The organism is Pseudomonas sp. I8001 (assembly GCF_013385345.1).
Taxonomy (GTDB): Bacteria; Pseudomonadota; Gammaproteobacteria; order Pseudomonadales; family Pseudomonadaceae; genus Aquipseudomonas.
In genome coordinates this window covers 57103-106793 of sequence record NZ_JACAQC010000009.1, presented here as the reverse complement: position 1 = coordinate 106793, position 49691 = coordinate 57103, and the positions used below count along the sequence as shown (strand labels likewise).

Below are 49691 nucleotides of genomic sequence, written 5' to 3'. Positions count from 1 at the left end.
TGTGGGAGCGGGTTGTCAGTTAGAAGAAGCCCAGCGGGTTGATGTCGTAGCTCACCAGCAGGTTTTTGGTCTGCTGATAGTGATCAAGCATCATCTTGTGAGTCTCACGGCCCACACCGGACTTCTTGTAACCACCGAACGCGGCATGCGCCGGGTACAGGTGGTAGCAGTTGGTCCATACACGCCCGGCCTTGATCGCCCGGCCCATGCGGTACGCGCGGTTGATGTCGCGGGTCCACAGGCCGGCACCCAGGCCGAACTCGGTGTCGTTGGCAATCGCCAGGGCTTCGGCTTCATCCTTGAACGTGGTGATGCTCACCACAGGGCCAAAGATTTCTTCCTGGAACACCCGCATCTTGTTGGTGCCCTTGAGCAGGGTTGGCTGGATGTAATAGCCGGTGGCCAGATCGCCGGTCAGCTTCTCGACCTTGCCACCAGTCAGCAGCTCGGCGCCTTCGCCCTTGGCGATTTCGAGGTAGGACAAAATCTTGTCGAACTGCTGCTCGGACGCCTGGGCGCCGACCATGGTGTCGGTGTCCAGCGGGTCGCCACGTTTGATCGACTCGACCTTTTTCATCACCACTTTCATGAAGTCGTCGTAGATCGACTCTTCCACCAGCGCGCGGGAAGGGCAGGTGCACACTTCGCCCTGGTTGAAGAACGCCAGCACCAAACCTTCGGCGGCCTTCTCGATGAATTGCGGTTCGGCTTTCATGATGTCGGCGAAGAAGATGTTCGGCGACTTGCCGCCCAGCTCAACGGTGGACGGAATGATGTTCTCGGCGGCCGCGTGCATGATGTGCGAGCCCACTGGCGTGGAGCCGGTGAAGGCAATCTTGGCGATGCGCTTGCTGGTGGCCAGGGCTTCGCCGGCTTCTTTGCCGTAGCCGTGCACCACGTTCAGTACGCCCGGCGGCAGCAGGTCGCCGATGAGTTCCATCAGCACGTTGATGCCCAGCGGGGTTTGCTCGGCAGGCTTGAGCACCACGCAGTTACCGGCGGCCAGGGCTGGCGCGAGTTTCCAGGCGGCCATCAGCAGCGGGAAGTTCCACGGGATGATCTGGCCGACCACGCCCAGCGGTTCGTGGAAGTGGTAAGCGGCGGTGTGTTCGTTGATCTCGGCGCTGCTGCCTTCCTGGGCGCGGATGCAGCCGGCGAAGTAGCGGAAGTGGTCCGCGGCCAGCGGGATGTCGGCGTTCAGGGTTTCGCGCACGGCCTTGCCGTTGTCCCAGGTTTCGGTGATGGCCAGCAGTTCGAGGTTCTGTTCGATGCGGTCGGCGATTTTCAGCAGTACCAGCGAGCGGTCCTGGGCCGAGGTCTTGCCCCAGGCGTCAGCGGCGGCGTGGGCGGCGTCCAGGGCCTTGTCGATATCCTTGGCGGTGGAGCGCGGGAATTCGGCGATGGGCTTGCCGTTGACCGGCGAGGTGTTGGTGAAATAGTTGCCATCGACCGGCGCGACAAACTCACCGCCGATGTAGTTGCCGTACTTGGCCTTGAACGAAACGATCGCGCCTTCAGTACCGGGGTGTGCGTAACGCATGGTGGGTATCTCCTGGCTTTTTGTGTTTATTGGAGGACGCACGGTTGTGCTTGTTAAAGCGTAGAGCAAAGGTCGGGCCAGTGCCTCGTAAAGCCTGTAAATCAAGGGTTTAGAGGTTGTTGCAAACCGTTGCTGTGGCAAGCTTGGTACAGCCTGGGTGACAGTTTGTGCCATAAGCGGTACAGCCTGTGACCGGTGGGTCTGCCCGGGATTGCAATGGTCGGGAGGCTGGAGGATGCTGGGCACTCGCGCGCGGTGTACTTCACGCAGGGAGAATAATAAGAACATGCAAAACGATCATTTCAGTCGCCATGCCCAACAAGTCCTGACGGTCACCCGTGGGCAGGACCCGCTGCATGGCCCCGGCAGCGATCCGTCCATCGCCCGCTCCTGGCTGCGTTGTCTTGAGGACTATCACCTCGACCCCGCACTGACCATCGCGCCCACGGTGCTCGAACATGGCCGCCTGCTGGAAAGCCGCGAACGCCTGCAACAAGTGCTGAGCATCGCCGGCAATGAAATGAACAGCCTGCATCAACAGCTCTCCGGCGCCGGCCATGCGGTGCTGCTGACCGACGCCCGCGGGGTGATCCTCAACTGCGTCACCGCCCCCAGCGAGCGCAAGATCTTCGAGGGTGCCGGGCTGTGGCTGGGTGCCGATTGGAGCGAGGCCTGCGAAGGCACCAACGGCATCGGCACCTGCCTGGTGGAGCGCCAGTCCCTGACGATTCATCGCGATGAACACTTTCGTGGCCGACATACCGGCCTGACCTGCTCGGCCAGCCCGGTGTTCGACCCTCATGGCGAACTGCTGGCGGTGCTGGATGTGTCTTCGGCCCGGGAGGCTGTGTCGCGCCAGAGCCAGTTCCACACCATGGCGCTGGTCAATCTTTCGGCGAAGATGATCGAGAGCTGTTACTTCCTGCGCCATTTTGAGCACCACTGGTTGCTGCGCTTTCATTTGCAGGCCGAGTCTGTGGGCCTTTTCAGCGAAGGGCTGCTGGCGTTCGATGGTGAAGGGCGCATTTGTGCGGTTAACCAGAGTGCGTTGAACCTGCTCGGGCAAATCCGTGGCGGGTTGTTGGGGCAGCCGGTCGAGGCGTTTTTCGATTGTTCGCTCGATGAGTTACTCGGGCGTGCCAGCGCGAACGCCAGCGCCAGTTGGCCCCTGCGTACCCGCGATGGCCGTGGCTTGTTCGCGGTGTTGCGCGGCCAGCCACGCAGCGTACCGGTGCCGGTGGCCCACGCCTTGCCGGAGCGGCCGCGATTGCCGGGCATTTGCCTTGGAGACGCGGCGCTGCAAAACGATTTCCGCAGAGCCTTGCGGGTGTTCGAGCGTGATGTGCCTTTGCTGATCCAGGGGGAAACCGGGTCTGGTAAAGAGGCGTTTGCCAAGGCCGTGCACCATGCAAGCCTGCGCGCAGATAAAGCCTTTGTGGCCCTCAACTGCGCAGCCATCCCGGAAAGCCTCATCGAAAGCGAGCTGTTCGGTTATCGCGGCGGCAGTTTTACCGGCGCCCGCAAGGAAGGCATGCGCGGCAAGCTGCAGCAGGCGGATGGTGGCACGTTGTTTCTGGATGAAATCGGCGATATGCCGCTGGCTTTGCAAACCCGGCTATTAAGGGTGCTTGAAGACCGCTTGGTAGTGCCCATCGGCGGTGAACCGCAAGCGGTGGACGTCAGAATTATCAGCGCTACCCACCGTAATCTGCTTGATCGGGTGCAGGACGGTAGTTTTCGTGAAGACCTGTATTACCGGCTCAATGGCCTGGAAGTGGCCTTGCCGCCGTTGCGCGAGCGCAGTGACAAATTGCAGCTGCTGGACTTCCTGCTGGCCGAAGAAGCGGGAGATCAGGCGGTGCAGCTTGACGGCGAGGCCCGCCAGGCCCTGTTGGCGTTCGCGTGGCCGGGCAACGTGCGGCAGTTGCGCACGGTGTTGCGCACCCTCGCCGCACTGTGTGAGGACGGGCGGGTGAGGCTTGATGACCTGCCTGCACAGATTCGTGCCGTGCAAACCGTTCCGGTGGCGGTGAGTGAACCGGCAAACTCATTGCTGGATGCTGCCGAGCGCCAGGCATTGCTGGCAACATTGGTGCAGCAACGCTGGCATATGACGCACGTGGCGACCGTGCTTGGAGTCAGTAGAAATACGCTTTATAGAAAGTTACGTAAGTATGGTATAGCGCGTCAGGTTTAATGATGACGTTACCTGTTCTGGCTGTGAGTGATCAATCTGTGTCGTGGGTGACTGTGCGTTAAGTAATAGGAGTCGCACCGTATTAATGTTTTGTCATGTATTTTTGTGCGTAGGTGACTGTCTTCTGGAACGTTCATTATCTGTTTAGTTACTAAGTTTGCGGTTATCGATTTTCTCGATAACTCGCTGATAGCGCTTATGGGTAAATAGTAACAACAAGTGAGATAATAACCATGAACATTTTTAGATCTCGGTCCAACACGGTCAATCTACCTCCAGTGAATACACCACCGGCCCCGCGCAATGGCGGTGTAACGCCTCCGATAGTACGTCCCGGTGGCCAGGGCAGCTCCCCTCCAATAGCTCCCCAACCTAAAACCCGGTTAGGGAAAAATCCGGCCACAGACACCTCCACAACGCTACCCAAGCCCGAGAAACCCAATAATTTTCAAACGCTGACACAACAAAAATTGTTGAACCAAGGGTCTGCCAACCGGCCGTTCAAGCCTCAGGCCAGCGCAGATCCTAAAGATTTGGCACAGGTGACTCAAAACCTGATGGTTGCTGATCGCCTGGTCAAGGCCGGGGTGTTCAATACCTCGCCCCAGGCGGCAACGGTAGCCCGTGACGCCTTTGTCAGTGCGGGTATAAGCGGATTGGTCAGCGCTCCCCTGAGTATTGGTACCTACGCAGGCTCGGTTTGGTCGGGCGAGAAAATCAAGGCGCAGTTTACAAACAATACGCCACTGCTCCCTCCGGCTCACCAGCCGGCTCCAAGCACGCAGGTGCCTGCCGCGAAAACCGACGGGACAACATCGGTCGTCGCCACGCAGGACACCGACACGGGTGCCACGACCGCGCGCTTGGGCCTGGCCGAGTTGCGCATGGAAGTCATTGCCAACAATATTATGGCAATGCGTCAAGGAACGAATGCTCCGGCACTTAAAATGAGCGACTCCTCGTCGCGTACGCCAAGCGAGCGCCTGGAAACGCTTGAGGCCTTGTATAAAACTGCGGAGGAACAGCTTAAAAAACTGGCGGACGAAAACGACATGGTATTCCGGCCTTACATTGCCACTCCCGCAGACGGCACCGATGACAAAGGCCGTCTGGATGTTATTGATAAAAAATTCGACGCATTAAACAAGTTCATAGGGAAGTTGTTGCACATGGGAACGCTGTCATTACCGGCAGAGTCTGCCGAAACAAAAGTCGTGTGACATAACCCCGCGTAAACTTTCGAGTCATGGATGATGCTCAGTCAAACTGGCGATGGGTCCGATGCCATGCATGCATCCTGTGGCACCGGACTTATCGAATATTCCCCTACGCTCTGACAAACAATGGCGGCTACCCCCCAAGGCCTGCGTGCTACAGCTAAAGAGTGCGATTTTCCCTTCCCTGCGCTAACCTGCCTCGATGTTTTACGAGGTCGACTATGCACATTCATATTCTCGGTATTTGCGGTACGTTCATGGGCTCCATGGCGGTGCTCGCCAAAGAACTGGGCCATCATGTTACTGGCTCCGATGCCAACGTTTACCCACCCATGAGCACGCAACTGCAGGCCCAGGGCATTGAGCTGACCCAAGGTTATGACCCGGCGCAATTCGACCCGGTCCCGGACCTTGTCGTGATCGGCAATGCCATGGTGCGCGGTAACCCGGCAGTCGAATATGTACTGAATAAAGGTTTGCCGTACGTGTCTGGCCCGCAATGGCTGGCCGACCATGTGTTGCAAGGCCGTTGGGTACTCGCCGTTGCCGGTACCCATGGCAAGACCACCACGAGCAGCATGCTGGCCTGGGTGCTGGAGCATGCGGGCATGAGTCCGGGCTTCCTGATTGGTGGCGTGCCGCAGAATTTCTCGGTGTCGGCGCGCCTCGGCGACACCCCGTTTTTTGTCATCGAAGCCGATGAGTACGACAGCGCGTTCTTCGACAAACGCTCCAAGTTCGTTCACTACCGCCCGCGTACGGCGATCCTGAACAACCTGGAGTTCGATCACGCGGACATCTTCCCTGATCTGGCGGCCATCGAGCGGCAGTTCCACCACTTGGTGCGCACCATTCCCAGCGAAGGCCTGGTGATTCACCCCACCACCGAACCTGCCCTGCAGCGAGTTATCGAGATGGGCTGCTGGACCCCGGTACAAACCACCGGTGCTGGCGGCCAATGGCAGGTCAAGCTGCTGAGCGAAGATGGCTCCAAATTTGAAGTACTGTTCGAAGGCGTCGCCCAAGGCATCGTCGATTGGGACATGACCGGCCAGCACAACGTCGCCAATGCCTTGGTCACCCTGGCGGCTGCGCGGCATGTCGGCGTGGTGCCGTCCATGGGCATTGCGGCCTTGAGCGCGTTCAAAAGCGTCAAGCGCCGGATGGAAAAGGTCGCCGAAGTGAATGGGATTACCATCTATGACGACTTTGCCCACCACCCGACGGCCATCGCCACTACCCTGGATGGCTTGCGCAAGCGTGTGGGTGATGCCCAGGTGATCGCGATTATCGAGCCGCGCTCCAACTCCATGAAGCTGGGCGCCCACCGTGATGGTTTGCCGGAAAGCGTCAACGATGCCGACCAGGTTGTGTGGTACGCGCCGGCCAACCTCGGTTGGGACCTGCCTGCCATCGCCGCGTTGTGCACGGTGCCGTCGATTTGCCGCGACTCACTGGAAGGCATCATCGAGCACGTGAAACACCAGGCCAGGCCCGGCACTCACGTGGTGATCATGAGCAACGGCGGCTTTGGCGGCCTGCATGGCAAACTCGCCGAGGCCCTGAAGTGAGCGGCCCGGAACGCGTCACCCTGGCGATGACCGGTGCGTCCGGCGCGCCCTATGGCTTGCGCCTGCTGGACTGCCTGGTGCGCGAAGACCGCGAGGTGCACTTCCTGATCTCCAAGGCCGCGCAACTGGTGCTGGCCACCGAGACCGATGTGGCGTTGCCGCCCAAAGTGCAGATGATGCAGGCCTTCCTCACCGAGTACACCGGTGCGGCGGCGGGGCAGATCAAGGTCTATGGCAAGGAAGACTGGATGTCACCGGTGGCGTCGGGCTCCGGTGCGCCGGCCGCGATGGTGGTGGTGCCGTGTTCCACCGGGACCCTGTCGGCGATTGCCACGGGCGCCTGCAACAACCTGATCGAGCGTGCGGCGGACGTGACCTTGAAGGAGCGTCGCCAGTTGATTCTGGTGCCGCGCGAAGCGCCGTATTCGAGCATCCATCTGGAGCACATGCTCAAGCTGTCGAACATGGGCGTGACTATCTTGCCGGCGTCGCCGGGCTTCTATCACCAGCCGCAGACCATCGATGACCTGGTGGACTTTGTGGTGGCGCGGATTCTCAACCTGCTGAACATTCCCCAGGACATGCTGCCGCGCTGGGGCGAGCACCATTTGAGCAGTGATGAATAAACTATTGATGGTGCTGCTGGCGCTGCAACTGACCGGGTGTGCGACTGCGCGAACCCTGGACGCAGCCCAGCCCGGCGCGCCGGTGGTGTATGCCGGCACGCGGCTGGACATGTATGCGATTCAGGGCGGGTGCTGCGCGATGGACCGTTTTGGGGCCGAGGCGCCGAGCTATCCCCATGTCGACCTGCCGGCCAGTGCCTTGCTCGACACGCTGCTGTTGCCGCTGTCGGTGCTGACGGTGCTGGGGGTTGGGTTTAACGCGACGGGCGGGCTGTAGTACTTAATCCCAGTATTAACAGAAATCCAATGTGGGAGCGGGCTTGCTCGCGAATGCGGTGGATCAGTCACTGTATCATTGACTGATCCACCGCATTCGCGAGCAAGCCCGCTCCCACATTTTGATTGTGTTCGGCCTGGAATACGGGTTACTTGCCGAGCTTGCGCAGCTCGTCCGACTCTATAACCCGCACCCCATCCTGCTCTTCCAGCGCCAGTCGCCACATCGCCCGCGCCAGTTCGCACACTTCAATGCCGTGGTACTTGCCCGGAATCAGCCGCGACAATGGCCCGGCCAGTTGCTCGGCCAGCCGCGGTTCCAATCGCTCACCCAACAACAGCGAAGGTCGGACGATGGTCAACTGCGGCCAATCCTGGGCTTTCAACGCCTGTTCCATCTCGCCCTTGACGCGGTTGTAGAAGATCGAGGATTTCGGGTCAGCACCGATTGCGCTGATCACGATCAGGTGCCGCGCCCCCATTTCCCGGGCGCGCTTGGCAAAGGCCACGACCATGTCCAGGTCGACGGCGCGGAACGCTTCTTCGGAGCCGGCCTGCTTGATGGTGGTGCCCAGGCAGCAGAAGGCGATGTCCACCTGGCCGCTCAGTTGCGGCAGGAATACTGCCGGGTCGCCCACCGGGTTTTCCAGGTGTGGATGCTCGGCCAGAGGCTTGCGGCTGGGTGCCAGCACGCGGGTCACGGTCGGCTCGTTGAGCAGGCGGTCCAGCAGGTGCTCCCCGGTCAGGCCGGAGGCTCCGGCGAGCAAGATATGCTGAGGCGTCAGGTACATGATGTTTCCCCCTTGATACAGATTCAGCTTAGTTGCTCTTGGCTTCCTTGCTATTCATTGAGACGCTTTCGAGCGCCTTTCGTGCCTGCTGTTTGCGTAATAATTGCCAATGGGCGATTACGCCTTTAGGGGCCCAGATCTGCGGTTCGGAGGCTTCGAAGTTGTCCGCCTGTTCGCGTTCGGCGACGTGGGTCTGTGCCAGCTTGAAGGCTTGCTGCAAGTCGTCGGTCTGGTTGAAGGCCTGGGCGAAGAGGGCGTCACCGAAGTAGGTGAAGTCGGCCTCTTCGGAGCAGCCGAACGACACACGATCGGCGCGCGAGGCGGTCATGATCAGGGTGTGTTCGTCCTTCAGGGCCGGGATGAACCCGCCGGAGTAGCAGGCCGAAATCACGATGATCTTGTCGCGGTTCTTCAGCGGTGCCAGCACGGCGGCCAGCTCATCGGCCGGCAGGTCGGCCAGCTCCATGCGCGGCTGGTCGAGCACCAGTTCGTGCTCGTGAGTGCCGTGGCTGGTCAGGTAGATAAACACCAGGTCTTGCGGGCCACTGCGTTCGGCCAGGGTCTGGACTGCGCGGCGCAGGCTTTCGCGAGTGGCCATCGGGCGGTCGGCAATATGGTCGCGATGGTTCACCAGGCGGATCTGGCCGTAGGCGCCGAAGCGCGTGGCGAGCATGTTGCTGACGTAGTCGGCTTCGCGCAGGAACACGCTTTGTTTGCCGTCGCCGGCCACCACCAGGGTGTACAGCTCCACCCCCGATTTGGACGCGGGCACGGCGGCGAGGGCGGCATCCAGCAAGTGGCCCTGGGCAAACAGGCCGATTTCCAGCGGGTCAGGCAACAATTTGCCCTCGGCGTCGCGCACGCGCATGCCGTTGACCCAGGTGCCGGCCTGCACGGTGCCGTCGGTGAGCACCAAAGTGCCACGACCTTGATAGCTGTCGCTGTCGAAGCCGCCAATATAGAAGCTGCCGTCGGTGAGGTTCAGGCGGCCTGTGCCTGTGAAGCGCCAGTCGACGAACTGGCCGACGTAGTGGCTGCCATCGACGCCGATCAGTTCGCCCTTGCCGCTGAGGGCGCCTTCCTTGAATTCGCCGATCCATACGTCGCCGTCGGCGTTTTCGTAGCGGCCCTTGCCGTTGAGCTGGTTTTGTTTGAAATGGCCGATGTACATGTCGCCGTCGGCGCTGTTGAAGGTGCCGTTGCCCTCCAGCTGGCCATCGACGAAGCGGCCGCTGAACTGGTTGCCGCTGTCGTCGTTGCGCTGGCCTTCGCCGTTGGGCTTGCCGTGGGCGAACTGGCCCTGGTACTGGCTGCCGTCGGCCAGCTCGAGGCGGCCGAGGCCGGAATACTGGTCGTCCTTGAATTCGCCGCGATAGGTCATCTGCCCCTCTTTGAGGGTGCCTTCGCCGTTGCGCTTGCCTTGTTTGAAACCGCCGACGTAGCTGTTGCCCGACGTGGTCAGGCTGCCCTGGCCGTCGAACAGGCCCTGCTGGAACTGGCCTTTATAGACCTCGCCGTTGCTGCCATGCCATTCGCCCTGGCCGTGCCACTGGCCTTTATCGAACTGGCCCGCGTACCAGCTGCCATTGGGGTAATCCACCCGGCCCTGGCCTTGCAGCAAGCCATTGACCACATCGCCACGGTAACGACCGCCATCGGGCAGCCGCGCATCGGGCGGCAACAGCGATTCGCCGTCGCCGCACGCGGTGAGCAACAGGACAAGAGCAAGGGGAGCGAGTGGGCGCATAGCGGGATCCGGATAATTGAGCGCCGAGTATGCCGCAGCTGCGAGATCTATACATAAATTTACATGAATTGTGGTGAGCGGACGGGCTCACCACAGCCAGGCTTCAGACGAAGCAGAGTGACAACGATTCTGCAATGTAGGCCGGTTTTTCCTGGCCATCGATTTCCAGGGTGCAGGTGGCTTTAAGCAACCATTGCCCAGGTTTTTTCTCGGTGGCGTCGGTCAGGGTCACGGCCAGGCGCACCCTGGAGTCGACCTTCACGGGCTGGATGAAGCGCACGCTGTCCAGGCCATAGTTGACCGCCATCTTCAGGCCTTCGGGCATGATCAGGATGTCTTCGATCAGCTTGGGTATCAGCGACAGCGACAGGAAACCGTGGGCGATGGTGCCGCCAAACGGGGTCTGGGCGGCTTTCACCGGGTCGACGTGGATGAACTGAAAATCGCCGGTGGCTTCCGCGAACAGGTTGATACGTTCCTGGTCGATGGTGAGCCATGCAGAACGTCCCAGTTCCTTGCCGACATATTCTTTGAGTTGCGCTACGGGTACTGAGGGCATTGCGACTCTCCTTCTTTGCTCGGTTGGCTTCATCGTTTTTGTAGTTTTGGACAGGTCCAGAGAACCAATGTAGATCATCACGGGCACTTGGCCCGGTCAACCCACCATGCTTTTGGCGAATGCCGCTCCATAGAGGCAGCGTGCTTATAATGCCGACACGCTTTGGGGGGGAAGAACGGATGCTGTTACGCGGTCTGACATGGCTGGTGCTGTTTCAATTACTCGGCACGGCGATCAATCATTTGTTTGTCCCGGTGCTGCCGGGGCCGATTATCGGGCTGCTGCTGATGCTGGCCTTCCTGGTGTGGCGCGGCGAAGTCGGTGAACCCCTGAGCCTGGCGGCCAGCAGTCTGCTGCGTTATTTGCCATTGCTGCTGGTGCCGCCTGCGGTCGGCGTGATGGTGTATGCCAAGGACATCGCCGCCGACTTCTGGGCCATCGTCGGCGCGCTGGTGTTGTCGCTGGTGATCGCCATGGGCTTTGTCGGCGTGCTGATGCAGAAACTGGTCAAGCGCCAGGCGCAGCGGGAGGACGGCCAATGACACTGGACTGGCAGGGCGCCTGGGCGGCCGTGATTCATCACCCGTTGTTCGGCATCGGCATCACCCTCGGCGCCTATCAACTGGTGCTGGCCGGTTTCGAGAAAACCCGCTGGATTTTCCTGCAACCGGTGTTGGTGTCGATGCTGTTGGTGATCGGCGTGTTGCTCGGCTGTGGCCTGACGTACGTCGAGTACCGCAAGAGCACCGAGATCATGAGCATCCTGCTGGGCCCGGCGACGGTAGCCCTGGCGGTGCCGCTTTACCTGAATCTGCGACGAATTCGCCAATTGTTCTGGCCGATTTTTACTACGCTGGTGGTGGGAGGCGTATTGGCCACCGGCCTGTGCGTGCTGTTGGGCTGGTGGTTTGGCGCCGAACACATGATGCTGATGACCATGGCACCCAAGTCCGTGACCTCACCGATTGCGATGCTGGTGGCCGAGCAGATCGGCGGCGTGGCGGCACTGGCGGCGGTGTTCGTGCTGATCACCGGGGTGATCGGCGCGATGATCGGTCCGGCGTATCTGTCACGGCTGGGCGTGCACAGCCCCGAAGCGCGCGGTATGGCGCTGGGCATGACCGCTCACGCCGTAGGTACGTCGGTGGCCTTGCAGGAAAGCGAAGAGACCGGCGCCTTTGCGGCGCTGGCCATGAGTCTGATGGGCGTGGCCACGGCGGTGTTCCTGCCGTTGGCCGTGTCGCTGGTTATTTAAGTCGGGTTTAAGGAAACCTTTATGAGTCTGGCGCTTTTCCCGCTCAATACCGTGCTGTTTCCCGGGTGCACCCTCGACCTGCAGCTGTTCGAGGCGCGTTACCTGGACATGATCAGCCGCTGCATGAAAAAGGGCGAAAGCTTTGGCGTGGTGTGCATCCTCGACGGCAAGGAAGTGGGGCTGGCGCCGGATGGCTATGCGTTGATTGGCTGCGAGGCGCTGATCCGCGACTTCAAGCAGCAGGACAATGGCCTGCTGGGGATTCGGGTCGAGGGTGGCCGGCGTTTCCGCGTGCGTGATGCCGGTGTGCAGAAGGACCAGTTGCTGGTGGCCGAGGTGCAATGGCTGCACGAGCATCCCGAGCAACCGCTGGAAGAGGAAGACGCTGACTTGCTGGCGTTGCTTCATGCCCTGGCCGAGCATCCGATGGTGGCGTCCCTGGATATGGGCACCCACGCCGATGGACAGCAAGCCCTGGGCAATCAGTTGGCCTATCTGCTGCCCTTTACCGAGGCCGACAAGATCGACCTGTTGCAACTCGATGACCCGCAACAGCGCCTGGACGCGATCCAGTTGCTGCTGGATGAGTTGCAGGGCGAGTTGTTCACCTGACCCGCGAGTGTCACTCGGACTTGTCCTTCCCGGTCTTCAGATTTTCCGTGGTTGTCCTGATCCCGTTGCCTGAAATAGTTGGCAGTCACGTAACGATGACCAGGGGGAAAGGATGATTCGGCTTTCGCAATCGGAGCAAGTCGTGTGGGATGCGTTTTTTATGGCCGTCACCACGCAAATTCTTCATATGAACGACGGTCGCGGCGCGGAGTACATCGCCGAACGCGCCGCGGAGATGGCTGACGAAATGCTTCTGGAGCGGCGCGAGCGCAGCGTCGAACGCCGCGCTGCACCCCTGGATTGGCTGGGGCCTGCCTAGTAGGCATACCTCAGCAGCGCGTGGGAAGTGCCGGTAAACGCAATGAACCCGAGCACCGCGCCACACACCGGCAGGATCAGCCACCAGACTTTCGGCGGCATCGGTGGCAACAGGCTGCGGTGCTGGCTTAACGTCAGGCTGAAGGCGCACACCGTCATTGCCAGCAGGGTGCCGGCCAGGATGTCCGTCGGCCAGTGTGCACCCAGGTACACCCGGGAAATCGCGATGGTGGCGGCGGGAATGCAGCCAAGCACCAGCCAGGTCAGGCGCAGTCGTGTCGGTTGACCGCGACCGGCAAGCACTGCCAAGGCCAGGAAGAATGCAAACGAGCCGGACGCATGGCCGCTGGGCATGCTGAAGCTGGTGAGCGGGTCGGTCAGCACTTCGGGGCGCATCCGCGCAAAAAACAGCTTGGTCCCGGTATTGATCAGCGCCGCGCCCAGCAGGGTGGCGCCGACAAAGATTGCCTGGCGCCATTGCCGCGCCACCACCAGCAGGCCGGTCAGCACCGCGCTGGCGACAAACATCTTCTTGAACTCGCCGAGCTGGGTCACCATCACCATCGCCCGGTCGATCGCCGGGCCGCGGTGTTCCTGCACCAGTGCCATCAAGCCCTGGTCAAAGTCGTTGAGGTAGGGATAGCCGATAAACAACGCGATCAACAGTGTGCCGCCAATGCAGCCAATCCATAGGGTGGCGCGCCGATGGCCACGCAGGCTGCTGTTGAGGCTTACGCCGATCAACACTGCGAGACAGGCGGCGACAATCCCGGCCTCCGGCCAGAAGCCTTCGGGCAATGGCAGGCGGAAGGCCGCGCCGGTGGCCCAGCCCGGCAATAGATACGCCACCGACCAGCCTGCGCCGGCCAGCAGGCTCACGGCGGCAAAACGCGGGAAGGGCATGTCGCACATGCCCGCAACCATCGGCAACATCGGCCGCAGCGGGCCAATGAAGCGGCCTACCAACAGGCTGGCGATGCCGTACTTCTGGAAGTAAGCCTCGGCGCCGCTCATCCATTCCGGGTGATGCCGCAGGCCGGGAAGGCGCCGGATGTTCTGGTGGAAATGGCGACCGAGGAAGTAGGAAACAACATCGCCCAACACGCCGCCGAGGAAGCCCAGCAACAGGGTTTCTCCCAGGGACAGTGCGCCGCTGCCGGCCAGGGCGGCGATGGCAAACAGCAATACCGTGCCAGGTACGATCAGGCCGGCAATGGCCAGGCACTCCACGCACGCCACGATAAACACCGCCACGGCCAGCCATTGCGGGTTCAGGGTCAGCCAGCCGGTAATGCTATCGAGCCATGGGCCCATACAATCAACTCCCTTTTGTAGATCGTCCTTGTGGGAGCCCGGCTTGCCGGCGATGGCGTCCTTGAGTCCGCTATCGCCGGGCAAGCCGGGCTCCTACAGGTTTATGTATGTTTTCAAATCAAAAAATAGTCGCGGCCTTCGACCTGGCCCCGGCGCAGCGGGTTCCGTGTGCAATACGGCGCATAACCGGCATCGACGAAGCGGTACATCAGGTGTTCATCGCGCCCACCGGGAATGCCCAGGCGGGTGGTCTGGATGATCTGCGCTGGCGCCAGCCCTACGTCTTCCACGTAGAGCAGTTCCTGGTCAAAGCGCTTGGCGTCCCACATCGGCACCTTCAAACCCAGCGCCTTGCACAGCAAGGTCTGGCCGGCGCACAGCTTTTGCGAGGGCCGTGGCCTGCCGCTGGCGTCCGGGTTATTCAGCAGCATCTGCGCCAGGCTGGCCGGGCCGGAGACTTCGTCGACCCACGGATAGGCTGATTTGATCAGCACCGCATTGCCCGGACCGTGGGCGCTGAAGTTCAGCGAATCACCGCCGCGGGCGTAGTACATATAGATGTGCCCGCCATCCAGAAACAAAGCCTTACGCTTTTCTGTGTAGCCCAAGGACGCGTGGCTGCCTTTTTCGGCGAGGTAATACGCTTCGGTTTCGATAATTCGTGCCGACAGCCACAAATCACCAACACGATGGCGAATGACTTTTCCGAGCAATTCGCGCGCGAGCAGTTGCGCGTCACGGTCGAAAAAGCCGTCGGGCAGGGCGTTGGCGGGGATCAGCGGCGAGAAACTGGACATGGCGATCAAAGGTAATACGGCTAAATGTGACAGGATGATAACAACTCCAGCCTTAATTCCCGCTGAACGTCGGGTTTTTACAGTTCATTTCGACCATCCGCCCCTCACCGCTGTCCGTAGGACGGCGTCACAGCTATAATCTGCCGCTTTCCTCTTTGCCAAGACCCCACCAGACCATGACTGAGTCCGTTCTTGACTACATGACCCGCCTGGGTCGCGCTGCCCGTCAGGCCTCGCGGTTGATCGCCCGTGCGAGCACTGCGCAGAAGAACCGCGCCTTGCTGGCAGCCGCCGACGCTCTGGATGCTTCGCGCTCCGAGCTGAGCGCCGCCAATGAACAGGATTTGGCCAACGGTCGCGCCAATGGCCTGGAGCCTGCATTGCTGGATCGCCTGGCGCTGACGCCGGCGCGCATCGACGACATGATCGAAGGCTTGCGTCAGGTGGCCAAGCTGCCTGACCCCATCGGTGAAATCCGCGACATGCGCTACCTGCCCTCCGGCATTCAAGTCGGCAAGATGCGCGTGCCCCTGGGCGTGATCGGCATCATCTATGAGTCGCGCCCGAACGTGACCATCGACGCCGCAAGCCTGTGCCTCAAGTCGGGCAATGCCACCATCCTGCGGGGCGGTTCCGAGGCCATCAATTCCAACCGTGCCATCGCTGCGTGCATTCAGCAGGGCCTGGCCGTGGCCGAACTGCCGGCCGAAGTGGTGCAAGTGGTCGAGACCACTGACCGCGCTGCCGTTGGTGCGCTTATCACCATGCCTGAGTTCGTCGACGTGATCGTGCCACGGGGTGGCAAGAGCCTGATCGAACGCGTGAGCCGTGATGCCAAGGTGCCAGTTATCAAGCACCTGGACGGCGTCTGCCACGTGTTCATCGACATCGCCGCCGACCTCGACAAGGCGATCCGCATTGCCGACAACGCCAAGACTCACCGCTACGCCCCGTGCAACACCATGGAAACCCTGCTGGTGCACGTCGGCATTGCCGATCGCGTGCTGCCGCCGCTGGCTGCCATCTACCGCGACAAGGGCGTTGAACTGCGTGGTTGCGAGCGTACCCGGGCGATCCTCGGCAGCGACGTGATCGAGGCCACCGAGCAGGACTGGTACACCGAATACACGGCGCCGATCCTGTCGATCCGCATCGTCGACGACCTGGACCAGGCCATCGAGCACATCAATCAATACGGCTCCAAGCACACCGACGCCATTGTCACCGAGCATTTCAGTGATGCCCGGCGTTTCCTCAACGAAGTGGATTCCGCTTCGGTGATGGTCAACGCCTCGACGCGTTTTGCCGACGGTTTCGAGTATGGCCTGGGGGCGGAGATCGGTATCTCCACCGACAAGCTCCACGCACGCGGCCCGGTTGGCCTGGAAGGGCTGACCAGCGAGAAGTACGTGGTGTTCGGTGACGGTCATGTGCGCACTTGATGGGTAAACGCATCGGGCTGCTCGGCGGCACCTTCGACCCCGTGCACATCGGCCATTTGCGCAGTGCACTGGAAGTCGCGGACGCCCTCGGGCTGGATGAACTGCGCCTGGCACCGAATGCCCGGCCGCCCCATCGCGATACGCCGCAGGTGTCTGCGCAGCAGCGCCTGGAGATGGTCCGCCTTGCTGTGGCCGGCATTGCACCGCTGGTGGTGGACGACCGCGAACTCAAGCGCGACAAACCGTCCTACACTGTCGACACCCTGGAACTGATGCGGGCCGAGTTGGCCGCGGATGACCAGTTATTTCTACTTTTGGGCTGGGACGCGTTTTGCGGCCTGCCCACTTGGCACCGCTGGGAAGAGTTGCTCCAGCATTGCCACATCCTGGTGCTGCAACGCCCGGATGCCGACGCAGAATCGCCGGATGCCTTGCGCAACCTGCTGGCGGCGCGGTCGGTAAGTGACCCTTTGGCCCTGACCGGGCCGAGCGGGAATATTGCATTCGTCTGGCAAACCCCGCTTGCGGTGTCTGCCACCCAGATCCGTCAACTGCTGGCCAGCGGGAAGTCGGTACGTTTCCTGGTGCCTGACGCGGTCCTGGCCTACATCGATGCGCACGGGCTTTACCGTGCGTCGAACTGAAAAGGCGCGCTTGAACGCACGAACAGTCGTGCAGCGAGCGCCCGAACATACGAGCAAAACGAGTTTTATATGACGAACAAAGACGTAAGCAAAGTTAAGCGCAAAGGCACGTTCAAGAGCGCTCCTCTGCCAGTAGAAGCCCACACCGGCCCTGAGCTGGCCGGCGAAGAGCTGGTGAAGGTTGCCGTGGCTGCCCTGGAAGACGTGAAGGCCCAGGACATCCAGGTCCTGGACGTGCGCGACAAGCAGAGCATCACCGACTTCATGATCATCGCCACCGGTACCTCCAACCGCCAGATCGGCGCGATGCTGGACAAGGTTCGCGAAGCGGTCAAAGCCCAGGGCGTCAAGCCATTGGGTGAAGAAGGCAAGGGCGACAGCGACTGGGTACTGCTGGACATGGACGACGTGATCGTTCACATGATGACCAGCAACGCCCGTCAGTTCTACGACCTGGAGCGTCTGTGGAAAGGCGCCGAGCAGAGCCGTGCCGCCGATGGCAAGCACCACAGCCCTGAAGTCGGCCACGCGCACTTCGACAAGCTCAACAAAGACCAGGAATAAGGAACGGCTGTGCGCCTGCGTCTGATCGCTGTCGGTTCACGCATGCCCAAGTGGGTGGAAGAAGGCTGGCATGAATATGCCAAGCGCCTGCCATCCGAATTGGCGCTGGAACTGGTGGAAATACCGCTCAATACCCGGGGCAAGAACGCCGACGTGGCCCGCTTTATCCGTCAGGAAGGCGAAGCCATGCTGGCCAAGGTCGGGCCCAACGAGCGGATCGTGACCCTCGAAGTGCACGGCAAGCCCTGGAGCACCGAGCAGTTGGCGGTGGAACTGGATCGCTGGCGCCTGGATTCGCGCACGGTCAACTTCATGGTCGGCGGCCCCGAGGGGCTGGCGCCGGAAGTGTGCGCGCGGGCGGACCAGCGCTGGTCGCTGTCGCCCCTGACACTGCCGCACCCGCTGGTAAGAATCCTGATCGGTGAACAGCTGTATCGCGCCTGGACAGTTCTGTCCGGGCACCCTTACCACAAATAATCTGCGCCCTGCCTGATGACCCAGCCGATCCGCATCAAGGACCACGAGAAAGACGCACGTCTTGTACGCGCGCGGGTGGTGTTTGGCGCGATTTTGGTGGTGGCATTGCTGGGGGTGCTGATTGCGCGCCTGTATTTCCTGCAGGTGATCCAGTACGACTATCACTCCACATTGTCGGAAAACAACCGGGTGCACGTGCAGCCGATTCCGCCGACCCGTGGGCTGATTTTCGACCGCAATGGCGTGGTGGTCGCGGATAACCGGCCCAGCTTCAGCCTGAGCATGACTCGCGAACGTTCCGGCGACTGGCAGCAGATCCTTGATGTGATCGTCGAGGTGCTGCAACTGACGCCGGAAGACCGGGTGATCTTCGAGAAACGCATGAAGCAGGGGCGCCGGCCGTTTGAGCCGGTGCCGATCCTGTTCGAGCTGACCGAAGAGCAGATCGCCCGGATCGCGGTGAACCAGTTCCGTCTACCGGGTGTGGAAGTGGTGGCGCAGTTGGTGCGGCACTACCCGCAAGGGGCGCACTTTGCGCATTCGGTCGGCTACATGGGCCGGATCAACGAGAAAGAGCTGAAGACCCTCGACCCGGTCAACTACAGCGGCACCCACCATATCGGCAAGACCGGCATCGAGCGTTTCTACGAGCCGGAACTGCACGGCCAGGTGGGTTACGAGGAAGTCGAGACCAACGCCCGTGGCCGCGTGCTGCGGGTGCTCAAGCGTACCGACCCGGTGCCCGGCAAGGACATCGTGCTGAGCCTGGACATTAAGTTGCAGGAAGCGGCGGAGATGGCCCTGGGCGGGCGTCGGGGTGCCGTGGTGGCACTGGATCCGAGCACTGGCGAAGTGCTGGCGATGGTTAGCCAGCCAAGTTTTGACCCCAACCTGTTTGTCACCGGGATCAGCTTCAAGGCCTACGCCGAGCTGCGTGATTCCATCGACCGGCCGCTGTTCAACCGCGTATTGCGCGGCCTGTATCCGCCGGGCTCGACCATCAAGCCGGCGGTAGCGATTGCCGGCCTGGACTCGGGCGTGGTCACGGCATCGAGCCGGGTGTTCGACCCCGGCTACTACATGCTGCCCAACTACGATCACAAATACCGTAACTGGAACCGCACCGGCGACGGTTATGTCGACCTGGATACGGCGATCATGCGTTCCAACGACACCTACTTCTATGACCTAGCCCACAAGCTCGGTATTGATCGGCTGTCGGCCTACATGGGCAAGTTCGGCCTTGGTCAGAAAGTCTCCCTGGACATGTTCGAAGAATCCCCGGGCCTGATGCCGTCTCGCGAGTGGAAGCGTGCGACCCGGCGCCAGGCGTGGTTCCCGGGCGAAACCCTGATCCTGGGGATCGGCCAGGGCTACATGCAGGCCACGCCGCTGCAACTGGCTCAGGCCACCGCGCTGGTGGCCAACAGGGGTGTGTGGAACCGTCCGCACCTGGCCAAGACCATCGAGGGCGAACGCCCGGTGGACGAAAACCCGATTCCCGACATTGTGCTGCGCGACCCGTCCGACTGGACCAAGGTCAACCACGGCATGCAGCAAGTGATGCACGGCGCCCGGGGTACCGCGCGTAAAGCGGCAGCCGGCGCGCAATACCGGATTGCCGGCAAGAGCGGTACGGCCCAGGTGGTCGCGATCAAGCAGGGCGAGAAATACGACCGCTCCAAGGTTCAGGAACGCCACCGTGACCACGCCTTGTTCGTCGGCTTTGCCCCGGCCGACAACCCGAAGATCGTCGTGGCGGTGATGGTCGAGAACGGTGAATCCGGTTCCGGCGTAGCAGCGCCTGTGGTGCGTCAGATCATGGATGCCTGGCTGTTGACCGAAGACGGCAAGCTCAAGCCCGAATATGGCGGCACCCCATCCAGTGTGGAGGCTACGGCCCTTGAAGAGTAATTTTGACCGCATCCTCTCCAGCGAGGATGTGATGCGCCGCCGCGCCACTTTGCTGCAGCGCATGCACATTGATGGCCCGTTGCTGATCCTGCTGCTGACCCTGGCCGCCGGCAGCCTGTTCGTGTTGTATTCGGCCAGTGGCAAGAACTGGGACTTGCTGATCAAACAGGCGTCGTCGTTTGGCCTTGGCCTGTTGTCGATGGTGGTGATCGCCCAGCTGGAGCCGCGCTTCATGGCGCGCTGGGTGCCGCTGGGGTATGTCGCCGGCGTGTTGCTGCTGGTGGTGGTGGATGTCATGGGTCACAACGCCATGGGCGCGACGCGCTGGATCAACATCCCGGGGGTGATTCGCTTCCAGCCGTCGGAATTCATGAAGATCCTGATGCCGGCGACCATCGCCTGGTACCTGTCAAAACGCACACTGCCGCCCCAGCTCAAGCACGTGGGCATCAGCCTGATATTGATCGGCGTGCCGTTCATCCTGATCGTGCGCCAGCCCGACCTCGGCACCTCGCTGCTGATCCTGGCGGGCGGCGCGTTCGTGCTGTTCATGGGGGGGCTGCGCTGGCGCTGGATCCTCAGCGTGCTGGCCGCGGCCGTGCCGGTGGCCGTGGCCATGTGGTTCTTCTTCATGCACGACTACCAGAAGCAGCGAATCCTCACGTTCCTCGACCCGGAGAGCGATCCGCTGGGCACCGGCTGGAACATCATCCAGTCCAAGGCGGCCATCGGTTCCGGCGGCGTATTCGGCAAGGGCTGGCTGCTGGGCACCCAGTCGCACCTGGACTTTTTGCCGGAAAGCCACACCGACTTCATTATCGCGGTGATGGGCGAGGAGTTCGGCCTGGTGGGCATCTGCGCACTGTTGCTGATTTACTTGCTGCTGATCGGGCGCGGCCTGGTGATTACTGCCCAGGCGCAAACCCTGTTTGGTAAATTGCTCGCCGGCAGCCTCACCATGACGTTTTTTGTTTACGTTTTCGTCAACATCGGTATGGTCAGTGGCCTGTTGCCGGTGGTTGGGGTGCCGTTGCCGTTCATTAGCTACGGCGGAACTTCGCTGGTGACATTGCTGTCAGCGTTTGGGGTTTTGATGTCGATCCATACCCATCGTAAGTGGATCGCACAGGTTTGAATAAGGTGAAGATGTCAATGCAAGTAATGCGCGGCTGGGCTGCCCGGCACGTGTCCTGGATGGGCCTGTTGGGCCTGCTGGGAGCCGCTGTGCAGGAAGCGCAGGCCGGCGACTACGACGGTTCGCCCCAGGTCGCCGAGTTTGTCGGTGAGATGACCCGTGACTATGGTTTCGCCGGTGAACAGCTGATGGGCGTGTTCCGCGAGGCCCAGCGCAAGCAGGCGATCCTCGACGCCATCTCCCGGCCCGCCGAGCGCGTGAAGCAGTGGAAGGAATATCGCCCGATGTTCCTGACCGACGCCCGCGTGGCGCGGGGCGTGGACTTCTGGCGCCAGCACGAAGCGGTGCTGGCCCGCGCCGAGCAGGAATACGGCGTACCGGCCCAGGTGATCGTGGCAATCATCGGCATCGAAACCTTCTACGGCCGCAACACCGGCAGCTACCGGGTGATCGACGCCTTGTCGACCCTGGGCTTTGACTACCCGCCACGCGCCGAATTCTTCCGCAAAGAGCTGCGCGAGTTCCTGTTGTTGGCCCGTGAAGAACAGGTCGACCCGTTGACCCTCAAGGGCTCCTACGCCGGGGCCATGGGCTTGCCGCAGTTCATGCCGAGCAGCTTTCGCGCCTACGCCGTGGATTTTGACGGCGACGGCCATATCAATATCTGGAGCAACCCCGATGACGCTATCGGCAGCGTCGCCAGCTATTTCAAGCGTCACGGCTGGGTAGCCGGCGAGCCGGTGGTGATTCGCGCCGATGTGACCGGTGAGCGCGCCGATGAAGGCCTGACCCAGGGTATCGAGCCGGTCAAGACGGTCGGGGAGTTGCGGGCGCTGGGCTGGTCGAGTCAGAATGCGCCACGCGATGATATGCCGGTGACGGCGTTCCGCCTCGAAGGCGAAAATGGCCCCGAATACTGGATGGGCCTGAAGAATTTCTACGCAATCACGCGTTATAACCGCAGCGTGATGTACGCCATGGCCGTGCATCAACTGTCAGACATGCTGGTCCAAGCACGGGGCGTCAAGTAATGCCGGTATCACCGATGTACAAACCCCTGAAGCTGTTGGCGTACGCCGCATTGTCGTTATTGGTGGTCAGTTGTTCCACCAGTCGTGCACCGGTGCAAAAAACCGCAGGCACGGCGATCCGCTCCCAGCCGGGGCTGGATATCAACCGCGCCCACAAAGACGGCGCGCCGTGGTGGGATGTGGATGTTTCGAAGATCCCGGATGCCACGCCGACCCTGCACACCGGCCCTTACAAGGCCAATCCCTATACCGTGCTGGGCAAAAACTACTTCCCGCTGCAAGACTCCAAGACCTACGTGCAATCAGGTACGGCGTCCTGGTACGGGACCAAGTTCCACGGCCAGAACACCGCCAACGGCGAAGTCTATGACCTGTACGGCATGAGCGCGGCGCACAAGACCCTGCCGCTGCCCAGCTATGTACGCGTGACCAACCTGGACAACAACCGCTCGGTAATCCTGCGGGTCAATGACCGTGGGCCGTTCTATTCGGACCGGATCATCGACTTGTCCTACGCCGCCGCCAAGAAACTCGGGTATGCCGAAATCGGCACCGCCCGGGTGAAGGTCGAAGGTATCGACCCGGCCCAGTACTGGGCCCAGCGTGGCAAGCCGGCGCCGTTGATGCTCAACGAACCGCAAACCCCGCAACCGCAAGTCACGGCCTCGGCCGGCAAGATCGAACAGTGGACCCCGCCGCCGGCGCAGCACGCCCCGGACACGGTGGTCATTCCGCATGCAGCACCGGGAGCCTCTACCGTGGGCGGCCAGTACCTGCAAGTCGGCGCTTTCGCCAACCCGGACGCGGCAGAGCTGCTAAGGTCCAAGCTCAGCGGGATGGTCAGCGCGCCAGTCTTTATCAGCTCTATTGTGCGTAACCAGCAGACCCTGCACCGTGTGCGCATGGGGCCGATCGGCTCGCCGAGTGAAGTTGCGCAAGTGCAGAACAGCGTGCGCCTGGCCAACCTGGGGCAACCCAGCGTGGTCACCGCCGAGTAAGCAGTACAAAGGATTGATGGCTCAGGCTCGCATGCGGGTTTGAGCCCTGGTTGTTGGCTCGTTGAACAATAAAAACCCAGGGGCAAGGGGTGGGCATGCAACCGAACACGCGACAGTCTGGCGACGGGCTGTCTGAATAGTTTTGCCCGCGAGGGCAAGTTTCCATAAGCAATTTCGAGAGACGGATGAACATCACCACCTTAGCCAAACGCACGTGCCTGCTTCTTTCGCTGATCATCACCCCGGCCGCCTGGGCGGTTGAAATGGTGCCAGCTTCCCCGCAACTGGCTGCCAAGGCCTGGGTCCTGATGGACGCCGCCAGCGGCAACGTGCTGGTGGAGAACAACGGTGACCAGCGCCTGCCCCCAGCCAGCCTGACCAAGCTGATGACCGCCTACATCGCGACCCTGGAAATCCGTCGCGGCCAGATCGGCGAAAACGATCCGGTGACCGTCAGCGAAAACGCCTGGCGCACCGGCGGTTCGCGGATGTTCATCAAGGTCGGCTCGCAAGTGACCGTCAGCGACCTGCTGCACGGCATCATCATCCAGTCGGGTAACGACGCCAGCGTAGCCCTGTCCGAGCACATCGCCGGCAGCGAAGATGCGTTCGCCGACATGATGAACAAAACCGTGGCCGACCTGGGCATGACCAACAGCCACTTCATGAACCCGACCGGCCTGCCGAACCCTGAGCACTACTCGTCGGCTCACGACATGGCGATCCTGGCTCGCGCGATCATTCGTGTCGACCCGGTGCACTACGCGATCTACTCCCAGAAAGAGTTCTTCTGGAACAACATCAAGCAGCCTAACCGCAACCTGTTGCTGTGGCGTGACAAGACTGTCGATGGCCTGAAAACCGGCCACACCGAAGAAGCCGGCTACTGCATGGTGTCGTCCGCTGTCCGTGACGGCCAGCGCCTGATTGCCGTGGTATTCGGTACCAACAGCGAGCAGGCCCGTGCGGCTGAGACGCAAAAGCTGCTGACCTATGGCTTCCGCTTCTTCGAAACCCAGACCTTCTACCAGAAAGGCACCGAGCTGGCTCAAGCCCCTGTGTGGAAAGGCGCGACCCATCAAGTCAAGGCCGGCCTGGCTGAAGACCTGACCCTGACCATGCCTAAAGGCCAGCTCAAGAAGCTGGTGGCCAGCATGACCATGAACCCGCAACTGGTCGCACCGATCGCCAAGGGCGATGTGATTGGTAAAGTCGAAGTGAAGCTGGACGACAAGGTGGTGCACAGCGCCGATCTGATCGCTCTGGACGCCGTCGACGAAGGTGGTATCTTCCGACGCGTGTGGGATAGCATCCGTCTATTCTTCTACAGCTTGTTCAACTGATAGTGTGCACCTGCATGACCCCGCGCTGATCCGGCGCGGGGTTATGCCCGTCGCCACGGCTTACGCTTACGAGGCCGTTACGCCATGACCGATACCGAAGTAAAGGCGCCAAAGATCGAATTCCCAAACGTGGACTATCCCGTCAAGGTGATCAGCGATACGGGCGTGGGCAACAAGGACAAGATCATCGAGATCGTCAAGAAACACGCAACGATCAACCATGACCGTGTGGATGAGCGTCAAAGCACCAACGGCAAGTACACCACTATTCAGTTGCACATCGTGGCGACTGACCAGGACCAGCTGTACAACATCAACAGCGAACTGCGGGCTACCGGCTTCGTGCACATGGTGTTGTGATGTCACAGACCCTGGGCTTTCGCGAGCTCGGCCAAATGGCTTACGAACCGGTGTGGCACGCCATGCAGCGGTTCACCAACGAGCGCGGCACCGAAGCCCCGGATGAAATCTGGCTGGTGGAGCACCCGCCGGTTTTCACTCAGGGCCAAGCCGGCAAGGCCGAGCATTTGCTGCTGCCGGGAGAAATCCCGGTGGTGCAGGTCGACCGCGGCGGGCAGGTGACTTACCATGGCCCAGGTCAATTGGTGGCTTATCTGTTGCTGGACGTGCGCAGGCTGGGTTTTGGCGTACGTGAGCTGGTCAGTCGCATGGAGTCATGCCTGATCGAGCTGCTGGCCAGCTACGGTGTGACCGCCGCGGCCAAGCCGGATGCACCGGGGGTTTATGTTGATGGCGCGAAAATCGCCTCCCTGGGCTTGCGGATTCGCCACGGTTGTTCCTTTCATGGCCTGGCCTTGAATGTGGACATGGACCTGGCGCCGTTTCGACGGATCAATCCCTGCGGCTACGCCGGTTTGGCGATGACCCAGTTGAGCGATCACGCAACACCACTAGAATTTGCCGAGGTAAGTGCCCGGCTGCGCGCGCAGCTCGTCAAACACCTCGACTATGCTGAGCAGACGACCCTAACGGGCGGAATCGACTGATTATGACTACTGATGCAGTGCAAACCATGATCCCGACGCTGGATGTTACCGAGCGTCCGGCCCCGCGTGCCAAGGTAGAAGCCGGCGTCAAGCTGCGCGGCGCCGAGAAGGTTGCACGCATCCCGGTGAAGATCATTCCGACCACCGAACTGCCGAAAAAGCCTGACTGGATTCGCGTGCGTATCCCGGTTTCGCCGGAAGTCGACCGCATCAAGGCCCTGCTGCGCAAACACAAGCTGCACAGCGTGTGCGAAGAAGCGTCCTGCCCGAACCTGGGCGAGTGCTTCTCCGGTGGCACCGCGACCTTCATGATCATGGGTGACATCTGCACTCGTCGTTGCCCGTTCTGCGACGTTGGTCACGGCCGGCCGAAGCCACTGGACGTCAACGAGCCGGAAAGCCTGGCCATCGCCATCGCCGACCTGAAACTCAAGTATGTCGTGATTACCTCGGTAGACCGCGACGACCTGCGTGACGGCGGCGCCCAGCACTTTGCCGACTGCATCCGCGAGATCCGCAAGCTGTCGCCGAACGTGATGCTCGAGACCCTGGTGCCGGACTACCGTGGCCGTATGGACGTGGCGCTGGAAATCACCGCCGCCGAGCCGCCGGATGTGTTCAACCACAACCTGGAAACCGTGCCGCGCCTGTACAAGGCTGCGCGTCCGGGTTCGGACTACCAGTGGTCGCTGACCCTGCTGCAGAAATTCAAGCAGATGATGCCGCACATTCCGACCAAATCCGGCCTGATGCTGGGCCTGGGCGAAACCGACGAAGAAGTCATTGAAGTCATGAAGCGCATGCGCGAACACGACATCGACATGCTGACCCTCGGCCAGTACCTGCAGCCGTCCCGCAGCCACTTGCCGGTACAGCGTTTCGTGCACCCGGATGTGTTCGCCTGGTTTGCCGAAGAAGGCTACAAGATGGGCTTCAAGAACGTCGCTTCCGGCCCGCTGGTACGTTCCTCGTACCACGCCGACGAGCAGGCGAAACTGGTCAAGGCCAGCCTGGTGTCCTGATACGCGGAACGCCGGACACTGCAGGACCCATGTGGGAGCCGGCTTGAGTGGGAGCGGGCTTGTTCGCGAATGCGTTGGATCAGTTGACCTGTCCGGTGACTGACTGACCGCCTTCGCGAGCAAGCCCGCTCCCACCCAGGCCCGCTCCCACATTTGCTACTGACTCTTCCTCTTCTGTTTGCAACCATTGCTGTTTAGAGTGCCTTGGGCAATCCACACGAGGAGAACCATGGATGACGACTCAATTGACCACTTGTGCGGTACCTGCGCTGCGCGCCGAAGGCGTGATCGGACTGATTGCCCCTGCCGGGCCGGCCGAGCTGGATATCGACACGGCCACGCAATGGATGCGCGCCCGGGGCTACACACTGCGGATCTTTCCGGGCGTGAGCCAGCGTGATGGCTATCTGGCCGGCAGTGATGAGGTACGCCTTGATGACCTGCACGCGGCGTTCGCCGACTCGACCATCGACGCGATTTTCTGCCTGCGCGGCGGCTACGGCACGCCACGCCTGCTGGACCGCCTGGACTTTGACCTGCTCCGGGCCAACCCCAAGCCATTCGTAGGCTACAGCGATATCACCGCCCTGCACCTGGCGATCAACCGGTATGCCGGTTTCGTCACCTTCCATGGTCCGATGTTCAACGCTGACCTGTTAGGTGAAAAGCAACAGCCTACCGAGTCGTCGCTGTTCAGCATGCTGCGTGGGCAAGTGAAAGCCGGTAGCCAGCTGGCTCACCCTGTGGCCTACCCGCTGACCACCGTCGAGCCAGGCATCGCCTGTGGGCGGCTGCTGGGCGGCAATCTATCGATGATCGCAGCAGTGATGGGCACGGCTTACGAGATTGATGCCGAGGGCATCATTCTGTTTATCGAAGATGTGAACGAGCCGTTGTACCGTATTGACCGGTTGCTCACCCATTTGCGCCTGGCGGGCAAGCTGGCCCAGGTGGCGGGCGTGGTGGTGGGGGATGTGGCTGGGGTTGATAGCCTTGCGCTTGAGCGCTTGCTGAAGCAGACCTTCGAGCCGTTGTGCATTCCTGTGCTGTCCGGCTGGCGCAGCGGGCACTGCAACCCGAACCTGACCTTGCCGTTGGGCGCCAGGGTGCGGCTGGATGCGGGGGAGAAGCGGTTGGTGTTGGAACAGGATGTGGTGTTTAAGGCCTGAACTTTGTAGCGCCGATAAAGGCCTCTTCGCGAGCAAGCCCGCTCCCACATTTCGATCGCGTTCCTTCAGGAAGTGCACGGTCAAAATGTGGGAGCGGGCTTGCTCGCGAATGCGGTAGCAGCCATACGCCGATCTATCGGCTTTGCAGCGACTCCAGCAACTTCACCGTCGGATACCCATCCGCCGGCCAGCCCAGGGACTGCTGCGCGGCACGAATCGCCTTGCGGGTATTCGCACCGATGATCCCGTCCGGGTTGCCTGCGTCGTAACCATTGGCACTGAGCACCGTCTGCAAGTCAATTCGCTGCGAGCGAGTCAACGGCAGCTCATCTTTCGGCCAGCTCCCACGAATCAAGCCGCCGCCCCCGAAGCGTTCCGACAACAAGCCAACTGCCAACGCGTAGGACGACGAGTTGTTGTACTTGAGGATCGCGCGGAAGTTATCCAGCACCAGGAACGCCGGGCCACGATAGCCGGCCGGCAGCAACAGGGCGGCGGAAAGCTGGTCGACGTTGGCCGGGACACTGGCGCCCGGCGGCACCTGGATTCCCAGTTTCAGCCACTCGCCAACGGTCTTGCGTACGCTGCCATCGGCCAGGGCGTAATCAAAATTCAACGGCAGTTGCTGCACCTCGAAGCCCCAGGGCTGGCCTTTCTGCCAGCCGGAGCTTTGCAGGTAGTGCGCGGTGGAGGCGAGGGCGTCGGCCGGGCTGTTCCAGATATCGCGGCGGCCGTCACCGTCGAAGTCCACGGCGTGGGTGTTATAGGTGGTCGGGATGAACTGGGTCTGGCCCATGGCCCCGGCCCAGGAGCCTTTCATCTGGTCGGCGGCGATATCGCCATGCTGGATGATTTGCAGCGCCGCCAGCAGCTGCGCCTGGGCGAAGGCCGGGCGACGGCCTTCATAGGCCAGGGTCGCCAGTGAGCGGATCACCGAGTTGTTGCCCTGGAACTGGCCGAAGTTACTCTCCATGCCCCACACCGAGACCAGCGCCTGGCGGTCGACGCCGTAACGGTCCTCAATGCGTTGCAGAATGTCGGCGTACTTCACCAGCAGCGACTGGCCATTGCGCACCCGCAGTGGCGACAGCGCGCCATCGAGGTATTCCCATACCGGCCGGGAGAACTCCGGCTGGCTGCGGTCGGCGCGGATCACCGCCATGTCGGGTACGACATTGGCAAAGGCCGTGTCGAAAACCTGCGGCGTGATACCGGCCTTCAAGGCTTCCACGCGAAACCCCGCCTGCCATTCGGCAAAGGTCTGGGTCGGCTGGATATCAAGATTGTCTGCCACCAGTGGCGCAACGACGGCAGGCGCAGCTACCGGTGCAGTCTGGAGCAGGGGCAGGGGTTGGGCATCGGCAGCGGTGGGTTTTTCCGCGCAGGCGACTAACAGAATGAGGCTGGAGGCAGCGATCAGTTGGCGAAGGTGCCAACGACGGGAAAGACTAGAGGGCATGCACAGGTCCAGGGAATACGAATCAGGTACAGACCTTATCATGCCGGAGGGGCGCTTGCCTTCAGGCAGCCAGAAAGTAAGAAGCCTCCCAGCTATTAGACTGGAAGGCTTCGCGGCGGTAGCTGCCTTTGCCTTTGCCGGCTCGTTCCTGGCGACTGCGGAACAACGGCTGGGCGATGATGGATTTGGCCTTGTTGGGGCCATGCTTGGATGGCTTTTTGCTCATGATGGGTACTCTCTGGCAGGTTGATGATGCGGTGCGAATCATCTGCCGAAGTTTGGATTCTGTCCAGCCCAGCGATACGTAGGACTATTCAGCAGGCAGCGCCAAGCGCTGTCCTGACATCAAAAGTGACAAACGACTCAGGCTCATCCACGGCGATCCAGCCGCCTGGCCCTTGATCTGCGCGTCAATGCGCTGGGCCTCCAGCAGCAATTGCGCCCAGCGTTGCGCCGAGTGCCGTTGCAGGGCTTTGCTGATCAGTGGTTTGCGCTTGTCCCATACCGGTGGCCGCGCCTGGCTGAAGGCCTTGTCCAGTGGGATGCCCTGGCTGTACTGCAGGGCAATATTGGCCAGCAGCCGTAATTCTCGCGCCAGGGCCCAGAGAATCACCGGCGGCTCGACGCCTTCACCGCGCAGCCCTTCGAGCATGCGCAGGGCGTGGGCGGGTTCGCCGTTGAGGATCGCATCCACCAGGCCAAATACGTCAAAGCGCGCGCTGTCCGCCACGGCGCCTTGCACGGTTTCGACGGTGATCTGGCCACCCTCGGCCATCAGCTTGAGCTTTTCGATTTCCTGGGCGGCGGCCAACAGGTTGCCTTCCACCCGCGCCGCGATCAGCTCCACCGCATCCTGGCTGGCACTCAGCCCGGATTGCGACAGGCGCTGACGAATCCACTGCGGCAGTTGGCTGCTGTCCACCGGCCAGATCTGTATGAACTGAGTCTGGCCACCTTCCACCAGCGCCTTGCCCCACTTGGTTTTCTGCGCACTGCCATCGAGCTTGGGCAGGCTGATCAGCAGCAGCGTGTCTTCGGCAGGGCGTGCGCAGTATTCCATCAAAGCCGCCGCGCCTTTGTCGCCGGGCTTGCCCGAAGGCAGGCGCAGTTCCAGCAGGCGTTTTTCGGCGAACAGCGACATGCTCGCCCCGGCTTGCAGCAGCGTACCCCAGTCGAAACTGGCGTCGGCGCTGAATACCTGGCGTTCATCGAAGCCCTGTTGGCGGGCGGCGGTGCGAATTGCGTCCGCAGCCTCCTGGCACAGCAGCGGGTCATCACCGCTGACGATGTAGACGGGCGCAAGGCTGCCTTGCAGGTGCTTGGCGAGTTGGGCGGGGGCGAGTTTCATAGGCAGGGCGAACGGGGCGCCTGGGGCGCCCCGTCTGGCTTACTCGACAGGAACTTCGACAGGCGACTGTTTAGGTTGGCTGTCTTCATACTCTTGCGCCGCTTTCAGCGCATCGGCATCTGCCTTGGCCTTGGCATCCGCGGTTTGCTGCAGCTTATCCAGTTGCTCCGGCGTGATCAGTTGCAGGCGCAGGACCATGCGCTGCACCAGTTCACGACGCATTTCCTTGCGCACCTGGATGGTTTCGGAGTCCGAACCCACCAGGTTGTTGCCGTCGTGGCTCACGACTTTCTGTATCTGGATCTTGTCGCCCATCAGCGGCAGGTGGTCATGGCCCTGGATTTCGAAGAAGAGCGTGGTGCTCAGCTCAATGTCCGAAGCACGCCCGGCGCTGGCGTAGCTGAGGCTGCGCTGCTCTTCTTTTTCATCCACCAGGTTCAGTTTGTAAGCCGCGCCTGAATAGACTTTGACGCCACTGTTTTCCAGGACCTGGCGCAGCTGTTGCACGGTCTCGCCGTAGGAGTTGCGGGCGGTGACGTCCAGTTCCTTGATCGCCAGTTCGGTGGTGCCGGTGCCGCGCAGCTGGAAGCCGCAAGCGCTCAGCAGCACGGCAAGGCCCATAACCAGCAGATTGCGTTTGATCATTTTGATGCTCCCCTTGAAACCATGTGGGCCTTATCGAGGCCCTGGAGGTTTTGTTCGGCGCCAGGGTTATTCCCTCGGCGCCCGATCCGATTAGCTAGCGACGATATTGACCAGTTTGCCGGGCACCACGATCACTTTGCGGATCGTCAGGCCTTCGGTGAAGCGCAGCACGTTCTCATTGATACGGGCGGCGGCTTCGACGTCTTCACGGCTGGCGCTGGCCGGCATGTCGATCTGGCCACGCAGCTTGCCGTTGACCTGAATCACCAGTTGCAGCGTGTCCTGTACCAGGGCGCTGTCATCCTGTACCGGCCAGCCGGCATCGATGACGGCACCGCTGTGGCCCAACTGGTTCCACAGTTCGTGGCTGATGTGTGGCGTGATCGGCGCCAGCAGCAGGGTGACCGTTTCCAGGCCTTCCTGTACCAGTGCGCGGTCCTGTTCGGTAGCCTGCGGCGCTTTCTCCAGCACGTTCATCAGCGTCATCACCTGGGCGATGGCGGTGTTGAATTTGTGGTGCTGGCCCACGTCCTGGCTGGCGTGCTTGATGGCCAGGTGGGTGCTGCGGCGAATGACTTTTTGCTCATCGCTCAGGGTCGCCACGTCCAGCTTGCCCGGCAAGCCTTGGCTGACATGGGCGTGCGCCAGGCGCCAGACGCGCTTGAGGAAGCGATGCGAACCTTCGACGCCGGAGTCCGACCATTCCGCGCTCATGTCAGGCGGCGAGGCGAACATCATGAACAGGCGGCAGGTGTCCGCGCCGAACTGGTCGATCATCGACTGTGGGTCGACGCCGTTGTTCTTCGACTTGGCCATCTTCTCGGTGCCGCCGATTTCCACCGGCAGGCCGTCGGATTTCAGCTTGGCGCTGATCACCTTGGCCTTGCTGTCACGCTCCAGCTCGACATCTGCCGGGTTGAACCAGGTGTAGGCGCCATTGGCTTCGCGGCGGTAATAAGTCTCGGCAATCACCATGCCCTGGGTCAGCAGGTTCTTGAACGGCTCGTCGGAACTCACCAGGCCTTCATCACGCATCAGCTTGTGGAAGAAGCGCGCGTACAGCAGGTGAAGGATGGCGTGTTCGATACCGCCGATGTACTGGTCTACCGGCAGCCAGTGGTCGGCCGCGGATTTTTCCACCAGGCCGCCTTCATAGTGCGGCGAGGCGTAGCGGGCGTAGTACCACGAAGACTCCACGAAGGTGTCCATGGTGTCGGTTTCGCGTTTGGCCGGGGCACCGCAGTTCGGGCAGGTGCACTCGTAGAATTCGGGCATGCGCGCCAATGGCGAGCCAGCACCGTCCGGCACCACGTCTTCGGGCAATACGACCGGCAGTTGGTCTTCCGGTACCGGCACGTCACCGCAGGTTTCGCAGTGGATGATCGGGATCGGGCAGCCCCAGTAGCGCTGGCGGCTGATGCCCCAGTCACGCAGGCGGAACTGGGTGCGCGAGGCACCGAGGTTTTTCTTGATCAGCGCGACTTCGATGGCGTCGAAGGCGCCTTCGAAATCCAGGCCGTCGAACTCGCCGGAATTGATCAGTGTGCCGTGTTCGTTGTACGCGTCCTGCCACGGAGCCGGGTTGGTGTCGCCCGAACTGGTGCGCACCACGGACTTGATCGGCAGGTTGTACTTGACGGCGAATTCGAAATCGCGCTCGTCGTGGGCCGGCACAGCCATTACTGCGCCATCACCGTAGTGCATCAGCACGTAGTTGGCGACCCACACCGGCAGCTTCTCGCCGGTCAATGGGTGCTCGACGAACAACGAGGTCGGCAGGCCTTTTTTCTCCTGGGTGGCGACGTCGGCTTCGGCGACGCTGCCGCCCTTGCATTCGGCGATGAACGCCTGCAGCTCAGGGTTGTTCTGTGCGGCCTGGGTGGCCAGCGGGTGTTCGGCGGCCACGGCGACGTAGGTCGCGCCCATCAGGGTGTCCGGACGGGTGGTGAAGACTTTCAGTACACCTTCTGCGCCGATGGAGTCGACGTTGTAGGGGAACTGCACTTCCATGCCACGGGACTTGCCGATCCAGTTGCGTTGCATGGTCTTGACCTGCTCGGGCCAGCCCGGCAAATCATCGAGGCTCGACAAGAGTTCATCCGCGTAGGCGGTGATCTTGAAGTAGTACATCGGGATTTCGCGCTTTTCGATCAGCGCGCCGGAACGCCAGCCGCGGCCGTCGATCACTTGTTCGTTGGCCAGTACGGTCTGGTCCACCGGGTCCCAGTTCACGGTGCCGCTCTTCTTGTAGATCACGCCTTTTTCGAACAGGCGAGTGAACAGCCATTGTTCCCAGCGGTAGTAATCAGGCTTGCAGGTGGTCACCTCGCGGGACCAGTCCACCGCCAGGCCCAGGCTGCGCAGCTGGGTCTTCATGTAGGCGATGTTTTCGTAGGTCCACTTGGCGGGCGCTACGTTGTTCTTCATCGCGGCGTTTTCCGCCGGCATGCCGAAGGCGTCCCAACCCATGGGTTGCAGGACGTTCTTGCCCAGCATGCGCTGGTAGCGGGAGATGACGTCGCCGATGGTGTAGTTGCGCACATGCCCCATGTGTAGCTTGCCGCTGGGGTAAGGGAACATCGATAGGCAATAGAAAGTCTCCTTGCCTGGCTGTTCACTGACTTCAAAGGACTTTTGCTCATCCCAGAACGACTGGGCGGCATTTTCTATTTCACGGGGCTGATATTGTTCGTGCATGGCTACTTTTGAACTGAATAGGGGTGGCCTAATCCTCTTCGGTGCAACGTTCAGGTTGATCGACACCAAAAAGCGGCGCGTCCGTGCCCAAACCCTGCGGGAAGTGGAGTTACAGGAAGCGCCGTAGCATACATGACCCCACTCTATCGAGGGAAACCCTGATTGCGCCGCCGAGGCCGTTGGTCGCGGCGCCAGGCAGGCAGGGCAAGCAGGACTACGCTGTTTAGTGGGGAGTGAGTCTTATCTTCAATGAGGTGAGGGATGGTTGATTCGCAGCGAACTTTAACGAAACCGCAGGTGTACGAAGGACTGATCGACCGTTTGGGTCGAGCACTGGATGCAGCAAAAACCGCAGGCCGATTGTGTGATGAACGGCCTCTGGAGTTGGAACTGCGTGGCTTGAGCCAGGCAGAGCTGGACGTGATCAGGGTGTATCTGGAGTTGAATGAGCATCGCGCGTCCCATGGCATGGCCTCCCCGCCAGCCCAGGAGTTTTCGCGATCGGCCAAGGTGGTATGGCTCAAGGATTTTTCGGCCGGTCGCAGCCCGGAAAAACTCCGGTCCGTGCTTTTCAAGTGAAGTACCGCGTTAGTGATCTGTAGCCTTCTCAGCGTCTGTTCCTGTAAAGATTGTCGCTTAACCCCGTTACACCTTAGGCTTCGGGCATCTTTGGAGATGCCCGATGCCTATTCGCTATTTCATTAAACAATTGTTGTTGCCGCCCGGCATCCTGTTGCTGTTGCTGGCCCTTGCCTGGTGGTTTCGTCGCAGCCGACCGCGGCTGGCGGCCGTGTGCTTTGCCCTGGGGTTTGGCGGGATGTTGCTGATGAGCCTGCCGGTGGCGGTTCAATGGGGCGCAAAGGCCCTGGAGACCGAGCCGCCTCTGGCCCGTGATGAATGGGCGACCCTGGCGCAGCGGGCTGATGCCATCGTGGTGTTGGGCTCGGGGCGTGAGCGCGGGGATCCGGCGTGGGGCTCCGATCAGCCGACGGGTATCGGTCTTGAGCGCCAGCGCTATGCAGCCCGCCTGGCCAAGGCTTCGGGCTTGCCGGTGCTGACCACCGGCGGCTTGCACTACGGCACACCGCCCAGCGAGGCGGAGTTGATGGCGGTATCGATGCAGGATGACTTTGGCGTGAGCGTGCGCTGGAAGGAAGAGCGCAGCCGTACCACGTGGGAAAACGCGCAGATGAGTGCCGAGATTCTGCTGCCGCAGGGAATCAAGCGTGTGGTGGTCGTGACTCAGGCCTGGCATATGCCGCGCTCGCGCTGGAGCTTCGAAAAGGCCGGGTTCACGGTTGTTCCGGCGCCAGTGGGGTTTCTTGGTTTGGACAATGCCCGGCCATTGGGGGGCTGGATGCCGGAGTTCAAGTCGGTATGGCAGAGCGGGCAGTTGCTGAATGAAGCGGTGGGGCAGGTGGGTTACCGGATGTTTTACAGGTAATACCGCAGGTCAAATGTGGGAGCGGGCTTGCTCGCGAATACAGTGTGTCAGTCACTGGTGCTTTAACTGACAGATCGCATTCGCGAGCAAGCCCGCTCCCACATTGTCGTCCGAGTATTTCTTTTAAACCGTTTTGGACATCCGCCCCGCCAACAGCGCCCAGCCAAACAGGCCAAGGCACAGGATGATCAACGGCCAGGAACGCCATTCCAGGTATGGGGTGAGGTTGTGCATCGGCACGACCTCGCCGTAGAGAATCCCGCGTTCAAACTGCGGGATCTGCACGGTGATCTGCCCGTACGGGTTGATCAGGCCAGTGACGCCGTTGTTGGTGGCGCGGATCATCCAGCGCCCGGCTTCCAGGGCGCGCATCTGGGCCATCTGCAAATGTTGCAGCGGGCCGATGGAGCGGCCGAACCAGGTGTCGTTGCTGATGGTCAGCAACAAATCGCTGCGGGCCGACAGGCCGGCGGCGAACTCCGGGTACACCACTTCATAGCAAATGAACGGCGCAATCTGATAGCCCTTGGCTTGCAGCAAAGCCTGGTCGGACGGCCCGCGGGCGAAGTCCGACATCGGCAGGTCAAAGAACGCGATCAAGCCGCGCAGCATGTCCTGCAGCGGCACGTACTCGCCAAACGGCACCAGCTTCTGCTTCAGGTAGGTGCCGTCGCCTTCGCCCACCACCGTGATGCCGTTGAAGAAGCGCTTGTGGTGATGCACTTCCTGGCGGATCGGTACACCGGTGATCAGCGCAGTGTGCCGGTCAGCGGCGAACTTGCCCATCATGCCCAGGTAACCCTCCACGGATTCCTTGAGCACCGGCACGGCGGTTTCCGGCCATACCAGCAGGTCGACAGGCTTGGAGCTGAAGCTCATGTCGCGGTACAGCGCGAGCTGCGCATTCAACTGCTCGGGGTCCCACTTCATGCTTTGTTCGACGTTGCCCTGGACGGCGGCCACGGTCAGCGGCGCGCCGGCGGGGGTGGTCCATGCATGATGCTTGAGTGCCAGGCCGATGGCCCATGGCGCCACCAACAACAGCAAGCCGGCACCGATGAACAGGTTGCGCTTAGCCGCCAGCAGACGCGGCAGGTTGCAGATCAGTGCGGCGGTCAGCGCCAGGGCAAAGGATATCAGCCACATCCCGCCCAGCGGCGCGAGGCCGGTGAGAGGGCCGTCGAGCTGGCTGTAACCGGAATAGAGCCAGGGAAAACCGGTGAGGAACCAGCCGCGAAACGCTTCCTGGCCAACCCACAAGGCCGCGAAGGCCAGGGCATCGGCCAGTGGCGCTTCGTTGCGGCGCAGCCAGCGCGCCCACAGCCAGGCGGGCAGGGCAAAGAACCAGGCAATGGCCGCCGTAAACGCCAGCATCAGCATGCCCGCCAGCAACACCGAAGCGCCGCCGAAGTGGTGAATGCTGTAGTAGATCCAGCTGGTACCGGCACCAAACAGGCCGAAACCGAAACACCAGCCACGCCACAGGGCCTGGCGCGGTGTCAGTTCACGCAATCCCGCATAAAAGAACCCGGCCGCCACCAGCGCAAACGGCCAGAGGTCGAACGGCGCCAGCGCCAGGGTGGTGATGGCGCCGGCCACCACGGCCAGCAGGTTACCGGGCCAGCCGGGTGCAATCATACGGCGCATGTCAGTCCTTAGCGGGCAATAGGTGTCAAACGGATCAAGTGAATACGGCGGCTGTCGGCATTCAGGATGCGGAAGCGATAGGCACCGATTTCCGTGGTCTCGTTACGTTTGGGCAGGTGCCCGAACGCACTCATCACCAGGCCGCCAACCGTGTCGAACTCATCGTCGGAGAATTCGCTGTCGAAGAACTCGTTGAAGTTCTCGATCGGCGTCAGGGCCTTGACCAGGAAATCACCGCTGGGCAGCGGCTTGATGTAGCTGTCTTCTTCGACGTCGTGCTCGTCTTCGATGTCGCCGACGATCTGTTCCAGCACGTCTTCGATGGTCACCAAACCCGCTACACCTCCGTACTCGTCAATCACGATGGCCATGTGATTGTGGTTCGCACGAAATTCGCGCAACAGCACATTCAGGCGCTTGGATTCAGGGACGAAGGTGGCAGGACGCAGCAGGTCCTTGATGTTGAAGCTGTCGCCGTTCTCCTTGAGGATCAGCGGCAGCAGGTCCTTGGCCAGCAGGACGCCCATGACGTCGTCATGGCTTTCGCCGATCACCGGGTAGCGCGAGTGCGCCGAGTCGATCACGGCCGGGAGGAATTCCCGTGGGGTCTGGGTCGCCTTGATGCTGACCATCTGCGAGCGCGGAACCATGATGTCCCGTACTTGCAGGTCAGCGACCTGGATGGCGCCTTCGACGATGGCCAGCGCTTCGCTGTCCAGCAACTTGTTCTGATGCGCCTCGCGCAGCAGCTCCAGCAGCTCCTGGCGGTTTTTCGGCTCGTGGGCAAAGGCCTGGGTGAGTTTCCCCAGCCATGACTTTTGCCCGTTGCTCGATCGGTCTTCGCTCATAGCGATTACTCTAAATCCTTTATTGTTTCAGTTAGGTGTAGTTGCAATTTCGTCGTCTGCATACGGGTCACGATGACCCAGTTCTGCAAGCAACGTTCGTTCCAGTGCTTCCATTTCTTCGGCTTCGTCATCGTCTATATGGTCGTAACCCAAGAGATGCAAGCAGCCGTGGATGACTAGATGGGCCCAATGGGCCTCAAGTTCCTTGCCCTGTTCCTTTGCTTCACGCTCGACCACTTCGACGCAGATCACCAGGTCGCCCAGCAACGGGATATCCAGCAGCTCATCGGGTACGTCGGCGGGAAACGACAGCACGTTGGTCGCGTAGTCTTTTTGTCGCCAGGTGTGATTCAGTTCACGGCCTTCGGGCTCGTCCACCAGGCGAATGGTCAGCTCCGAGTCGGCGGTGCGCTGGCGCAGGGCCAGGGTGCACCACTGGCGGAACTGTTCTTCGCTGGGGGCGGGCGCTTCGGTGGCCAGCTGCAGGTCAAGCTCAAGCATCGCGGCGAGTGTCCTTGGCCGGTTGGTCGTCGCGGTGTTCGAAGCGCTCGTAGGCTTCGACAATGCGCTGCACCAACGGGTGACGTACCACGTCTTTGGGCATGAAGTGCGTGAAGCTGATCCCCGGCACGTCCTTGAGTACGTCGATCACCTGGGCCAGGCCCGACTTGGTGCCTTTGGGCAGGTCGACCTGGGTGACGTCGCCGGTGATCACGGCCGTAGAGCCGAAACCGATCCGGGTCAGGAACATCTTCATCTGCTCAACGGTGGTGTTCTGGCTTTCGTCGAGAATGATGAAGCTGTTGTTCAGCGTACGGCCACGCATGTAGGCCAGCGGGGCGATCTCGATCACCTGGCGCTCGATCAGCTTGGCCACGTATTCGAAGCCGAGCATCTCGTAGAGCGCGTCGTAGAGCGGGCGCAGGTACGGGTCGATCTTCTGGGCCAGGTCGCCGGGCAAAAAGCCCAGCTTCTCGCCGGCTTCCACCGCCGGACGCACCAGCAGGATGCGTCGCACCTGCTCGCGCTCCAGGGCATCGACCGCGCAGGCCACGGCCAGGTAGGTCTTGCCGGTACCGGCAGGGCCGATGCCGAAGTTGATGTCGTTGCCCAGGATCTCTTTGACGTAGCGCTGTTGGTTCAAGCCGCGAGGGCGAATCATGCCTTTCTTGGTGCGCAACGCGACGCTGGCTTCGGCTACCGGGTTATTGGCCAGGTCCTCCACGGCGGATTCCTGCAGGTACAGGTGCACCGTTTCCGGCGACAGCTCGCTACCTTTGGTTTCCCGGTAGAGGCGGCGCAGAAGGTTTTCTGCCGAGGTGGTGTGCTGGGGTTCACCAATCAGCTCGAATTGATTGCCGCGGTTGCGGATCTCGATGCTCAGGCGTTGTTCGATCAGGCGCAGGTGCTCGTCGAACTGTCCGCACAGATTGGCGAAACGGCGAGCCTCAAAGGGCTCGAGGAGAAAACGATGTGGTTCTATGGGTGCGTTCAAGGTCGTTTTTAGCCGCCCTGGGGCAATTAAGATGAAATCAAGGATAACGCCAGCAGGCTGCGTGCGAAAGCACTTATATAGCCCGGGCCCGCTCTCAAGAACAACGGGGATCCACTGTGGGAGCTGGCTTGCCTGCGATGGGGCCGGCACGGCCGAAATATATGCTGCCTGTTATATCGCAATCGCAGGCAAGCCAGCTCCCACATTTGATCTTCATTTGCCTTGAAAACCGGAGTCTCAGTTAATCAGCGAACCGCGCAGCGAGTGCGGTTGTGCCGCGTCGATGTGCACGTCGGCGAACTGCCCGATCAGCGTCGGATTATCACAGCGGAAGTTGACGATCCGGTTGTTCTCGGTCCGGCCCTGCAATTCGCCAGGGTCTTTTTTCGAGTAGTCGGTCACCAGGATGCGCTGGGTCGAGCCCACCATCTGTCGGCTGATCTCGAAACCCTGCTGGTTGAGGCGGTGTTGCAGGGCGTTCAAACGCTCCTTCTTCAACGCTTCCGGGGTTTCGTCGAGCAGGTCTGCCGCCGGGGTGCCCGGGCGCTGGCTGTAGACGAAGGAGTAGGAGAAGTCGAAGCCTACGTCTTCAATCAACTTCATGGTCTGCTGGAAGTCTTTCTCGGTCTCGCCCGGGAAGCCGACGATAAAGTCCGAGCTGATGCAGATCCCCGGCACCGCCGCACGCAATTTGCGCAATTTGGATTTGTATTCCAGGGCGGTGTGGTTGCGCTTCATCGCCGAGAGAATGCGGTCCGAGCCCGATTGCACCGGCAAGTGCAGGTGCTTGACTAGCTCCGGCACTTCGGCGTGGGCCTGGATCAGGCTGTCGGAGAACTCCAGCGGGTGCGAAGTGGTATAGCGAATCCGCTCGATCCCGTCGACGGCGGCCACTACGCGGATCAACTCCGCGAGGTCCGCCAGGCGCCCGTCGTGGGTCTGGCCACGGTAGCCGTTGACGTTTTGTCCCAGCAGGGTCACTTCACGCACGCCGTTCTCGGCCAGGTGAATGATCTCTGCCAGCACGTCGTCGAACGGGCGGCTGACTTCTTCGCCGCGGGTGTATGGCACCACGCAGAAGGTGCAGTACTTGCTGCAGCCTTCCATTACCGACACATAAGCGCTTGGGCCGTCGATGCGCGGCTCGGGCAAATGGTCGAATTTTTCGATTTCCGGGAACGAGACGTCGACTTGCGGCAGCTTGGTGATGCGCGCGGCGTCGATCATTTCCGGCAGGCGGTGCAGGGTCTGCGGGCCGAAGACCACGTCGACGTACGGTGCGCGGTCGCGAATGGCTGCGCCTTCCTGGCTGGCCACGCAACCGCCGACGGCGATCACCATGTCCGGGTTGGCCAGTTTCAGTTCACGCCAGCGGCCCAGCTGCGAGTAGACCCGGTCCTGGGCCCGCTCGCGGATCGAGCAGGTATTGAGCAGGATCACGTCGGCATCTTCAGCGCGGGCGGTGACTTCCAGGGCCTGATGTTCACCCAGCAGATCGACCATGCGCGAGCTGTCGTACTCGTTCATCTGGCAACCGTGGGTTTCGATGTAAAGCTTCTTGGCCATGGGGATCGTCAACTGGTGGTAAAGAACCGCGCATTATAGGGGGCATGCCGATAGGTTCCTAGCACTGTGCATCGGACGCCATGCTATAGTTCGCGCCCTCTTTTAAATCCCCCGATGTGTTACCCGCCCACCATGACCAAACGTGAAGCTCCAATCTACAAGGTGATTTTCCTTAACCAGGGCCAGGTGTTCGAAATGTACGCCAAGCAGATCTATCAAAGTGATCTGTGGGGCTTCCTGGAAGTGGAAGAGTTCGTCTTTGGCGAGCGCACGCAGCTGGTCGTCGACCCGGGCGAGGAAAAACTCAAGGCTCAGTTCGAAGGCGTAGTGCGCAGTTTTGTGCCGATGCATTCGATCGTGCGCATCGATGAAGTCGAGCGCCTGGGCACGCCGAAAATCAGCGAGGCCCGGGGCATGAGCAATGTCATGCCGTTTCCGATGCCGATGCCTGAGAAGTGACGTTCAACTATTTTGTAGGGCATTTCTGATTCTTGCCTCTCGTGCATGGACATTCTGTTTAAAAAACAGCAGATTTTGTTTATGCAGAGAGGGCGCCATGAATACATCAATAATAAAAAGCCTGTTTCAATGGGACGTGAGTTCCACTTTTTTAATTAACTCTCCATCAAAAAGGCTCTGCCCTGGAATACAAGGGTATTAGCGTTTTATCGCCTGGCATTAGTTAACACCGAATTTCTTGTGACGCAGTCATCAACGGACTTATCTGTTCGGGAGTAGCCCTGTGCGCGATCCTCGTTATGACATTTTGTTTGAGCCGGTACAAATAGGCCCGGTTCGCACCCGTAACCGCTTTTATCAAGTTCCCCACTGCAATGGCATGGGCCATGTGCATCCTTCCGCCATGGCACGCATGCGCGGGATAAAAGCCGAAGGTGGGTGGGGCGTAGTCTGCACTGAAGAATGTGAGATCAGCCCGCTGAGCGAGTTCTCTCCCTACATAGAGGCGCGCTTGTGGGATGAGCGCGACATCCCGGCGCTCGCGCGAATGTGTGAGGCCGTCCACCAGCACGGGTCACTGGCCGGCGTAGAGTTGGCATTCAATGGTTACTCGGCCCCCAACCGCTACAGTCGTGAGATTCCCTGGGCGCCCTCCAATACGCCGGTGCGTGGTTATGACCCGGTACAGGCCCGGGCCATGAGTCGTGCCGATATCCAGCAACTGCGCGCCATGCACCGTGCCGCCGCACTGCGGGCGCGCGACGCGGGGTTTGACATCATCTATGTCTATGCCGGGCATGACCTCGGCGTGCCGTTCCATTTCCTCACGCCACGCAACAACCGCCGTACTGATGAGTATGGCGGTGTGCTGGAAAACCGCGTGCGGCTGTTGCGCGAGTTGATTGAAGACACCCGCGATGCGGTGGGTGATCGGTGTGCCGTGGCGGTACGCCTGGCGGTAGACGAGCAGAGGGTCGACGGCCTGTCTCGCGATGGAGAGGGCGCTGAAATATTCTCGATGCTGGCGGACTTGCCGGATTTGTGGGACGTCAACGTCGCCGATTGGTCCAACGACAGTGTAACGGCGCGCTTTGCCTCGGAAGGTTATCAAGAGACCCTCCTGTCGGGGCTGAAGACTCTGACCCGCAAGCCGGTGGTGGGCGTCGGGCGGTTCACCTCGCCAGACACCATGGTCTCGCTGGTCCGCCGTGGCGTCCTGGACTTGATTGGCGCGGCCCGCCCTTCGATTGCTGACCCGTTCTTGCCGAAGAAGATTGAAGACGGTCGAGCGGACGAGATTCGCGAATGCATTGGCTGCAATGTCTGTGTCAGTGGCGACCACACGAGCACGCCGTTGCGCTGCACGCAAAATCCGACCATGGGCGAGGAGTGGCGGCGCGGCTGGCACCCCGAGTCGGTCAATCGTGCGTATCACCCTGGGCGGGCGCTGGTGGTCGGCGCAGGGCCCGCAGGGCTGGAGTGCGCGCGAATACTGGGCGTTCGGGGCATGGAGGTGGCGCTGGTGGACAGCTTGCGCACCCTTGGCGGACGGGTGGCGCTGGAGTCCCGGCTTCCAGGGTTGGCGAACTGGGGGCGGGTAATCGACTATCGGTTGGACGCCTTGAGTCGCCTGGCGACGGTTGAGATTTATCGGGAGAGTCGATTGCAGGCCCAGGACATCCTGGACTTCGCCGCAGAGCATGTATTTATCGCCACCGGCTCCCGCTGGCGGCGGGACGGGTTGGGACGAGCCCTGCGTCAACCGTTACCGGGCCTGGAAAGCCTGCCCGTCATCACGCCGGATGATCTGATGGCCGGTGTCCTGCCGGCTTCACCGGTGCTGCTGTTCGATGACGATCACTATTACATGGGCAGCGTATTGGCTGAGCACCTGGTGGCGCGGGGCGTGCAAGTGATATTCGTCACCCCGGCGGCGGATGTGGCGGCCTGGACCCACAACACCCTTGAGCAACACCGCATCCAGCGCCGCCTGCTGGAGCTGAACGTTACGATCGTCCCGTCCCATACGTTGGTCAGGTGTATGCCTGAAGGCCTTGTCGCAGGGTGCGTCTACACCGAGCGGACACGCTTCATTCCCGCCGCTTCCTTGCTGTTGGTCACCTCACGCGAACCCGAGCAGGCGTTGTATCAGGCGTTGAACAGCGCACCCGAACAGGTGCGCGCGGCCGGGATCGGCACGCTGACGTTGATCGGCGATTGCGTGGCGCCCGGCACGATTGCTGCTGCGGTGTATTCGGGGCATCGAATGGCACGGGAGTTTGATGCACCCGTTGATTCTTTATTGGTCCGGCGAGAGATTCCGCTTATCGAAGTGTAGTCAGTCTCGCTGTTTATTTAATAACGAGGAATACAATAATGAAAAAAACAATCCTGATGTTATTCGCTGTTCTTTTATTAAACACCCCACTGTTTGCCAATGACTATGCCGTCATCCGTTTTGGTGTTGATCCCAATTACGCGCCTTTTGCCTATAAAGATAACAAAGGCACGTTGACGGGGTTCGAAGTTGATATCGGTAACGCCCTCTGCACTCAGTTGCGTGTTCGCTGCCAATGGGTTGAAAGTGATTTTGACGGGCTGATTCCCAGTCTGAATGCCGGCAAGATCGACGCCATCCTCGCCTCAGTGACGGTCACCGCCGCACGAGAAAAGGTGATTGATTTCTCCTCGGAGGTATTTTCCAGCCCCACCGCCATGGTGCTCCGCCCCGGCGCTGAGCTGGCCAAGGGTACGGCTGTTGGCTATCTGCAAGGCAGTACCCAGGAAGTCTATGCCCGCCAAGTGCTCGCCGGGCAGGGCATAAAGATCGTGGCTTATGCCGATCAGGAACAGGTGTATGCCGATCTCGTGGCAGGGCGGCTGCAAGCCTCATTGCAGGATGCACAGCAAGCGCAAAGCGGATTTATGCGCACAGCCCAGGGTGCGGGGTTCGTCCTCGGGCCGCCGATCGAAAGTGCATTGATGCCCTCCAAAAGCGCCATCGGCATCGCCAAGGGCAATCATGCCCTGAAAGCCCTGCTGGATAAGGGCCTCGCGGCACTGCACGCCGAGGGTACCTACGCTCGGCTGCAAGACCAGTATTTTCCGGGTGTGAACATGTTCAGCGGTCAATGACCGTCCTTCAATGGCGAGCGAGAGCGCAAACATGTTGCCCACCTTCACTCAATTCACCTCGACCCTGGACAGTTTTGCGCCACTCTTGTTGGGCGGTGTCTGGGTCACACTGCAACTGGCGCTACTGTCACTGCTGCTGGGGCTGGCGTTCGGCCTGCTCGGTGCTGGCGCCAAGCTGTCCAGGGTCAGGGCCTGGCGCCTCTGCGCACAGCTCTACACCACTCTGATTCGCGGGGTGCCCGACCTGCTGTTGATGCTGTTGATTTTCTATGGGGTGCAAACCGGTTTGAGTCGTCTGACGCAGGAACTGGGCATGGCCTACATCGAAATCGACCCATTCAGCGCAGGCGTACTCACCTTGGGGTTTATCTACGGCGCCTATTTCACCGAAACCTTTCGTGGTGCCCTGCTGGCTGTACCTCGCGGCCAGTTCCAGGCCGCCAAGGCCTTGGGCATGACCTTCAGTCAGGGCTTCGTGCACGTGATATTCCCGCAAATGATGCGGTTCGCCCTTCCGGGGCTGGGTAATAACTGGATGGTTTTACTCAAGGCGACTGCGCTGGTGTCGATCATTGGCTTGGCGGATTTGGTCAAGGTCGCCCAGGTAGCGGGCAAAAGTAGCCAGCAGTTATTGGCCTTTTTGCTGATGGCCGCATCGATCTACCTGTTGCTCAGCAGCGTTTCAAACCTTGCCTTGCGCTGGCTGGCGCGTCGTTACGGCGTCGGTGCGCAAGAGTCGTCACCATGATCGAGTTGATCCAGGAATACTGGCGGCCGTTCATCTATTCCGACGGTCAACAACTTACCGGCCTGGCCATGACCCTATGGCTGACCAGTGCCTCGCTGTGTCTTGGCCTACTGCTGGCACTGCCCTTGTCCATCGCCAGGGTGTCATCCAGATGCTGGCTGCGTTGGCCGGTGCAATGCTTCACCTACCTGTTTCGCGGCACGCCGCTGTATATCCAGTTGCTGATCTTTTATACCGGGATCTACAGCATTGCCGCCGTGCGTGAACAGCCCGTGCTGGATGCGTTTTTCCGTGAGGCGCTGAACTGTACGCTGTTGGCATTTGCCCTGAATACCGGCGCCTACACCACGGAAATTCTCGCGGGCGCCATTCGGGCGATGCCTCGTGGTGAAGTCGAAGCCGCCCGATCCCTGGGGTTCGACGGCTGGAAGCTGTATGTCCACCTGATCATGCCGTCCGCATTGCGCCGCTCATTGCCCTACTACAGCAATGAGGTGATTTTCATGTTGCATTCCACCACGTTGGCGTTCACCGCCACGGTGCCGGATATCCTGAAAGTGGCACGGGATGCCAACGCCGCAACCTTCCTGACCTTTGAATCATTCGGCTTCGCAGCAGCCCTTTACCTGTGCATTACCTTTGCCTTGGTAGGTTTGTTTCGCCTGGCTGAACGGCGCTGGCTGCGTTTTCTGGATGCGGCCCGATAGGAGATCGAAATGCAGACCCACGTGCATGAGTTGTTGGAGGTCGTACCGGGGACGACGCGACAGATTCGCAGTTTTCATTACGGCCCGGCCAATGCAGCCGGCAAGGTTTATATCCAGGCGTCCCTGCACGCCGATGAACTGCCGGGCATGCTGGTCTTATGGCATCTGAAGCAGCGGCTGGCGCACCTGGAGGCAGCAGGGTTGATGCGTTGGTCGGTTGTGGTGGTGCCGGTGGCCAATCCGCTGGGGTTGGAGCAAGTGTTGATGGATGTGCCCCAGGGGCGCTTCGATAACGACAGTCGGGAAAACTTCAATCGTTTCTTCCTCGACGTCAGCCAGCAGGTCGGTGATCGCGTCGAAGCCCTGTTGGCGGATGAACCGGGCGCCAATCTGCAACTGATCCGTGGCGCCTTGCTGCAAACACTGGCCAGCCAGGAGCCGGCGACACAGTTGCAATCCATGCGCTTGACCCTGCAAACGCTGGCCTGCGATGCCGATATCGTGCTGGACCTTCATTGCGATTTCGAGGCCGTGCAGCATTTGTATTTGTCGCCGGATTTCTGGTTGCACGTGGAGCCTTTGGCCCGTTACCTGGGAGCCAGGGCGTGTTTTTTGGCCAAAGAGGCCGGCGGGCAATCGTTCGATGAGTGTTTTACGTTGTTCTGGGCGCACATGCAGGCGCGTTTTCCCGGGCGCTTTTCGGCACCGGGGTTTGCTGTGACTGTAGAGCTGCGGGGTGTTGCCGATGTGGATCACGGACTGGCGCGTCAGGATTGCCAGGCGTTGATCGACTACTTGATTCAACGGGGAGCCATTGACGGCCAGGCACCACCGCTACCGCCATTACTGAATGCGCCAACGCCGTTGGCGGGAGTAGAACCGGTGGTGAGCCCAGTGGGAGGCTTGATTGTGTTTTGCGCGAAGGTGGGGGATTACCTGGCGGCCGGGCAAATCCTCGCCGAAGTTATCGATCCGATCACTGATCGGGTGACACCGGTTGCTTGCACCCGAGAAGGGCTTTTGTATGTTCGATCAGTGCGGCGAATGGCGAGTGCCGGTATGACGATTGCCCATGTAGCTGGCCCGAAGGCGCATCGACAGGGTTATCTGTTATCACCTTGAAGGATCCGGCAGCGGCGAAAACGGCGAGCTGCCATCTGCGCTCTGCAGTTCCTGCAGGTAGTTGCGGAAAATCTGTCCCAGCACTTGGGTAGCCACTTCCAGTTCGTCGCGCTGCATGTGTTCGGCCACTTCGTCGGCCGTGTCCAGTGCATCTTCGGCGCCGTTCACCGCCGCCATTTTCAGCACGATGTACGCCTGGACGTTATTGGCTGGTACGCCTTCGCCGTGGAAAAACATGGTGCCCAGCTGGAATTGCGCCTGCGCGTGGCCCTGCAACGAGGCTTTCTCGAAGTAGCTCAAGGCTTTGTTGAGGTCGCGTGCGGGGTTTTTACTGTCGTAGAAGTACTCGCCCAACTCGTATTGCGCCTGCGCATCCCCGCCATCGGCCTGTTTCTGGCACGCGCTCAGGGCTTCGGCCTGGCTTTCCGGCTGGGTATTGAGGGTGCAACGACCCATCGCTGGGATTAACAACGAGTTGCCGCCTGCCTGGGCATACGCCAGCAGCGGCTGAAGGAGCAACAGGCAGCCCAGAACCAGGGTGCGGCCGGTGCGTTTCATGGGAATCGACTTACCTCTGACGGGGCGCGGGACCCACGGGGGGATCCAATAAGCGCGCATTATGAAATAAGCAGGCACCTGCTTACAAAGTCTTTACTCGTTTTTCTGCTGCGTGGGCAAGTTATCTGCCGGATTGCAGGTGAATTCTCGAAAAAAGACGGAAATGTCTGTAAGCAAAGTAGCAAATCTGACGCCGCCAGGGGCGACGTCGGATTTTTGCGCCGCTTATTTCAAGGCGGCGAAGGCGCGCTCGGCGGCATCGAGGGTCAGTTTCAGCTCGGCATCACCATGGGCGATCGAGGTGAAGCCGGCTTCAAAAGCGCTCGGGGCGAGGTACACGCCACCTTCCAGCATCAGGTGGAAGAAGCGCTTGAACAGGTCGGCATCGCTGCCCATCACATCGTCGAAGGTGACGATGTCGTCGGCGCCGCTGAAGTACAGGCCGAACATGCCGCCCGCCTGGGTGGTCACGAACGGAATGCCGGCGGCATCGGCGCGCTGTTGCAGGCCGTCCAGCAGGCGAGTGGTGTAGTCGGTCAGCTCGGCGTGGAAGCCCGGGCGGCTGATCAGGCGCAGGGTGGTCAGGCCGGCGGCCATGGCCAGCGGGTTACCCGACAGGGTGCCTGCCTGGTACACCGGGCCCAGCGGCGCGATGTGCTGCATGATTTCGCGCTTGCCGCCGAAGCAGCCCACCGGCATGCCGCCGCCGATGATCTTGCCGAAGGTGCTCAGGTCCGGCGTGACGCCGTAGTAAGCCTGGGCGCCGCCGAGGGCAACGCGGAAGCCGGTCATCACTTCATCAAAAATCAGCACTACGCCGTGCTTGTCGCACTGTTCCCGCAGGCCTTCCAGGAAGCCCGGCGCCGGCGGCACGCAGTTCATGTTGCCGGCCACCGGCTCGACGATGATGCACGCCACTTCCTGGCCGACTTCGCTGAGCATCTGCTCGACGGCAGCGATGTCGTTGAACGGCAGGGTCAGGGTATGTTTGGCAAACGCGGCCGGCACCCCGGCGGAGCTCGGTACGCCCTGGGTCAGCGCACCGGAACCGGCCTTGACCAGCAGGCTGTCGGAGTGGCCGTGGTAGCAGCCTTCGAACTTGATGATGCTGTCGCGGCCGGTAAACCCACGGGCCAGGCGTATCGCGCTCATGGTGGCTTCGGTGCCGGAGCTGACCATCCGCACCATCTCCATGGAGGGCACGATGGAGCACACAAGGTCAGCCATCTCGGTTTCCATGGCGGTCGGTGCGCCATAGGAAAGGCCGTGTTGCAGCTGCTGGCGCACCGCGTCCAGTACTTCCGGATGGCTGTGGCCGAGGATCATCGGGCCCCACGAACCCACGTAGTCGACGTAGCGCTTGTCATCTTCGTCGGTGACGTAGGCCCCTTCGGCATGCTTGAAGAACAGTGGGGTGCCGCCAACGCTCTTGAACGCTCGCACGGGAGAGTTCACACCGCCGGGGATGTGTTTCTGGGCATTGGCAAACAGGGTTTCGGAACGGGACATGATCGTGTTCTCTGAATTCAAGATTTTAGAAGATCGTTGAAAGCGCGGGCGCGGCGCGTGACTTCCTGGGTACTGTCGGCACCAAACAGGCCGTGGACCACTGCCAGCAAGTCGGCACCGTGGGCCACCAGCGGCTCGGCGTTTTCCAGGGTGATGCCGCCGATCACGCAGATCGGCAGGTGCAACCGCGCGCGGGCCTGGGCCAGCAGTTCAACGGTGGCTGCCGGCGCGCCGGGCTTGGTGTTGGAATTGAAGAAGCGGCCGAAGGCGACATAACTGGCACCTTCGCGGGCAGCCTGCTCGGCCAGTTCGATCTGGCTGTGGCAGGTGGAGCCGATGATCGCCTTGGAACCGAGCAGCGCACGGGCCGGGGTCAGCGGGCCGTCGGTCTGGCCCAGATGCACGCCGACGCCGAGGCGTGCGGCCAGTTCGGCGTCATCGTTGATGATCAGTTGGGTCTTGTAGCGCGAGCACAGCTCCCGCAGTTTTTCGGCTTCCCGCAGGCGGCGCGCTTCGTCGCTGCTTTTATCGCGGTATTGCAGCAGGGTCACGCCACCGTCCAACGCCGCTTCGACGTAGGCCAGGAACTTGCCGGCCAACAGTTGGCTGTCGGTAATGGCATAAAGGCCACGTAGTTTCATCGGGCAGGCCTCTTGGTGTTACGAGCAGAAATCCAACGGCAGACGACGAGGCACGAATTGCCCCTGGCCGAGTTGTTCAGCGTCACGCAGGGTGCGC

The 49691-nt window shown here is 61.1% G+C and carries 50 protein-coding genes (1 of these 50 running past the window's edge); 30 read left to right on the top strand and 20 right to left on the bottom strand.

The features are described from left to right. Window positions 1-19: 19 nt before the first annotated feature. Complete coding sequence (locus HX839_RS08920) at window positions 20-1540, bottom strand: aldehyde dehydrogenase family protein (protein ID WP_003219398.1); 1521 nt, start codon at window positions 1538-1540, stop codon at window positions 20-22. Between the two features lie 286 nt (window positions 1541-1826). Here HX839_RS08920 and HX839_RS08915 point away from each other — a divergent pair, with 286 nt between their 5' ends. From HX839_RS08915 to HX839_RS08895, 5 genes are all read left to right on the top strand, one after another. After that, window positions 1827-3737, top strand: a complete 1911-nt coding sequence (locus HX839_RS08915; RefSeq protein WP_177008860.1) for a sigma-54-dependent Fis family transcriptional regulator — start codon at window positions 1827-1829, stop codon at window positions 3735-3737. 233 nt (window positions 3738-3970) lie between these two features. Beyond that, on the top strand, window positions 3971-4957 hold the full coding sequence (locus HX839_RS08910; RefSeq protein ID WP_256344699.1) for a hypothetical protein: 987 nt from the start codon (window positions 3971-3973) through the stop codon (window positions 4955-4957). Window positions 4958-5175: 218 nt separating this feature from the next. Then, window positions 5176-6525, top strand: a complete 1350-nt coding sequence (gene mpl, locus HX839_RS08905) for a UDP-N-acetylmuramate:L-alanyl-gamma-D-glutamyl-meso-diaminopimelate ligase (protein ID WP_003219401.1) — start codon at window positions 5176-5178, stop codon at window positions 6523-6525. After that, on the top strand, window positions 6522-7151 hold the full coding sequence (gene ubiX, locus HX839_RS08900; protein ID WP_003219402.1) for a flavin prenyltransferase UbiX: 630 nt from the start codon (window positions 6522-6524) through the stop codon (window positions 7149-7151). Before mpl ends, ubiX begins: the two co-directional genes overlap by 4 nt. Then, window positions 7144-7428 carry a YceK/YidQ family lipoprotein gene (locus tag HX839_RS08895; RefSeq protein ID WP_023659172.1) on the top strand — a complete coding sequence of 95 codons (285 nt, stop codon included), beginning with the start codon at window positions 7144-7146 and terminating at the stop codon, window positions 7426-7428. The genes ubiX and HX839_RS08895 overlap by 8 nt, the downstream gene beginning before the upstream one ends. Window positions 7429-7576: 148 nt before the next feature. Here the strand turns inward: HX839_RS08895 and HX839_RS08890 are convergent, their stop codons facing one another. The 3 genes from HX839_RS08890 to HX839_RS08880 all read right to left on the bottom strand — a co-directional run bounded on the left by HX839_RS08890 (window position 7577) and on the right by HX839_RS08880 (window position 10524). Beyond that, on the bottom strand, window positions 7577-8218 hold the full coding sequence (locus tag HX839_RS08890; protein ID WP_003215421.1) for an oxidoreductase: 642 nt from the start codon (window positions 8216-8218) through the stop codon (window positions 7577-7579). Window positions 8219-8246: 28 nt separating this feature from the next. Continuing rightward, window positions 8247-9965, bottom strand: coding sequence for a C13 family peptidase (locus tag HX839_RS08885; protein ID WP_008436527.1), 1719 nt, complete (start codon window positions 9963-9965; stop codon window positions 8247-8249). A gap of 103 nt (window positions 9966-10068) precedes the next feature. Beyond that, window positions 10069-10524, bottom strand: a complete 456-nt coding sequence (locus HX839_RS08880; RefSeq protein ID WP_003215423.1) for a MaoC family dehydratase — start codon at window positions 10522-10524, stop codon at window positions 10069-10071. Between the two features lie 179 nt (window positions 10525-10703). On the opposite strand from HX839_RS08880, the gene HX839_RS08875 reads away from it, so the two are divergent. The 4 genes from HX839_RS08875 (at window position 10704) to HX839_RS08860 (ending at window position 12710) form a co-directional block, all read left to right on the top strand. Continuing rightward, window positions 10704-11066, top strand: coding sequence for a CidA/LrgA family protein (locus HX839_RS08875; RefSeq protein ID WP_003215424.1), 363 nt, complete (start codon window positions 10704-10706; stop codon window positions 11064-11066). After that, entirely contained in the window at window positions 11063-11779 is a 717-nt protein-coding gene (locus HX839_RS08870) for an LrgB family protein (protein ID WP_003215425.1), read from the top strand. Before HX839_RS08875 ends, HX839_RS08870 begins: the two co-directional genes overlap by 4 nt. 21 nt (window positions 11780-11800) lie before the next feature. Then, on the top strand, window positions 11801-12391 hold the full coding sequence (locus HX839_RS08865; RefSeq protein ID WP_003215426.1) for an LON peptidase substrate-binding domain-containing protein: 591 nt from the start codon (window positions 11801-11803) through the stop codon (window positions 12389-12391). A gap of 112 nt (window positions 12392-12503) precedes the next feature. Beyond that, the gene (locus HX839_RS08860; protein WP_003215427.1) at window positions 12504-12710 is read left to right on the top strand and encodes a hypothetical protein; all 207 of its coding nucleotides are present in this window, start codon (window positions 12504-12506) and stop codon (window positions 12708-12710) included. On the opposite strand, the gene HX839_RS08855 is transcribed toward HX839_RS08860, so the two are convergent. Both HX839_RS08855 and HX839_RS08850 read right to left on the bottom strand, forming a co-directional pair. Beyond that, entirely contained in the window at window positions 12707-14023 is a 1317-nt protein-coding gene (locus HX839_RS08855; RefSeq protein ID WP_102369966.1) for a bifunctional DedA family/phosphatase PAP2 family protein, read from the bottom strand. The two genes, HX839_RS08860 and HX839_RS08855, sit on opposite strands and share 4 nt — an antisense overlap. Before the next feature lie 113 nt (window positions 14024-14136). After that, on the bottom strand, window positions 14137-14820 hold the full coding sequence (locus HX839_RS08850) for a DNA-3-methyladenine glycosylase (protein ID WP_102369965.1): 684 nt from the start codon (window positions 14818-14820) through the stop codon (window positions 14137-14139). A gap of 176 nt (window positions 14821-14996) precedes the next feature. Between HX839_RS08850 and HX839_RS08845 the strand changes: the two genes are divergently transcribed. From HX839_RS08845 to HX839_RS08785, 13 genes are all read left to right on the top strand, one after another. Then, complete coding sequence (locus tag HX839_RS08845; RefSeq protein ID WP_003215430.1) at window positions 14997-16262, top strand: glutamate-5-semialdehyde dehydrogenase; 1266 nt, start codon at window positions 14997-14999, stop codon at window positions 16260-16262. After that, window positions 16262-16906 (top strand): nicotinate-nucleotide adenylyltransferase, encoded by a 645-nt coding sequence (gene nadD, locus HX839_RS08840; RefSeq protein ID WP_003215431.1) that lies wholly within the window; start codon window positions 16262-16264, stop codon window positions 16904-16906. The genes HX839_RS08845 and nadD overlap by 1 nt, the downstream gene beginning before the upstream one ends. 69 nt (window positions 16907-16975) lie before the next feature. After that, on the top strand, window positions 16976-17470 hold the full coding sequence (gene rsfS, locus HX839_RS08835; RefSeq protein ID WP_003215432.1) for a ribosome silencing factor: 495 nt from the start codon (window positions 16976-16978) through the stop codon (window positions 17468-17470). 9 nt (window positions 17471-17479) lie between these two features. After that, the gene (gene rlmH, locus HX839_RS08830) at window positions 17480-17947 is read left to right on the top strand and encodes a 23S rRNA (pseudouridine(1915)-N(3))-methyltransferase RlmH (RefSeq protein WP_003185785.1); all 468 of its coding nucleotides are present in this window, start codon (window positions 17480-17482) and stop codon (window positions 17945-17947) included. A 15-nt stretch (window positions 17948-17962) separates the two neighbouring features. Then, window positions 17963-19861, top strand: a complete 1899-nt coding sequence (mrdA, locus tag HX839_RS08825; RefSeq protein ID WP_177066956.1) for a penicillin-binding protein 2 — start codon at window positions 17963-17965, stop codon at window positions 19859-19861. A 31-nt stretch (window positions 19862-19892) separates the two neighbouring features. Continuing rightward, window positions 19893-20996: a rod shape-determining protein RodA gene (rodA, locus tag HX839_RS08820; RefSeq protein WP_050442794.1), complete on the top strand. Its 1104-nt coding sequence runs from the start codon at window positions 19893-19895 to the stop codon at window positions 20994-20996. A 17-nt stretch (window positions 20997-21013) separates the two neighbouring features. Beyond that, window positions 21014-22027, top strand: a complete 1014-nt coding sequence (gene mltB / locus HX839_RS08815) for a lytic murein transglycosylase B (protein WP_003215435.1) — start codon at window positions 21014-21016, stop codon at window positions 22025-22027. Next, entirely contained in the window at window positions 22027-23025 is a 999-nt protein-coding gene (locus tag HX839_RS08810) for a septal ring lytic transglycosylase RlpA family protein (RefSeq protein WP_003215436.1), read from the top strand. Before mltB ends, HX839_RS08810 begins: the two co-directional genes overlap by 1 nt. A gap of 185 nt (window positions 23026-23210) precedes the next feature. Continuing rightward, entirely contained in the window at window positions 23211-24368 is a 1158-nt protein-coding gene (locus HX839_RS08805; protein ID WP_003215437.1) for a D-alanyl-D-alanine carboxypeptidase family protein, read from the top strand. A gap of 84 nt (window positions 24369-24452) precedes the next feature. Next, window positions 24453-24728 carry a DUF493 domain-containing protein gene (locus HX839_RS08800; protein ID WP_003215438.1) on the top strand — a complete coding sequence of 92 codons (276 nt, stop codon included), beginning with the start codon at window positions 24453-24455 and terminating at the stop codon, window positions 24726-24728. Continuing rightward, a complete protein-coding gene (gene lipB, locus HX839_RS08795; protein ID WP_003215439.1) occupies window positions 24728-25375 on the top strand; it encodes a lipoyl(octanoyl) transferase LipB in 648 nt (215 codons plus the stop codon). The genes HX839_RS08800 and lipB overlap by 1 nt, the downstream gene beginning before the upstream one ends. Window positions 25376-25377: 2 nt before the next feature. Continuing rightward, window positions 25378-26397 (top strand): lipoyl synthase, encoded by a 1020-nt coding sequence (gene lipA, locus HX839_RS08790; RefSeq protein ID WP_003215441.1) that lies wholly within the window; start codon window positions 25378-25380, stop codon window positions 26395-26397. A 233-nt stretch (window positions 26398-26630) separates the two neighbouring features. Beyond that, window positions 26631-27566: an LD-carboxypeptidase gene (locus HX839_RS08785; RefSeq protein WP_008436546.1), complete on the top strand. Its 936-nt coding sequence runs from the start codon at window positions 26631-26633 to the stop codon at window positions 27564-27566. Between the two features lie 133 nt (window positions 27567-27699). Here HX839_RS08785 and HX839_RS08780 read toward each other — a convergent pair whose 3' ends face one another. From HX839_RS08780 to leuS, 5 genes are all read right to left on the bottom strand, one after another. Next, window positions 27700-29025: a lytic murein transglycosylase gene (locus HX839_RS08780; RefSeq protein WP_177066955.1), complete on the bottom strand. Its 1326-nt coding sequence runs from the start codon at window positions 29023-29025 to the stop codon at window positions 27700-27702. Window positions 29026-29086: 61 nt separating this feature from the next. Next, on the bottom strand, window positions 29087-29251 hold the full coding sequence (gene arfA / locus HX839_RS08775; protein WP_003176285.1) for an alternative ribosome rescue factor ArfA: 165 nt from the start codon (window positions 29249-29251) through the stop codon (window positions 29087-29089). Between the two features lie 84 nt (window positions 29252-29335). Next, window positions 29336-30373: a DNA polymerase III subunit delta gene (gene holA, locus HX839_RS08770; RefSeq protein WP_008436560.1), complete on the bottom strand. Its 1038-nt coding sequence runs from the start codon at window positions 30371-30373 to the stop codon at window positions 29336-29338. Between the two features lie 39 nt (window positions 30374-30412). Next, window positions 30413-31018, bottom strand: coding sequence for an LPS assembly lipoprotein LptE (lptE, locus tag HX839_RS08765; RefSeq protein WP_008436571.1), 606 nt, complete (start codon window positions 31016-31018; stop codon window positions 30413-30415). A gap of 90 nt (window positions 31019-31108) precedes the next feature. Next, window positions 31109-33715: a leucine--tRNA ligase gene (gene leuS, locus HX839_RS08760; protein WP_008436573.1), complete on the bottom strand. Its 2607-nt coding sequence runs from the start codon at window positions 33713-33715 to the stop codon at window positions 31109-31111. Window positions 33716-33976: 261 nt separating this feature from the next. Between leuS and HX839_RS08755 the strand changes: the two genes are divergently transcribed. Together HX839_RS08755 and HX839_RS08750 are read left to right on the top strand one after the other, a co-directional pair. Then, a complete protein-coding gene (locus HX839_RS08755; RefSeq protein ID WP_177066954.1) occupies window positions 33977-34294 on the top strand; it encodes a hypothetical protein in 318 nt (105 codons plus the stop codon). A 103-nt stretch (window positions 34295-34397) separates the two neighbouring features. After that, window positions 34398-35159 (top strand): YdcF family protein, encoded by a 762-nt coding sequence (locus HX839_RS08750; RefSeq protein WP_102369961.1) that lies wholly within the window; start codon window positions 34398-34400, stop codon window positions 35157-35159. 123 nt (window positions 35160-35282) lie between these two features. Here HX839_RS08750 and lnt read toward each other — a convergent pair whose 3' ends face one another. The 5 genes from lnt to miaB form a co-directional block, all read right to left on the bottom strand. After that, entirely contained in the window at window positions 35283-36806 is a 1524-nt protein-coding gene (gene lnt, locus HX839_RS08745; protein WP_003215450.1) for an apolipoprotein N-acyltransferase, read from the bottom strand. An 8-nt stretch (window positions 36807-36814) separates the two neighbouring features. Beyond that, window positions 36815-37654, bottom strand: a complete 840-nt coding sequence (locus HX839_RS08740) for an HlyC/CorC family transporter (protein ID WP_003215451.1) — start codon at window positions 37652-37654, stop codon at window positions 36815-36817. Between the two features lie 27 nt (window positions 37655-37681). Then, window positions 37682-38155: an rRNA maturation RNase YbeY gene (gene ybeY, locus HX839_RS08735; protein WP_003215452.1), complete on the bottom strand. Its 474-nt coding sequence runs from the start codon at window positions 38153-38155 to the stop codon at window positions 37682-37684. Then, the gene (locus tag HX839_RS08730) at window positions 38148-39149 is read right to left on the bottom strand and encodes a PhoH family protein (RefSeq protein ID WP_003215453.1); all 1002 of its coding nucleotides are present in this window, start codon (window positions 39147-39149) and stop codon (window positions 38148-38150) included. The genes ybeY and HX839_RS08730 overlap by 8 nt, the downstream gene beginning before the upstream one ends. A 237-nt stretch (window positions 39150-39386) precedes the next feature. Beyond that, on the bottom strand, window positions 39387-40715 hold the full coding sequence (gene miaB / locus HX839_RS08725; RefSeq protein WP_003215455.1) for a tRNA (N6-isopentenyl adenosine(37)-C2)-methylthiotransferase MiaB: 1329 nt from the start codon (window positions 40713-40715) through the stop codon (window positions 39387-39389). Window positions 40716-40847: 132 nt separating this feature from the next. Here miaB and HX839_RS08720 point away from each other — a divergent pair, with 132 nt between their 5' ends. The 6 genes from HX839_RS08720 (at window position 40848) to HX839_RS08695 (ending at window position 46886) form a co-directional block, all read left to right on the top strand. Continuing rightward, window positions 40848-41174, top strand: coding sequence for a DUF1820 family protein (locus tag HX839_RS08720; RefSeq protein WP_003215457.1), 327 nt, complete (start codon window positions 40848-40850; stop codon window positions 41172-41174). Window positions 41175-41457: 283 nt separating this feature from the next. Further along, window positions 41458-43512: an FAD-dependent oxidoreductase gene (locus HX839_RS08715; RefSeq protein ID WP_177066953.1), complete on the top strand. Its 2055-nt coding sequence runs from the start codon at window positions 41458-41460 to the stop codon at window positions 43510-43512. A gap of 38 nt (window positions 43513-43550) precedes the next feature. Next, a complete protein-coding gene (locus HX839_RS08710; protein ID WP_177008854.1) occupies window positions 43551-44309 on the top strand; it encodes a transporter substrate-binding domain-containing protein in 759 nt (252 codons plus the stop codon). Between the two features lie 31 nt (window positions 44310-44340). Continuing rightward, window positions 44341-45057, top strand: a complete 717-nt coding sequence (locus HX839_RS08705) for an ABC transporter permease (RefSeq protein ID WP_177040872.1) — start codon at window positions 44341-44343, stop codon at window positions 45055-45057. Next, window positions 45054-45764 (top strand): ABC transporter permease, encoded by a 711-nt coding sequence (locus HX839_RS08700; protein ID WP_003215465.1) that lies wholly within the window; start codon window positions 45054-45056, stop codon window positions 45762-45764. Before HX839_RS08705 ends, HX839_RS08700 begins: the two co-directional genes overlap by 4 nt. Before the next feature lie 9 nt (window positions 45765-45773). Next, window positions 45774-46886, top strand: coding sequence for a succinylglutamate desuccinylase/aspartoacylase family protein (locus HX839_RS08695; protein WP_003215467.1), 1113 nt, complete (start codon window positions 45774-45776; stop codon window positions 46884-46886). Here the strand turns inward: HX839_RS08695 and HX839_RS08690 are convergent. The 4 genes from HX839_RS08690 to HX839_RS08675 all read right to left on the bottom strand — a co-directional run. Beyond that, window positions 46878-47444, bottom strand: a complete 567-nt coding sequence (locus HX839_RS08690) for a tetratricopeptide repeat protein (RefSeq protein ID WP_177008851.1) — start codon at window positions 47442-47444, stop codon at window positions 46878-46880. The two genes, HX839_RS08695 and HX839_RS08690, sit on opposite strands and share 9 nt — an antisense overlap. A 225-nt stretch (window positions 47445-47669) precedes the next feature. After that, window positions 47670-48953: a glutamate-1-semialdehyde 2,1-aminomutase gene (gene hemL, locus HX839_RS08685; RefSeq protein WP_003215470.1), complete on the bottom strand. Its 1284-nt coding sequence runs from the start codon at window positions 48951-48953 to the stop codon at window positions 47670-47672. Window positions 48954-48970: 17 nt separating this feature from the next. Further along, on the bottom strand, window positions 48971-49594 hold the full coding sequence (thiE, locus tag HX839_RS08680) for a thiamine phosphate synthase (protein ID WP_177020941.1): 624 nt from the start codon (window positions 49592-49594) through the stop codon (window positions 48971-48973). Between the two features lie 18 nt (window positions 49595-49612). Beyond that, window positions 49613-49691 carry the end of a hydroxymethylpyrimidine/phosphomethylpyrimidine kinase gene (locus tag HX839_RS08675; protein ID WP_003215474.1) on the bottom strand. The gene runs 719 nt beyond the window's last position, so the window shows 79 of its 798 coding nt (coding positions 720-798); its start codon lies off the right edge, out of view; it ends in the stop codon at window positions 49613-49615.

Excerpts from the sequence above, each read along its gene's own strand:
- HX839_RS08755 (WP_177066954.1), top strand. The coding sequence starts at position 33,977 with ATGGTTGATTCGCAGCGAACTTTAACGAAACCGCAGGTGTACGAAGGA.
- lnt (WP_003215450.1), bottom strand. The coding sequence starts at position 36,806 with ATGCGCCGTATGATTGCACCCGGCTGGCCCGGTAACCTGCTGGCCGTG.
- HX839_RS08780 (WP_177066955.1), bottom strand. The coding sequence starts at position 29,025 with ATGCCCTCTAGTCTTTCCCGTCGTTGGCACCTTCGCCAACTGATCGCT.
- arfA (WP_003176285.1), bottom strand. The coding sequence starts at position 29,251 with ATGAGCAAAAAGCCATCCAAGCATGGCCCCAACAAGGCCAAATCCATC.
- HX839_RS08690 (WP_177008851.1), bottom strand. The coding sequence starts at position 47,444 with ATGAAACGCACCGGCCGCACCCTGGTTCTGGGCTGCCTGTTGCTCCTT.
- HX839_RS08805 (WP_003215437.1), top strand. The coding sequence starts at position 23,211 with ATGAACATCACCACCTTAGCCAAACGCACGTGCCTGCTTCTTTCGCTG.
- HX839_RS08740 (WP_003215451.1), bottom strand. The coding sequence starts at position 37,654 with ATGAGCGAAGACCGATCGAGCAACGGGCAAAAGTCATGGCTGGGGAAA.
- HX839_RS08855 (WP_102369966.1), bottom strand. The coding sequence starts at position 14,023 with ATGGGCCCATGGCTCGATAGCATTACCGGCTGGCTGACCCTGAACCCG.
- mltB (WP_003215435.1), top strand. The coding sequence starts at position 21,014 with ATGCAAGTAATGCGCGGCTGGGCTGCCCGGCACGTGTCCTGGATGGGC.
- HX839_RS08785 (WP_008436546.1), top strand. The coding sequence starts at position 26,631 with ATGACGACTCAATTGACCACTTGTGCGGTACCTGCGCTGCGCGCCGAA.
- leuS (WP_008436573.1), bottom strand. The coding sequence starts at position 33,715 with ATGCACGAACAATATCAGCCCCGTGAAATAGAAAATGCCGCCCAGTCG.
- thiE (WP_177020941.1), bottom strand. The coding sequence starts at position 49,594 with ATGAAACTACGTGGCCTTTATGCCATTACCGACAGCCAACTGTTGGCC.
- HX839_RS08870 (WP_003215425.1), top strand. The coding sequence starts at position 11,063 with ATGACACTGGACTGGCAGGGCGCCTGGGCGGCCGTGATTCATCACCCG.
- HX839_RS08845 (WP_003215430.1), top strand. The coding sequence starts at position 14,997 with ATGACTGAGTCCGTTCTTGACTACATGACCCGCCTGGGTCGCGCTGCC.
- lipB (WP_003215439.1), top strand. The coding sequence starts at position 24,728 with ATGTCACAGACCCTGGGCTTTCGCGAGCTCGGCCAAATGGCTTACGAA.
- mpl (WP_003219401.1), top strand. The coding sequence starts at position 5,176 with ATGCACATTCATATTCTCGGTATTTGCGGTACGTTCATGGGCTCCATG.
- HX839_RS08850 (WP_102369965.1), bottom strand. The coding sequence starts at position 14,820 with ATGTCCAGTTTCTCGCCGCTGATCCCCGCCAACGCCCTGCCCGACGGC.
- mrdA (WP_177066956.1), top strand. The coding sequence starts at position 17,963 with ATGACCCAGCCGATCCGCATCAAGGACCACGAGAAAGACGCACGTCTT.
- HX839_RS08910 (WP_256344699.1), top strand. The coding sequence starts at position 3,971 with ATGAACATTTTTAGATCTCGGTCCAACACGGTCAATCTACCTCCAGTG.
- HX839_RS08695 (WP_003215467.1), top strand. The coding sequence starts at position 45,774 with ATGCAGACCCACGTGCATGAGTTGTTGGAGGTCGTACCGGGGACGACG.
- ybeY (WP_003215452.1), bottom strand. The coding sequence starts at position 38,155 with ATGCTTGAGCTTGACCTGCAGCTGGCCACCGAAGCGCCCGCCCCCAGC.
- HX839_RS08920 (WP_003219398.1), bottom strand. The coding sequence starts at position 1,540 with ATGCGTTACGCACACCCCGGTACTGAAGGCGCGATCGTTTCGTTCAAG.
- lptE (WP_008436571.1), bottom strand. The coding sequence starts at position 31,018 with ATGATCAAACGCAATCTGCTGGTTATGGGCCTTGCCGTGCTGCTGAGC.
- nadD (WP_003215431.1), top strand. The coding sequence starts at position 16,262 with ATGGGTAAACGCATCGGGCTGCTCGGCGGCACCTTCGACCCCGTGCAC.
- hemL (WP_003215470.1), bottom strand. The coding sequence starts at position 48,953 with ATGTCCCGTTCCGAAACCCTGTTTGCCAATGCCCAGAAACACATCCCC.
- HX839_RS08810 (WP_003215436.1), top strand. The coding sequence starts at position 22,027 with ATGCCGGTATCACCGATGTACAAACCCCTGAAGCTGTTGGCGTACGCC.
- HX839_RS08865 (WP_003215426.1), top strand. The coding sequence starts at position 11,801 with ATGAGTCTGGCGCTTTTCCCGCTCAATACCGTGCTGTTTCCCGGGTGC.
- HX839_RS08710 (WP_177008854.1), top strand. The coding sequence starts at position 43,551 with ATGAAAAAAACAATCCTGATGTTATTCGCTGTTCTTTTATTAAACACC.
- HX839_RS08720 (WP_003215457.1), top strand. The coding sequence starts at position 40,848 with ATGACCAAACGTGAAGCTCCAATCTACAAGGTGATTTTCCTTAACCAG.
- HX839_RS08875 (WP_003215424.1), top strand. The coding sequence starts at position 10,704 with ATGCTGTTACGCGGTCTGACATGGCTGGTGCTGTTTCAATTACTCGGC.
- rsfS (WP_003215432.1), top strand. The coding sequence starts at position 16,976 with ATGACGAACAAAGACGTAAGCAAAGTTAAGCGCAAAGGCACGTTCAAG.
- HX839_RS08705 (WP_177040872.1), top strand. The coding sequence starts at position 44,341 with ATGTTGCCCACCTTCACTCAATTCACCTCGACCCTGGACAGTTTTGCG.
- lipA (WP_003215441.1), top strand. The coding sequence starts at position 25,378 with ATGACTACTGATGCAGTGCAAACCATGATCCCGACGCTGGATGTTACC.
- HX839_RS08890 (WP_003215421.1), bottom strand. The coding sequence starts at position 8,218 with ATGTACCTGACGCCTCAGCATATCTTGCTCGCCGGAGCCTCCGGCCTG.
- HX839_RS08915 (WP_177008860.1), top strand. The coding sequence starts at position 1,827 with ATGCAAAACGATCATTTCAGTCGCCATGCCCAACAAGTCCTGACGGTC.
- HX839_RS08860 (WP_003215427.1), top strand. The coding sequence starts at position 12,504 with ATGATTCGGCTTTCGCAATCGGAGCAAGTCGTGTGGGATGCGTTTTTT.
- HX839_RS08700 (WP_003215465.1), top strand. The coding sequence starts at position 45,054 with ATGATCGAGTTGATCCAGGAATACTGGCGGCCGTTCATCTATTCCGAC.
- HX839_RS08750 (WP_102369961.1), top strand. The coding sequence starts at position 34,398 with ATGCCTATTCGCTATTTCATTAAACAATTGTTGTTGCCGCCCGGCATC.
- miaB (WP_003215455.1), bottom strand. The coding sequence starts at position 40,715 with ATGGCCAAGAAGCTTTACATCGAAACCCACGGTTGCCAGATGAACGAG.
- rodA (WP_050442794.1), top strand. The coding sequence starts at position 19,893 with ATGCGCCGCCGCGCCACTTTGCTGCAGCGCATGCACATTGATGGCCCG.
- HX839_RS08880 (WP_003215423.1), bottom strand. The coding sequence starts at position 10,524 with ATGCCCTCAGTACCCGTAGCGCAACTCAAAGAATATGTCGGCAAGGAA.
- holA (WP_008436560.1), bottom strand. The coding sequence starts at position 30,373 with ATGAAACTCGCCCCCGCCCAACTCGCCAAGCACCTGCAAGGCAGCCTT.
- HX839_RS08885 (WP_008436527.1), bottom strand. The coding sequence starts at position 9,965 with ATGCGCCCACTCGCTCCCCTTGCTCTTGTCCTGTTGCTCACCGCGTGC.
- HX839_RS08800 (WP_003215438.1), top strand. The coding sequence starts at position 24,453 with ATGACCGATACCGAAGTAAAGGCGCCAAAGATCGAATTCCCAAACGTG.
- HX839_RS08895 (WP_023659172.1), top strand. The coding sequence starts at position 7,144 with ATGAATAAACTATTGATGGTGCTGCTGGCGCTGCAACTGACCGGGTGT.